We start from the raw sequence: 57521 nt of genomic DNA on the forward strand, positions 1-57521 counted from the left end.
GGTCAGGCGCTCGCGCTGCTGGCGGTACGCGGGCTTGCGCTCGCGCGGCGCCATGAGGAAGTGCACGGCGATGCCCTTGAGCATGAGGATCTCCTGGGCCGTGGCCTCGGGGATCACCAGGCGCGCGTGGTGGCGGGTGAGGGGGCCGTCGCCGAACTCCGCGCGCGTGGCCGTCGCGACGTCCCCCACGAAGCGGCCGATGCACTGGCTGGTCATGTCCTTGAGCGCCGCGAGCGCGCGGTGCGAGCCGTCGTAGTCGTCCATCCAGGTGGGCTCGCGCTGGAGCCGGCGCAGCGCCTCGACCAGCGCGTCCTCGTCCCCGCGGCCGTACCACTGGCGCGCGTGGGCGGCGATCTCGCGGGCGCGGCCCTCGTCGCGCAACACCCCCAGCGACACGGTGTTGTGGACCACGGAGTCCTCCATGTCGTGCACCGAGTACGCGATGTCGTCCGCCAGGTCCATCACCTGCGCCTCGAAGCTCTGGGCGCGCTCCTGCGCCCCCTCGCGGAGCCACCGGAACACCGGGAGGTCGTCCTCGTAGACGCCGAACTTCCGGGTGGGGCTGCCGTCGGGGCGGGTGGGCGTCGCGTCCTCCGTCCACGGGTACTTGCACGCCGCGTCGAGGACCGCGCGCGTGAGGTTGAGGCCCACGCTCTCCCCCGTCTCGGGGTGGACGGACTTGGGCTCGAGCCGGGAGACGATGCGCAGGGTCTGGGCGTTGCCCTCGAACCCGCCGATGTCCCGGGCCGCCGCGTCGAGGGCCTTCTCCCCGTTGTGGCCGAAGGGCGGGTGGCCCAGGTCGTGCGCCAGGCACGCCGCGTCCACCACGTCCGGGTCGCAGCCCAGCGTCTTGCCCAGCGCGCGGCCCACCTGCGCGACCTCGAGCGTGTGCGTGAGCCGCGTGCGCACGAAGTCGCCGGTGCCGGCGCCCAGGATCTGGGTCTTGGCGCCCAGCCGGCGCAGCGCGCTCGAGTGGACGATGCGCGCGCGGTCCCGCTCGAAGGGCGTGCGGTGCTGCTGCTTGGGCGGCTCCTGGACGAAGCGCTCCCGGTCCACCTGCTCGTATCCGCGGGGTGTGGTGTCCACTCCTCGACTCTACCTGGGCCGACGCACCCGACCCGGGACCTCGTCGCGGCCGCGCCCCGGGGGACGATGCGGCGGTCGCCCCGGCCTGCCCGCCCCGCTACGGTGGGGCGATGGGACTGGTGCGCGCGTACCTGGCGATGTCGCTCGACGGGTTCGTCGCCGGCGAGGACGACGACCTGGGCTGGCTCGAGCCGCGCGCGTCAGGGACTCCCATCGCGGGCGGCGCCTGGGCGGGCGCCCTGCCCGACGGGCTCCACTTCGAGGACTTTCTCGACGACGTGGGCGCGATCCTCATGGGGCGGCGCACCTGGGACATCGTCGCCGGCTTCGACGAGTGGCCGTACCGCGACGTCCCGCTCGTGGTGGCGTCGCACCGCCCGGTGACGTCCTCGCGGCCCTCGGTGCGCGGCGACTCCGGCCCCCTCGAGGCGCTGGTGGCACGGTGCCGGGCGCTGGCCGGCGAGCGCGACGTGTACGTCGACGGCGCGACCCTGGTGCGCGAGGCGCTCGCGGCCGGGCTGCTCGACCACCTGGTGGTGACCATGATGCCCACCGCGCTGGGCCGGGGCGTGCCGCTGTTCGCCGGGCTCGACGGGCCCCGGGAGCTCACCGTCGAGCGCGTGGAGAGCTACGGCGAGGGGCTGGTGCAGATCCACCTGGCGGTGCCGGGGGCGCGGGCGTAGGAGTCCGGTCCGTGGGGGCCGGTTCCGGGGTGGGCCGTCAGCCTCCGGAGACGCTGAGCTCCGCCTCGCGCAGGCGCAGCTCGAGGTCCGGGGTGATGTCCTGGGTGGACAGCCAGCCGTCCGGGCAGGAGGGCACGCGCGGGGAGCCCTGACGGCCGCGCGGCCCCTCGGCCTCCTCCCCCGGGTACGGCGAGTCGAGGTCGAGCGAGTCGAGCAGCTCACGCAGCTGCGCGAGCGTGTCCACGAGCCCGAGCGCCCGGCGAATCTCCCCGCCCACCGGGTAGCCCTTGAGATACCAGGACATGTGCTTGCGCAGCTCGCGCATGCCCTTGCCCTCGTCGTCGCCGAAGTGGGTGATCATCAGCTCGCCGTGGCGGTAGATGGTGTCCGCGACGAGGCTCAGGCCGGGCCGCACGCGCTCGGGACGGCCCTCGAAGGCGGCCTGCAGGTCCGCGAACAGCCAGGGACGGCCCATGCACCCACGGCCGACCACCACGCCGTCGCAGCCGGTCTCCTCAACCATGCGCACCGCGTCCTCGGCGCGCCAGATGTCGCCGTTGCCCAGCACCGGGATCGAGCGCACCGTCTCCTTGAGCCGCGCGATCGCGGACCAGTCGGCGGTGCCGGAGTAGTACTCGGCGGCGGTGCGGGCGTGGAGCGCCACGGCGGCGGCGCCCTCGCGCTCCGCGGTGAGGCCCGCGTCGAGGTAGGTGAGGTGGTCGTCGTCGACGCCCTTGCGCATCTTCACGGTGACGGGGATGCCGAACGGCTCTGCCTCGCGCACCGCGGCGCGCACGATGTCGCGGAACAGGTCCTTCTTCCAGGGCAGCACGGCTCCCCCGCCCTTGCGCGTCACCTTGGGCACCGGGCAGCCGAAGTTCATGTCGATGTGGTCCGCGCGGTCCTCCGCGCAGATCAACTTCACGGCCGCGCCGATGGTCGCGGGGTCCACCCCGTACACCTGCACCGAGCGGGGCTTCTCGTCGGGGTCGTGGGCGATGATGCGCAGCGACTCGGGGCGGCGCTCGACGAGCGCGCGCGACGTCACCATCTCCGCGACGAAGAGACCGCGGCCGTGCTCGCGGCACAGGCGGCGGAAGGCGGCGTTGGTGACGCCGGCCATGGGGGCGAGGACCACGGGCGTGTCGACCTCGAGCGAGCCGAGGCGCAGCGGCGGGAGGAGTCGGGCGGCCGAAGACATGAGAGCCATTGTCTCAGGGGGTGGTCCGGGCCCGTGCCCGGGTCCGGACACACTCACGCCCGGGCCGCTGAGGGAAAGCCCGGGCGTGAGGCGTCGCGGCGCAGCGAACCAGGCGCGCAGCCGCAACGATTGTGAAACCGATCTGGCCGGCGACACGGCGCCGACCACGAAGACGAGACCCTCCCCTGGGCCCCCGAGCACGCTCCCCCCGGTGCCTACCGGCCGCCTCCCCCGAGTCGGCCCGCTCTCGTATGTCAGTACGCTAGGTCCGCCCGGGGGGACAAAGCAAGCAATTCGGACAGATTGTCGAAAACTCGCGGGAGGGCGCCCTCAGCGCGGCCCGTCGACGGACCCGTCCGTGGGGTCCGCGTCCGCGCCCGCCTCGGCCGCCAAGGCGGGCGCCCCGCCCGGGGCGACCCCCGCATCGTCCCTGGTCGCGATCGTGGAACCGGCGACGGCGTCGTGCCGCCAGCCCACGATCATCGCGCCGATGGCCGTGGTGAGCGGCACCGCGAGCACCAGACCGATCGACCCGACCAGCGTGCGCACCACCTCGCCGGCGATCTCCGATGAGGTCAGGGCCGCCCCGATCGGGTTGTCGTAGACCGCGATGAGCATGATGAGCGGTAGCGAGGCGCCCACGTACGCGAACGCGATCGTGTACACGGTCGACGCGATGTGGTCGCGGCCGATGCGCATGCCGCGGGTGAACAGCTGCCACGGGCCCAGGTCGGGGCGCACGGTGCCCAGCTCCCACACGGCCGAGGCCTGGGTGATGGTGACGTCGTTGAGGACGCCCAGGCCCGCGATCATGAGCCCGCACAGCGCGAGGCCCTGCAGCGACAGGCGGCCCTCGACGAAGGCGAGGTTGATCTCCGCCTCGTCGGGCACGCCGGGGATGCGCGCGGCGGCCACGGCCCAGGTGCCCAGCGCCGCGGTGAGCACGAGTCCCGCGATGGTGCCCAGGTACGCCGTGGTGGTGCGCGCGTTGGGCCCGTGCGCGATGTAGAGCAGCACGAAGAGCGCGCCGGCGCTGGTGACCATGCCGACGATGGGCGGGCTCGCGCCCTCGAGCAGCGCGGGCACGGTGTAGAACGCGACGATGCCGAAGGCGAGCAGGAGCCCCAGCAGCGCGCCCAGGCCGCGCCACCAGGCGACGGCGAGGACGAGCACCACGTAGACGATCAGCAGCGCGAGCAGGGGGAAGGCGCGGTCGAGGTCCGCGAACACGACCGTGCCGTCCTCGAGCGCCACCGCGTTGACGTGGTCGCCCACGCGCAGCTCGAAGGCGGGGATGCCGATGGGCTGCATGGGCTGCTCGCCCTCGTAACCCGCGGTCGAGACGTCGATGACCGAGGCGCCGGTCTCCGCGTCGACCTCGACGACGACGCCGTCGAGGTGGACGGCGTCCTCGTAGAGGTACGACTCGGAGCCCAGCCGGTCGAGGCTGCTGGGCCACGTGACGATCGCGCCCGCGACCACGGCCGCGAGCACGCCGACCACCAGCGCCCACAGGAGCCGGGTGGTGCCGGCGGAGGCGCGGGGCCGGACGTCGTGCGAGTGGCCCGCACCCATGCGCTACGCGCCGATGAGGCGCTGGGCCAGGTAGCCGGTGACCTGCGACAGGGCCACGCGCTCCTGCTGCATGGTGTCGCGGTCGCGGATGGTGACCGCCTGGTCGTCGAGCGTGTCGAAGTCGACGGTCACGCAGAACGGCGTGCCCACCTCGTCCTGGCGGCGGTAGCGCTTGCCGATGGACTGGGTGACGTCCACGTCGATGTTCCACGCGCCGCGCAGTTCCTTGGCGAGCGCCTGGGTGGCGGGCGCGAGGTCCGCGGACTTCGACAGCGGGAGCACGGCGGCCTTGACCGGCGCGAGGCGCGGGTCCAGGCGCAGGACGGTGCGGGTCTCGGTGCCGCCCTTCGCGGTGGGCACCTCCTCCTCCGTGTACGCCTCGACCAGGAACGCCATGAGCGAGCGGGACAGGCCGGCCGCGGGCTCGATCACGTAGGGCACGAAGCGCTCGTTGGTGGCCGGGTCCAGGTAGCTGAGGTCCTTGCCGGAGTGCTTGGCGTGGGTGCTCAGGTCGAAGTCGGTGCGGTTCGCGATGCCCTCGAGCTCGCCCCACTCGGAGCCCTGGAAGCCGAAGCGGTACTCGATGTCCGTGGTGCCCTTGGAGTAGTGCGAGAGCTTCTCCTGCGGGTGCTCGTACAGGCGCAGGTTGTCCGCGGAGATGCCCAGGTCCTCGTACCAGGCCTTGCGGGTGTCGATCCAGTGCTGGTGCCACTCCTCGTCGGTGCCGGGCACCACGAAGAACTCCATCTCCATCTGCTCGAACTCGCGGGTGCGGAAGATGAAGTTGCCGGGCGTGATCTCGTTGCGGAAGGACTTGCCCACCTGCGCGATGCCGAACGGGGGCTTCTGGCGCGCGGTGCGCATGACGTTCTCGAAGTTGATGAAGATGCCCTGCGCGGTCTCGGGGCGCAGGTAGTGCAGCCCGGACTCGTCGGAGGCCGCGCCCAGGTAGGTGCGCAGCAGGCCGTTGAACATCTTGGGCTCGGTCCACTGGCCGCGGGTGCCGCAGGCGGCGCAGGCGATCTCGGCGAGGCCGCCCTCGGGAGCGCGGCCCTTCTTCTCCTCGAACTCCTCGAGCAGGTGGTCCTCGCGGTAGCGCTTGTGGCAGGACAGGCACTCGACCAGCGGGTCCACGAAGGCCTTGAGGTGGCCCGAGGCCTCCCACACCTGCGGGGGCAGGATCACGGACGAGTCGAGGCCCACGATGTCGTCGCGCGAGGTGACCATCGCGCGCCACCACTGGCGCTTGATGTTCTCCTTGAGCTCGACGCCCAGCGGCCCGTAGTCCCACGCGGAGCGCGTGCCGCCGTAGATCTCGCCGCACGGGAAGACGAACCCGCGACGCTTCGCGAGGGAGATGGCGTTGTCGAGACGGCTGGGTGCGGCCACGTGGTGCTCCTTGGGCGAGGTGTGCTTCGAAACGAGGGGTCCGGGGTGCTCGGGCAAGTCTAGCCGCGCGCCGCCCGCGCGCTCCGCCGCGATCCCGGTGTGCGTGCGAGCGCCACGGACCACCGGGAACAGCCGCGGGACCTTCGTCGTTCTGCGAATGATTATCACTAGGCGTAAGGTTGACCCCATGAAGATCCACCAGTTCGCCGCCGGCGCCGCGTTCGCCGGCGCCGCCGCACTCGCACTTGCCGCCTGCACCCCCGAGGAGGGCTCGCTCGCCTCGGCCGTCGAGAGCGCCGCCTCGTCGGACGATGCGGGCCTCACCATCGCCGCAGCGTTCTACCCCCTCGAGTACGTCGCGAACGCCGTGGCCGGCGACGCCGCCGCGGTCGTGGGTCTCACCCAGCCCGGCGTCGAGCCGCACGACGCGGAACTCTCCCCCGCCGCGGTGCGCGAGCTCGGCTCGGCCGACCTGGTCCTGTACCTGAGCGAGTTCTCCGCGGCGATCGACGATGCGATCGTCACCACCGGCGCACCCTCGCTGGACGTGGCCGACGTCGTGGCCCTGCACCCGTACGGCCACGACCACGGCGACGAGGAGGACCACGCCGACGAGGACCACGCCGACGAGGACGCGCACGACGAGGACGCGCACGACGACCACGACCACGGCGACACCGACCCGCACTTCTGGCTCGACCCGGACCTGTTCGCGGAGTACGCGCACGCCGTCGCGGAGCAGCTCGGCGAGCTCGACCCCGACAACGCCGCCGCCTACGAGACCAACGCGCAGGCCTTCGAGGCCCAGCTGACCGCGCTCGACGAGGAGTACGCGACCGGACTCGCCCAGTGCGAGCGCGACACGATCGTGGTCGCGCACGAGGCCTTCGGCTACCTCACCGAGCGCTACGGCCTCCAGCAGGAGGGCTTCGCCGGAGTGAGCCCGGACCAGGAGCCCTCGCCGGCCCGCCTCCTCCAGATCAAGGAGATCATCACCGAGACCGGCGCCACCGTGATCTTCACCGAGGACAAGGTGTCCTCGCGCGTCGCCGAGGCGATCGCCGAGGACGTGGGCGTCGAGACCCGGGTGCTCAACCCGGCCGAGACCGTCACGGACGGCGAGGATTACGCTTCCGTCATGGCCACGAACCTCGCAGAACTCAGGATCGCGCTGGGCTGTGCCTGAGCCGACGACGCCCGCCACGCAGCCGGTCCTGCATGCGACCGGCGTCCGCGTCGTGCTCGGCGACCAGGAGATCCTCCACGGCGTCGACATCGACGCCCACCCCGGCGAGGTGGTCGCCCTCATGGGCGGCAACGGCTCCGGCAAGTCGACGCTGGTGCGCGCGCTCGTGGGCGCGATCCCGCTCAGCGGCGGCTCGGTCAAGGTCTTCGGCGGTGACCGCGACCGGGCCGCCCATCGGCGCATCGGATACGTCCCCCAGCGCGTCACCGCCGCCGCCGGCGTGGCCGCGACGGCGCTCGAGGTGGTCGTCTCCGGGCTGCTCGCCGGCGGGCAGCTGTTCGCCCCGCGCCGCGCCACCGAGCGCGCCACGGCCGCCCTGGCGGAGATGGGCGTCGGCTGGCTCGCGCACCGCAACGTCGCCACCCTCTCGGGCGGCCAGCAGCAGCGCGTGCTCATCGCACGCGCCCTGGTCCGCGACCCCAAGCTGATCTTCCTCGACGAGCCCATGGCCGGCGTCGACGTCCCCACGCAGGACGCCCTCGCGCACACGCTCGAGGAGCACAAGAAGGCCGGCGCCGCCATCGTGATCGTCCTGCATGAGCTGGGCGCCCTCGCCTCCGTGGTCGACCGCGCGGTGGTGCTCGAGGGCGGCTACGTCACGCACGTGGGAGAACCCCCGACGGCGCTGGGCATGCACGCCCTGCCCGGCCATGAGCACGTCCACGCGCACGAGGGCCCGCAGCCGCCGGAGCGCGCGTTCCTGGAACTGGATCTGGAGGAGGGCGCATGATCGCGCTGCTGGGCGACCCGCTGGTGCAGCGGATGCTCCTGGTCGGAGTGCTCGTGGGCGCCGTGGCGCCCATCGTCGGCACGTACCTGGTGCATCGTCGCATGGCCCTCATGGGCGACGGCGTGGGCCACGTGGCCCTGGCGGGCGTCGCGGCCGGCTGGCTCGCCGGCTCCGCCGCGGGCCTGGCGCAACGGGACGCGCTCGCGCTCCCGGGCGCGGTGATCTTCGCGATCGCCGGCGCGATCTTCATCGAGCGCATGCGCTCCCAGGGCGGCGCCGCGGACGTCGCGATGGCGATCCTCTTCTACGGCGGCATCGCCACGGGCGTGCTGCTCATCGGCATCGCGGGCGGCTCCAACGCGAACCTGCTGGGCTACCTCTTCGGATCGATCTCGACCGTGAGGTGGCTGGACGTCTGGGTGACCGTGGGCCTCGCCGTGCTCATCCTGGTGGTCGGGCTCGGCCTGCGCCGCGCGCTCTTCGCCGTGACCCACGACCAGGACTTCGCCCGGTCCACCGGCCTGCCGGTCAGCGTGCTCAACATGATCGTCGCGGTGCTCGCCGCGATCACGATCACCGCCGCGATGCGGGTGGTGGGTGTGCTGCTCGTCAGCGCGCTGATGATCCTCCCCGTGGCCATCGCCCAGCAGCTCACCCATTCCTTCAACCGGACCATGGTGATCGCCATGGTGATCGGCACCGTCCTCACCGTCACGGGCATCTGGATCACGCTGTATCACAACCTGCAGCCGGGCGCGCTGATCGTCGTGCTCGGCGTGATCGCCTATGCTGTCTCCGCCGTCGGAGCGATGCTGCTGCGACGCAGGAAGGCCAATCGATGACAGCGACCCGCATGACCCGCCAGCGCGCGGCCCTGCTCGACGCGCTCCGCGACGGCGGGTTCCGCTCCGCACAGGGGTGGCACGAGCGACTGCGCGCGGACGGCTCCACGGTGGGCCTCGCCACCGTCTACCGGGGCCTGCAGGCCCTGTCCGAGTCGGGCGAGGTGGACACCGTGGTGACCGATTCGGGCGAGACCCTGTACCGCCACTGCGGCCCGGGCGAGGACGAGCACGGCCACCACCACCACCTGCGCTGCCGCGAGTGCGGCCGCGCGGTCGACATCGACGTGCCCGGCTTCGAGACCATCGTCGCGGAGCTCGCCTCGCACCACGGCTACCGCGACATCTCGCACACCATCGAGCTCTCCGGGGTGTGCCCGGAGTGCGCCGCGGCCGCCCGCGACTGATGGCCGGAGTCCCCTCCTTCATCTCCGACGGCCCCTGGTGGGGGCTGTTCGTGTTCCTGTGCGGCGTGGTCTTCTTCCGCACGCAGGGCACCTACTGGATCGCCCGGTGGGCCAGGACGGGGGCCGATGCGGTGGCCGACCGCGCGGAGGCCCACCACTCCCCTCGGGCCCGGCTGGCGCGCCGCTTCTCCGGGCCCGGCATGGAGCGGGCGCGGGAGGCGATCGAGCGATGGGGCTACCTCGCGATCCCCGTGTCCTTCCTCACCGTCGGGTTCCAGACCATGGTGAACGCGACCGCCGGGTACACGCGCATGCGCTGGGACCTCTACACCCTCGCGATGATCCCCGGCTGCCTCGCCTGGGCGACCGTCTACACGCTCGTCTTCCTGGGGTTGTGGGAGGCGTGGTCACGATCTCCGTGGCTGCTCGCCGCCGCCGTGGCCGCCATCATCGTGGTCGCGTTCGGCCTCAACCACTGGCGTCGGCGCCGTCGACCCGCCGAGCCGGCCGACGCATCGTCCCCCTACGCGTCGTAGCGCGGGGTCGCCGGGGCACGGACGTCGGCCTCGGCCCGCCCCCACCTGTCCGGGACGGTGGAGACCGCACATCCGGCCTCTCTGCGCCCTGCGGGACAGTGCGGACCGATGCACGACGACCGCTACGGTCCTCGCTGTCCCGCAGGACGCGACACGCGCATCTCAGCGGTCCTCACTGTCCCGGACCCGCGGGGACGACGAGGGCGGCGGACTGCGGTGACGCGGGCCGCGACCGAGCGGGATCCGCCCCTACGCCGCGCCGAACCTCCGGTTGCGCCGCGCGTACTCCTCGATCGCGGCCCACAGGTGCGTGCGGTCCACGTCCGGCCACAGGGTGTCGCTGAAGACGTACTCCGCGTACGCGGCCTGCCAGGGCAGGAAGTTCGAACTGCGCTGCTCGCCGCTCGACCGCCAGAACAGGTCCACGTCCGGCATATCAGGCTCGTCGAGGTGCGCGGCGAGCGTCGCCTCCGTCACCTTGTCGGGGTCGATCTCCCCCGCAGCGGCCTTGAGCGCGATGGCGCGGGCCGCGTCGGCGATTTCCGCGCGGCCGCCGTAGTTGACGCACATCGTGAGCGTCAGCACGGTGTTGTCGCGGGTGAGCTCCTCGGCCTTCTCGAGCTCCGTGATGACGGACTTCCACAGCTTGGGCCGGCGCCCCGCCCAGCGCACGCGCACGCCCCACGAGTGCATCTCGTCGCGGCGGCGGCGGATCACGTCCCGGTTGAAGCCCATGAGGAAGCGCACCTCGTCGGGGCTGCGCTTCCAGTTCTCCGTGCTGAAGGCGTACGCGGAGACGTGCGAGACGCCCACCTCGATCGCACCCGCGACCACGTCGAGCAGCGACGCCTCGCCCTGCTCGTGCCCGGCGGTGCGCGGGAGCCCGCGCTCCTTGGCCCAGCGCCCGTTGCCGTCCATGACGACGGCCACGTGGTGGGGCACCGCGTCGCGCGGCAGGTCGGGCGGCGTGGCACCCGAGGGGTGCGGGAACGGGCGGGACACCATGCGCACAGGCTAGCGGGGCGCGGTCGTGCAGCCGGTGCCGGTCGGCGCGGCGCCTTGGGCGGCCGCGGCCGCCCAGGCCTCGATGGCGGGGTAGAGCTCCGCGAGCGTCGCGGCGGCCATGGTGACGCGCGCGACGGTCGCCGCGGGGTGGTGGCCCACGAGCGCGGTGTCCGCGCCCAACGACTCGGCGGGCGCCAGGTCGAACTCGAAGATGTCGCCCACGGAGAGCACCGGGCCCCGACCCAGCGCATCGGCCAGGATCGGCATGAGGCCCAGCGGCTTGCCGGCCCCGCTGACCACGCGCGACAGGTGCTCGCGCGCGCCCAGGGACTCGAGAGCCTCGTTGAGGCGCGTCTCGGGTGAGTTGGTGACGAGCACGAGGTCCGCGTGGGGCGCGACCCGCGCCAGGAAGTCGCCGAGCCCGGCCGGCGGCGCGATGGGAGCCTCGTCGGTCGCGAGCAGCTCTCGGCTGCGCAGATAGCCGGCCTGGAGCGCCTCCGGGCCCACCCCAGTCGCCACAGCCGCGGCGTGAACGGCGTGGTAGGCGTCGCGGTAGCACTCGCCGTTCTCGAAGCGGGCCCGCTCCGCGGCGGCCGCGGCGCGGAAGCGAGGCCGACGCGCCTCGTCGTCGACACAACGGACGTACGCGTCGATGGGGCCGTCGCCCAGCGCGAGGGTGCCGTCAAAGTCGAAGATGATCGTGGCCACGCAGGGTGCTCCTTGGGTCGGTACGGCCTGGACGTTCGTCCACCCTAGGTGGCGCGAGAGGGCGCTCGGACCCCGCGCGAGTGAACGTCCCGTGAATGCTCGGCGGGGACCAGCCGCCCCGTTCTGCGTCGGCTACGCCCCGGCGCCGCCCGCCTCCCGATCGACCAACGGGAGCGCCCGGATCCGGCGCTCCAGGTGGAACTGTGTGTATGCGGCGACCAGGCCCGCGGCCTCGCGGCGATGCCGGCCCGCCGCCGCATCGGCTACCGCCCACGAGCCCTCGAGCAGGGCCGCGAGCAGGCGCATCGTCTCCGGGGCGGGCGCCGCGGCGCCCGGGGTGCGACAGTCCTCGCACACGGCCCCTCCCCCGGCGACCACGAAGCTGCGGTGGGGCCCGCCGGCGCCGCAATTGGCACAGTCGTCGAAACTGGGCGCATAGCCGGCGATCGCGAGCGAACGCAGCAGGAACGAGTCGAGCACCAGCCCCACCTCGTGCTCACGCCGGCTCAGAACACCCAGCGCGCCGTGGAGCAGTCGGTACTGCGGGTAGGCGGGCTCCTTCTCATGGTCCACCAGCTTGTCCGCCGCCTCGACCATCGCGGTGGCCGCGGTGTAGAGCGCGTAGTCCGACGCGATCAGGCGCGCATACGGCTCCCGTGTCTCCACCTGGCTGACGATGTCGAGGTTGCGGCCCTCGTACAGCTGCACGTCCACCAGCATGAAGGGCTCGACACGCGCGCCCAGCCGGCTGGTGGTGCGGCGCACCCCCTTGGCGACCGCGCGCACCTTGCCGTGGTGGCGCGTGAGCATGGTGACGATGCGGTCCGCCTCACCCAACTTGTGGGTGCGGAGGACGATCGCGTCGTCACGGTACAAGGGCACCCGGTCATTGTCCCCCGCGGGGGACGATGCACGGGCGGGCGGCGCGCGGAGGAATCAGGCCGACGCCGGCGTCGCCGCCCTCTGAGCTGCAGCGACGAGGCCGTCGAGGATCATGCCGAGCCCGACGTCAAAGGACGATCCGAACGAGTAGCCCGGCTTCATCACGTGGTCGACCGTGAGGCGCACCAGCTGCGGGTACGCGTCCGCGTCGAACGCGGCGGCGATGTCCTGCGCCACCTCCGCCATGCCCTCGCCGCCTTGGGCTGGCAGCGTCGCCTCCTCGAGGGCGAAGCCGAACACGAAGCTGTCGAGGATCGCATAGCCGTGCGCCATGAGCGGCAGCGGCAGCCCGCCGCGGTCGAGCGCGGCGAGCATCGCCTCGTGATGGCGGAGCAGCTCGGGCCCCGGCGCGGTGCGCGACTCGAGCAGCGGCACGGACCACGGGTGGCTCACCAGCACCGCACGCACGGACCGGCACCGCGCGATGATCGCCTCGCGCCAGTCGAGGTCCTCCCGCGGCGCCTCCATCTCCGCGAAGATGCGGTCCACCATCAAGTCGAGCAGGCGCTCCTTGCCGTCCACGTGGTGGTAGAGCGTCATGGGCTTGGTGCCCAGCTCGTCGGCGAGGGCGCGGATGGTGAGCGCCTCGATCCCATCGCGGTCGGCGAGTGCGACCGCGGCCTGGGCGATGCGCTCCGGCGTCAGCCTGGGCCTGCGTCCTGCCTGGTCAGCCACCGTTCTTCTCCGAATCTCCCCATCAGGGGTTGCGCTTCGTACTAAGTACGCCTAGCGTCGAGGGTATCACTCGTACAACGTACGAATGACCACCACAGGGGAGGAACACCATGAACGCCAAGACCACCGACACCAGCCAGACCGCCGCGCAGACCGCTGCCGACCCGGCCGCCGCATCGGCCACCGCCGCGCCCACCACCATGACCGCGGCGGTCCAGACCCGCTACGCCGGACCCGAGGAGATCCACGTCGACACGATCGCCGTGCCGAAGCCCGGCGAGGGCGAGGTCCTGGTCGCGGTGCACGCCGCCGGGGTCGACCGGGGCGTGTGGCACCTCGCGACGGGCCGCCCGCTCGTCATCCGCGCGATCGGCTTCGGGCTGCGCCGCCCCAAGCAGCCCGTCCAGGGCACCGATGTCGCGGGCGTGGTCGCCGCCGTCGGGGCCGGGGTGACCCGTTTCACGGTGGGCGACGAGGTGTACGGCACCACCGACGGCACCTACGCCGAGTACGCCGTCGCCAAGGAGGACCGCCTGGCGCTCAAGCCGGCCGCCGCCAGCTTCGCCGAGGCGGGCGCGATGCCCGTATCCGCGATCGCGGCCCTGCAGGCGGTGCAGGACTCCGCACAGGTCGAGGCGGGACAGCGCGTGCTGATCCTCGGCGCGTCGGGAGGCGTCGGCTCGTACGCGACGCAGATCGCGGTCGCCGCGGGCGCGACGGTCACCGGCGTCGCGAGCGCCGCGAAGGCGGACCTGGTCCGAGAGCTGGGCGCCGCGCGCGTCATCGACTACCGCTCCACCGAGGTCACCGCGCTCGACGAGACCTTCGACGTCATCATCGACACCGGCGGCCTCACCCCGCTGCGCAAGCTCCGCCGCATCCTCTCCCCCACCGGCACGCTCGTCATCGTAGGAGGCGAGGGCGGCGACGCGCTCCTGGGCGGCTCGGGCCGCTCGCTGGTCTCGGGGCTCGTGTCGATGTTCTCGAAGCAGCGCATGACCGGCGTCATGACCGCGTCCAACGCGGCGCGCCTCGAGCGCCTGAGCGCGCTGGTCGAGTCCGGCGCCGTCCGCGCCGCGGTGACGCGGACCTACCCGCTCGACCGTGCCGCCGATGCGGTCACCGACCTGGCCGCCGGCCGCATCGCGGGCAAGGCCTCCGTCGTCGTCCGCGACGCCCGCTGAGCGTCCGCGGCTTCGAACCCCACCGCATCGTCCCCACAGGAGAACCGTCATGAGAATTCGCACCGCCCTCGCCCCCGCCACCGCCGCGCGCCTCGCCGGCCTGGGCTACATCGCCATCGTGCTGCTCGCGATGGGCGCGAACTTCCTCGTGCGCAACCAGCTCGTCATCCCCGACGACCCGGCCGCGACCATGTCCAACATCGCCGAGAACGCCACCACGTTCCGCTTCGGGATCGCCGGCTTCGCGGCCATCGCGATGATCGACATCGGCATCGCGTGGGCGCTGCACGTGCTGCTGCGCACCACCGGCGAGCGCCGCTCGCTGCTCGCGGCCTGGCTGCGCGTCGCCTACACGGTGGCCTTCATCCCCGCGATCACCTTCATGTACCTGGCGCTGCAGTTCGCAACCGGTGGCAACCCGGTCGCCGGCCTCGACGCAGGCCAGCGGGAGGCCTGGACGTCCCTCGCAATGGAGGCCTTCGACATCACCTGGCTGCTCGCGCTGGTCGCGTTCGGCCTCCACCTGTTGGTGCTCGGCCGCATCCTGGTCGCGTCCCGCATCGGCCCCCGCGTGCTGGGATACGGACTCGGAGTCGCGGGCGTCGCCTACATCGCCGACACCTTCGCCCACCTGCTGCTCGCCAACTACGCCGACTTCGGAGGCGCGTTCCTCGCGATCGTGGCCACCGCGTCGATCGTCACCGAAGTGTGGTTCACCGTCTGGCTCCTCATGCGCGCACCGCGCGCGGTGGCGGCCCTCCCCGGCCGGGAGCCGGACCTGGTCGCGGCCTGACGCCGCGATCCGCTGCCCCGTCGCGCCCGCGAGGCACGGCGGGGCGGTCGCGCGTGCTGCCGCCTGCATGGCACTCCTGCGCCCCGGCAGCGGCCTCGCGCATCGTCCCTGGACACAGAGAAACGCGGGGGCGCCCACGAGGATCGCTCGTGCGGGCGCCCCCGCGCTCGTTCACGCCCGGCCCGGGTTCTCCGGCGGCGTGACGTTTCTGGGGCCGATGCGGCGGCTCAGCGGCCGGCGCGGTTGACCGCGGAGATGATCGCCTTGAGCGTCGCGGTCGTGATGGACGGGTCGATGCCCACGCCCCAGTAGATGTCGTCGCCGATCGCGCATTCCACGTAGGACGCCGCGGTGGCGTCGCCGCCGCCGCTCATCGCGTGCTCGTGGTAGTCGAGCACCTCGACCTTGACGCCCCGCTGGGCCAGCGCCGCCACGAAGGCGGCGACGGGACCGTTGCCGGACGCCTCGACGGTCACCTCGGCGCCGCCGTCGACGATGTCCGCCGCCAGTGTGTCGGGGCCGCTCTCGATCGAGGTGCCGCGCGTACTGATCAGCGAGAAGCGGCCCCACTGGCGATCCGGGTCCGGCGACGGCAGGTACTCGTCGACGAAGATCTGCCACAGCAGGTCCGACGTCATCTCGTGGCCCGAGGCGTCCGCGGCCGCCTGCACCGCGCGCGAGAACTCGATCTGGAGGCGGCGCGGCAGGTCCAGGTGGCGCTCGGTCTTGAGCAGGTAGGCCACGCCGCCCTTGCCCGACTGCGAGTTGACGCGGATGACCGCCTCGTACGAGCGACCCACGTCCTTGGGGTCGATCGGCAGGTACGGCACCGCCCACACCAGGTCCTCGACCGTGACGCCGGCGCGCTCGGCCTTGGCGTCCATGGCCTCGAGGCCCTTCTTGATCGCGTCCTGGTGCGAGCCCGAGAAGGCGGTGAAGACCAGGTCGCCGCCCCAGGGGTGGCGGGGGTGGACGTCGATCTGATTGCAGTACTCGACCGTCCGGCGCACCTCGTCGATGTCGGAGAAGTCGATCTCCGGGTCGATGCCCTGGCTGAACAGGTTCATGCCCAGCGTCACCAGGTCCACGTTGCCGGTGCGCTCGCCGTTGCCGAACAGGCACCCCTCGATGCGGTCCGCGCCGGCCATGTAGCCCAGCTCCGCGGCCGCGATGGCGGTGCCGCGGTCGTTGTGCGGGTGCAGGCTCAGCACCACGGAGTCGCGGTAGTCCAGGTGGCGGTTCATCCACTCGATCGAGTCCGCGTAGACGTTGGGCGTGGCCATCTCCACGGTCGCGGGCAGGTTGATGATCACCTTGCGGTCCGGCGTGGGCTTGAACACGTCGAGCACCGCGTTGCACACGCGCACCGCGTACTCGAGCTCCGTGCCCGTGTAGGACTCGGGGCTGTACTCGTAGAACACCGTGGTGTCCGGGATGGTCTCCTCGAACTTCTGGCACAGCATCGCGCCGTGGGTCGCGATGTCGAGGATCTCGTCCTCGTCCGCGCGGAACACCACCTCGCGCTGGAGGATGCTGGTCGAGTTGTACAGGTGGACGATCGCCTGCTTCGCACCACGCAGCGACTCGTAGGTGCGCTCGATGAGGTGCTCGCGCGCCTGGGTCAGCACCTGGATGGTGACGTCATCGGGGATGCGGTCCTCCTCGATGAGGGTCCGCACGAAGTCGAAGTCGGTCTGGCTCGCGCTCGGGAAGCCGACCTCGATCTCCTTGTAGCCCATGCGCACCAGCAGGTCGAACATGCGCAGCTTGCGCTCGGCGTTCATGGGCTCGATGAGCGCCTGGTTGCCGTCGCGCAGGTCCACCGCGCACCAGCGCGGGGCCTTCTCGATCCGCCTGCCGGGCCACGTCCTGTCCGGCAGGTCGACGGCGATCTGCTCGTGGAACGGCCGGTACTTGTGGATCGGCATCGGGGAGGCGGCCTGCTCGCCGCCGGTGTAGTGCTCGCTGGTCATCTGCGGGGTCCTTCGTCCATGGAGGGGAAGGCCGGTACGACAGCCACCGCGACGAGGATCGGCCTGGTCTAGGCCTCGTCGCGGCGGCTAAGAAGCAGCGAGCGTGCACGCATGGATCCACCATAGCCGATGCGCGAGCCGGGTCCCGCGCCCGGGTCGCCCGCGCATCGTCCCCTAGAACCCCAGCCGCCCCAGCTGCTTGGGGTCGCGCTGCCACTCCTTCGCGACCTTGACGTGGAGGTCGAGGAACACCTTCCGGCCCAGCAGCCGCTCGATGCCCGCGCGCGAGGTCGCGCCCACCTCCTTGAGCCGCGACCCGCCCTTGCCGATCACGATCCCCTTCTGCGAGTCCCGCTCGACGAAGACGTGCGCGCGGATCTCGAGCACCGGACGGCGCGCGTCCTCCGCGTCGGGCTCGACCATCTCCTCGACCACGACCGCGAGCGAGTGCGGCAGCTCGTCGCGCACGCCCTCGAGCGCCGCCTCGCGGATGAGCTCCGCGATCATGACGTCCTCGGGTTCGTCGGTGATCTCCCCGCCCGGGTACAGCGCTGGCCCCTCGGGCAGGCGCTTCGCGAGCACGTCGAGCAGCACGTCCACCTGGATGTCCTTGACCGAGCTCACGGGCACCACGTCCGCCCACTCGCCCAGCGCGCTCACCGCGAGCAGGTGCTCGGCCACGCGCTCGCGCGAGACCTTGTCCACCTTGGTGACGATCGCGACCACCGGCGCCTTCGCCTCCGCGAGCTCGCGCGCGATCCACTGGTCGCCGGGGCCCACCTTCTGGTCGGCCGGCAGGCAGAAGCCGATCACGTCGACCTCGGTGAGCGTCTCGCGCACCAGGTCGTTGAGCCGCTCGCCCAGCAGCGTCCGGGGACGATGCAGTCCGGGCGTGTCGACGACCACCAGCTGGAAGTCGTCGCGGTGGACGATGCCCCGGATCGCGCGCCGCGTGGTCTGCGGGCGGGAGGACATGATCGCGACCTTCTCCCCCACCAGCGCGTTCATCAGGGTGGACTTGCCGGCGTTCGGGCGTCCCACGAATGCCACGAATCCGGACCGGTACGGCTCAGTCATCGTCCTCGCTCCTCCTCCCGCGCCTGCGCGGCACGGTCTCCTCATCCTCGCCCGTCGGGCTCGCCTCGCGCGAGACGAGCACCGTGACCAGCCGCCGGCGGCGGCCCTCGGCCCGCTCCGCCTCGAGCTCCAGGCCATGGGCCGATGCACGGGAGCCGGGCAGCGGCACCTTCCCGAGCGCCTTGGCCAGCAGGCCGGCCACCGTCTCGACGTCCTCGTCGTCGATCTCGACGCCGAACAGCTCCGCGAGCTCGTCGAGGTCGTAGCGCGCGGGCACGCGGTAGCGTCCCTCGGCCAGCCGCTCGACCTCGGGCGCGGACCGGTCGTGCTCGTCGACCACCTCGCCGACAATCTCCTCGAGCGCGTCCTCGATGGTGACCAGCCCGGCGACGCCGCCGTACTCGTCGACCACGACGGCCATGTGGAACACCTCGTCCTGCATGCGGCGCAGCAGGTCGTCCGCCGGCACCGACTCGGGCACGAACACCGGCTCGCGCATGAACGCCTCGACGGGCTCGTCGAGCCGCACCGCATCGTCCCAGGTGTCGCGCACCACGTCCTTGAGGTACAGCACGCCCACCGTGTCGTCCACCGAGTCCCCGACCACCGGCACCCGGGAGAAGCCCGAGCGCATGAACAGCATCATCGCCTTGCGCGCCGAGGTGCCCGCGCGGACCGTGATCATGTCCGTCCGGGGCACCATCACCTCGCGCGTGAGGGTGTCTCCCAGGCCCACCACCGAGCGCAGCAGCTCCGCGTCCTCCTCCTCGAGCGCATCCTCGGCCTGCTCCATCAGGTCCTCGGCCTCCCGGAGCTCCGGGTAGCGCAGCGCGGGCACGACCGCCCGGACGGGCGTGGAGAGCCAGATGAGCGTCCAGGCCAACGGCGCGAGCACGCGGACCGTCGCCTCGGGATAGGCGTGCGCGATGCCGCGGGGCAGGGCGCGCACGAGCAGCAGCGAGATCGCGGCGCCGACGCCGGCGGTCGCCCCGACCGTGGGCAGCCACTCCCAGTCGACGTCCTCCGCGAGCTCCCACGCGACGAAGGCCCAGCTCACCAGCGCGACCGCCTCCGCCACCGCGTAGACCACCGAGGCGGCGTTGTCGGCGTGGTCCGGAAGCGCGGCGAGCTTGGCGGCCGTGGTCGGGCGTCCGTCCGGGCGGCGGGCGGCCTCGATCTGCCGCTCGCGGGCGTAGGGCAGCTGCTGGAAGGCCGCCACCACCGCGTGCATCATCGCGGCCGCCGCGGCGGCGACCACCACGATGGCGATGAGGCTCACCCACGGGAACGGCTGCATGGGCTCAGGCTAGTCGCGCGCGTGCGGGACCCGGTCCCGCCTCCGCGAGCGAGTCGACTTGCTTGCTAGGCGCGCTGCGCGAGGAACGTGAGCAGGAGTTGGCGCTGGAGCGCGAACATCTCCTTCTCCTCCTCCGGCTCCGCGTGGTCGTACCCCAGGAGGTGCAGGATGCCGTGCGTGGTGAGCAGGAGCATCTCCTCCTCCGCCGAGTGGCCGGCCTTCGCGGCCTGCGCGGCCGCGACCGTGGGGCACACGACGATGTCGCCGAGCAGGCCGGCAGGAGTGGGCTCCTCGGCGGTGCCGGGGCGCAGCTCGTCCATGGGGAAGCTCATGACGTCCGTGGGCCCGGGCAGGTCCATCCACTGCACGTGCAGCTGCTCGATGGCCGGCTCGTCGATGAACATGATCGCGAGCTCCGCGCCGTCCGCGACGTGCATCTCGCGCAGGACGTAGCGCGCGAGTTCGGCGAACTCGACCTCGTCGATGACCGCGTCGGTCTCGTTGTTGACCTCGATCACGCGTCGTCCTCCTGGGGTCGGGCCGGCCTGGCCGGGCGGTCGCGCCGCTCGCGGCCGTGGCTGTCGTGCTTGTCGCGGCGGTCGAAGCGCCGCTGCTGGCCGTCGCCCGCGCGCCGCGAACCGGCCTCGTCGGACCGCTCGTAGGCCGTGATGATGTCGCTCACCAGCCGGTGGCGCACCACGTCCTGCGCGCCCAGGCGGCAGAACGCGATGTCGTCCACCCCGGCGAGGATCTGCGACGCGACCTTGAGGCCCGAGTCCGTGCCGCCGGGCAGGTCGATCTGGGTGACGTCGCCCGTCACCACCATCGTGGCTCCGAATCCCAGCCGGGTGAGGAACATCTTCATCTGCTCGCGCGTGGTGTTCTGCGCCTCGTCGAGGATCACGAACGCGTCGTTGAGCGTGCGCCCGCGCATGTAGGCCAGCGGCGCCACCTCGATGGTGCCCGCCTCCATGAGCTTGGGGATCGACTCGGGGTCCACCATGTCGTGCAGCGCGTCGTACAGCGGGCGCAGGTAGGGATCGATCTTCTCGCTGAGCGAGCCGGGCAGGAAGCCCAGCCGCTCCCCCGCCTCCACGGCGGGGCGGGTGAGGACGATGCGGTTGACCCGCTTGGACTGCAGCGCCGCCACCGCCTGGGCCATGGCGAGGTACGTCTTGCCCGTGCCAGCCGGGCCGATGCCGAACGTGATGGTGTGCTGCTCGATGGCCTGGACGTAGTCGGCCTGGCCCTGCGTCTTGGGACGGATGGTGCGCCCGCGCGTCGACAGGATGGACCGGGACAGGACGCCCGCGGGACGCTCGGCCGCTCCACCGGCGGACGCGCCGCCCGCCGGGTCGGAACCCGAGCCCGCCCCGGCCGCGCCGCTGGCGGCGCCCGCGGCGGCCACGCCGCGCGCGGCCTCGAGCATCCGGACGGACTCGCGCGCCAGGTCGGGCGTGAGCGGCACGCCCGCGCTCATCACCGACCGCAGCTCCTCGACCGCGCCGGTCGCGGCCGCGACGTCGCCCTCCTCGCCCGACAGGGTGATGCGGTTGCCGCGGATGTGGATGTCCACCTCAGGGAACGCGCGCTCGACCTCGCGGATCACCTCGTCACCGGAGCCCAGGAGCTCGGGCATGCGCTCCGCGTCCTCGACGACCACCACCCGGGTCACGCTCACGCGGACCATCCCAGTGCGCCGCCGTTCATGATGTGGCCGTGCACATGGAACACCGTCTGGCCGGCGGAGGGCCCCGTGTTGAAGATCAGCCGGAACTCGCCGTCGCACTCGGCGTCCGCCACCTGCTGCGCGACGATCGCCATCCTCGCGAGCACCTCGGGCATCTCCCGCGCGGCCGCGGCGACGTTGGGCGCGTGCGCCTTGGGGGCCACGAGCACGTGCACCGGAGCCTTGGGGGCGATGTCGCGGAAGGCGATCACGTCCTCGGTCTCGGCCACGATGTCCGCCGGGATCTCGCCCGCCCCGATCTTGCAGAAGATGCAGTCCGTCATGCGCCCAGCGTATTCCACGTGCCCCGCCCGGCCGCGAGCGCGGCGATCGCCGCCGGGCCCGCGGAGGAGGCGCGCAGCACGTGCGGGCCCAGCACCACCGGCACGGCGCCGGCCTCCGTGAGCGCGGTCACCTCGTCGTCCGCGATGCCCCCCTCGGGGCCCACGATGCACCACACGGGCGTGCGCGCATCGTCCCAGGTCAGGGACGTGAGCGGCACGGCCGCCTCCTCGTGGAGGATCAGCACGCGCGCGCCGGCGGCGACCGCGTCGCGCACGAGCGCGGCGAGAGCGGGCGTCGCGACCGCCGGGTCGACGGCCGGCACGAGCGCGCGCCGGGACTGCTTCGCGGCGGCGAGCGCCTGGGACTCCCACGAGGCCCGACCCTTGGCGGCCTTGGGCCCCTTCCACTGGACGATGCACCGGGCGGCGGCCCACGGGACGATGCGCGTGGCGCCGAGTTCGACGGCGGCCTCCACGGCCTGCTCGTCGCGCCCGCCCTTCGCGAGCGCCTGGACCAGCACCACCTCGGGGTCGTCGTCGCGGGAGACGGCCTCGACCCGGATCTCCAGCGCGCCGTCGCCGACCGCCTCGATCGGGCCGCGGGCTCGCGTGCCCGCGCCGTCGACCAGGTCGATGACCTCCCCCACGCGGCGACGCTGGACGGTCACCGCGTGGCGCGCCTCCGGGCCGTCGAGCGCGAGCAGGTCGCCCGGGCGCGCCGACGCCGCCGCGGGCGCGACGAACACCGGGGCGCTCACGCGTCAGCGGCCCTTGAAGGCGTCGCGCAGCTTGGAGAACACGCCGCCGCCCAGCGGCGCGAGGCGCGCCTCGGGGCGCTCCTCGCCGCGCAGATCCGCGAGCCGGCGCAGCAGGTCGGCCTGCTCGTCGGTGAGGTCGTGCGGGGTGGTGACGTGGAGGTGGACGTGGAGGTCGCCGCGGCCGGCGCGCTGGAGGCGTCCGACGCCGAGCCCGCGCAGGCGGAGGGTCTCGCCGGACTGCGTGCCCGCCTTGACCTCAACCTCGCGGGGGCCGTCGAAGGTCTCGAGCGTGAGCACCGTGCCCAGCGCGGCCGCCGTCATGGGCACCTCGAGCCGGCAGTGCAGGTCGTCGCCCTCGCGCTCGAACGAGGTGTGCGCGCGCTCGCGGATCTCGATGTAGAGGTCGCCGCGCTGCCCGCCCGCGACGCCGGCGTCGCCCACGCCGGCCATGCGGATGCGGGTGCCGGTCTCGACGCCCGCGGGGATGTCGACGCGCACGTGGTGACGCGAGTGCTGGCGGCCCTGGCCGGAGCAGTCGGGGCACGGCTGCGTGATGGTGGTGCCGTAGCCGCGGCAGTTGGGGCACGGCTGGGTGGTCATCACCTGTCCCAGCAGCGAGCGGGCGACGCGCTGGACCTGGCCCGTGCCCTGGCACTGCGCGCAGCGCTGGGGCTGGGTGCCCGGGGCGCAGCAGGACCCGTGGCAGGTGCCGCACACGTCCGCGAGGTCGACGGGAACCTCGCGCGAGACGCCGAACACGGCCTCCTCGAGCGTGACGTCCGCGTGCACCAGCGTGTCGCCGCCGCGCTGGGTGCGCGACGCGGGGCCGCGCTGCTGAGCGGCGAACGGGCCGGCCCCGCCGCCGAAGAAGGTCTCGAACAGGTCCTCGAAGCCGAACCCCTGCGGACCTCCGGCGCCGCCGGAGGCCGCGCGAGGGTCGACGCCGCGGTCGTACTGCGCGCGCTTGTCCGCGTTGCCCAGCACGTCGTAGGCGGCGGCGACCTCCTTGAAGCGCTCCTCGCCCTCCGCGCCCGCGACGTCGGGGTGCAGCTCGCGCGCGAGCTTGCGGTACGCCTTCTTGATCTCCGCCTCGGAGGCGTCTCGCGAGACGCCCAGGACGCCGTAGTAGTCCTTCACTTAGTGCTCCACCACTTTCGACAGGTAGCGGGCGACGGCGCGCACGGCGGCCATCGTCCCCGGATAATCCATGCGGGTCGGTCCCAGGGCGCCCACGAGCGATGAGGCGTCGCGCCCGTAGGCGGCGGCCACGATCGAGGTGCGCGAGAGCGCCTCGTGGTGCGTCTCCGCGCCGATCCGGACCGAGACATCGTCCCCCGAGGTCGTCATCTCGTGCAACAGGCGCAGCAGGACCACCTGCTCCTCGAGCGCGTCGAGCACCGGGCCGATGCTGTCCGTCTCGAGCCCCGCCCCGGCGCGGGCCAGGTTGGAGGTGCCCGCGAAGACCACGCGCTCGACGGTGCCGCCGCGCGAGGAGGTCAGCACGGTGGCGGCCACCGCGCCGGCCCACGGGACCTGCCCGGGGCGGCCGGCCCACTCGGCGAGCGAGCGCTCGAGCTCCGCGCCACGCAGCCCCACGGAGGCCGCGTTCACCTCGGTGATCGCGCGCTCGAACGCCTCGTCCGAGGTCGGCTCGCCCAGCGGCAGGGTCTGCTGGTCCACGCGCGCGTCCTCGGACACCACGACCACGAGCGCGTGCTCGGAGCCCAGCCTGACGAGCTCGACGCGGCGCACCGCGGACTGGCGCAGCGACGGGTACTGGACCACGGCGACCTGGCGGGTGAGCTGGCTCAGCAGCCGCACCGAGCGCTCGACCACGTCGTTGACGTCCATGGCGTCGGACAGGAAGGTGCCGATCGCGCGCTTGTGCGCGTCCGGGATCGCGAGCGCCGCGATGTGGTCGACGAAGGACCGGTAGCCCTTGTCCGTGGGAATGCGCCCGGCCGACGTGTGGGGCTGGGCGATGAGGCCCTGCTCCTCGAGCACGGCCATGTCGTTGCGGATGGTCGCGGAGCTCACGCCCAGCGATCGCGTCTCCGCCAGCGCCTTCGAGCCCACCGGCTCGTGCGTCTCGACGTAGCCCTCCACGATCGCGCGGAGCACGGCCTGACGGCGTTCCTCGCTCACGTCACTCCCCTTGGCACTCGGACAACTCGAGTGCTAATCCTAGCGAACACCCCCGCGCCGCCTGCGGGCCGGGTCCGCGCGGGGCGGCGACGCGCCGCCCGGAGCCTGCGCGCACGCGGTCCGCGGGTCTAGATTGGCAGGTAGCGGGCCGGATGAGGGAACGCCGGCGCCGTCCGATCCGAGCCCAAGAAGGAAGGTCGCGACATGACCACCCCGCCTCCCCCGCCGCAGTCGCCCCCGCCGCAGGGCCCGCCGCCCCCGTCGGGCGGCGTCCCGCTCAGCCCGTCCGACGAGCGCCTCTACGCGACGCTCGCGCACGCCGGCATCATCCTGTTCGGCTTCATCCCGCCGCTGATCTTCTGGCTCGTCGGCAAGGACCGCAGCCGCTTCGTCGACGACCAGGGCAAGGAGGCGCTGAACTTCTCGATCCTGATCTCCATCGGCTACTTCGTCGCCGGCCTGCTGTCGTTCGTGCTGATCGGCCTGCTGCTCTTCCCCATCATCGGCATCCTGGCGCTCGTGTTCTGCATCATGGCCGCCATGGCCGCCAACCGCGGCGAGTACTACCGGTACCCGTTCAACTGGCGCATCATCAAGTAGTCGTCAGGGTTCGACCCCGACACGTTTCAGGGCCCCGTTCCTCCCCCGGGGGGATGCGGGGCCCTGGCGCGTGATGCCAGCCTGGTGCCATGAACGACACGACTCCCCCGCCCCCGCCGCTGCCGGCGGGCGCCGCGCCCCAGCCCGACGCGAACCCCCAGCCGGGACCCGCGCCGTCCCCCGCATCGTCCACCGGTGCATGGCCCACGCCCGAGCCCATGCTCGAATCCACGGCCCGCACCATCGCGATGCTGGTCCACCTGTCCGCGATCCTCGCGACGGTGCTCAGCGGCGGCCTGCTGTCCTTCCTCGCGCCGCTGATCATCTGGCTGCTCTACCGCGAGCGCTCCGCGCTCGTGGACTTCCACGGCAAGGCCCAGCTGAATCTCCAGCTCACGCTCCTCACCGTGGTGGTGGGAGGCACGGTGCTGGGCATCGCGACCGTCCTGTTCGGCTTCATCCTCACGGTGCCGCTCATGATCGCCTACGCGGTGTACGCGATCGTGATGGCCATCATCGCGGCCGTCCGCGCCAACCGCGGCGAGTACTACGCGATCCCGCTCGTCATCCCGTACGTGCGCTGAGCCCGCACGAGTGCCGCCGCGCTGCGTCAGTCCAGCGCGGCGGCGCGGGTGAGCCCGTCCTCGACGACGTCGACGAAGGTCGCAATGCCGGAGCCGCGCGGGTGGACGCCGTCCGGTCCCAGGATCGACGTGTCTCGCTGGACGGCCTTCTCCCAGTCCGCGAGCACCACGTTCCCGTGCCGCTCGGCCACCCCGCGGATCGCGGCATTGGTGCCGGGAATCCACGAGCGGTCGGCGTAGCCGGTCACGATGACGACCCGGCGGTCGCCCACCGCCTCGACGAGAGCCTCGGCCAGGTGGTCGTTGACCGTGGAGTTGGTGGCGAGCGCGACCACCACGTAGGGGCGCAGGGCGCCGCGGCTGGCGAGGTCGCGCAGGCGGTCGACGCCGGTCGAGAACGCCATGCCCACCTCGGCCTCGACGGTGGCGCCGGGAAGAGCCTCGGCGAGGCCTCCGGCGGAGCCCAGCGTGACCGAGTCGCCGATGACGAACACCTGGTCCCCGACGGGCGCGGCGGGGGCTGACTCCTCGGGCTCGGGCTGGGACTGCTCGGACTGCTCGGGCTCTGACTTCTCCGGGGCCGGGTCGGCGGGCGCCTCCGACGCCGCGGGCTCGGGCTTCTCCGACGCTTCGGGCGCCGCGGTGGCCTCGGGGGATGTCGCCGCCTCGGGCTCGGCGGAGGGCTCGGCCGACGGCTCGGCGGAGGGCTCGGCCGGCTCCGTGGGCGCGGAGGGCTCGGCCGCCGCATCGCCCCCGTCCCGCTCCTCCGGGGCCGCGGACGGGGCGGTCGACGGGGTCGCCGCCACGACCTGCGCGCCCTCCTGAAGTTGCATCTCGAGCGAGGTGAACTCGGGGGCGTCGGCTACGGCGGTCGCGGTGAGGCCCAGCACGGCGGCCAGGGTGCCGCCGAAGATCACGGCGCGGCGACCGCGACGGCCGCGCACCTCCGTGCGCGTCGCCTCGACCACGTCGTGCGTGGGGTACAGCCAGTCGATCAGCGCGCGTCCCGCGCGCCGGAAGCCCAGCGTGCGGACCGGCTGCTCGATCCAGCGGTACGAGGCGCTGGCGGCGGCAAGCGTCGCCGCCGCGGTGAGCGCAGCGGTCGTCCACGACGAATCGTGCACGCGGCCGCCGTCGATCATGGTGACGACGACGACGAACACCGGCCAGTGCCACAGGTAGATCCCGTACGAGCGCTCCCCCAGCCACGTGAGCGGCGCGACATCGAGCACGTGGCCGAGCGCGGGCTGCGACACCACCAGGTGGAGCACCGCGGCGGCGGCGATCGAGGCGAGCAGCAGGCCGCCGCGGTAGGTCCAGGGCGAGTCCCAGGGCATGAAGACGGCAAGCGCGCCCACGGTCACGGCGCCCAGCAGCCCGGCCGCCCAGGTGGCCGTCAGGTGGCGGGCCGTGGGGCGGATCCGGCGGATCGCGCGGTCGCTGTGCCAGAAGGCGAGCGCCGCCCCGAGCATCAGCCCGAAGGCATGGGTGTCCGTGCCCACGTAGACGCGCGTGGGGTCACCGGCCGCCGGGGCGAGCAGGGCCATCGCGATGGCGGAGACCGCGGCGACGCCGAGCGCCCAGGACGCGGCGCGACGGCGCACCATCGCCATGCCCGTAATGGCCACGACCACGAGCGGCCACACGAAGTAGAACTGCTCCTCGACCGCGAGCGACCACAGGTTCCCGAACAGATGCGGAGAGCCGGCCGCGGCGTAGCTCTGGCCCAGCAGCACCGCGAGCCAGTTGCTCGTGAACGTGGCCGCGGCGGCCAGCTGCGCGCCCACGCCGACCAGCAGGTCGCCCCAGAGCGAGCCCGCCACGGGGTCGCCGCGCAGCTGGACGGCGAGCGCGCCGAGCCCGACCGCGGACACGCACACGAGCACCACGACGACGAGCGCCGGCAGGAGCCGGCGCGCGCGATGGAGCCAGAAGCGTCGGAGCGAGATCCGGCCGGAATGGTCGCGCTCGCGCAGCAGGATGGTGGTGATCAGGAAGCCGGAGAGTACGAAGAACACGTCGACGCCGATGTACCCGCCGGGCAGCGGTGCCGGCAGCAGGTGGTAGACGACCACGAGGATGACGGCGATCGCGCGCAGGCCGTCGAGCCCCGCGATGCGGCCGAGAGCCGGCGGTCGCGTGGGGGTCGTCCGTGCCTTCGCGGCCGATGCGGTGCTGATGATGCCTACCCGGCGGCCGGGGCGGCCGCCTTCCCTTCCTGCGGTACCAAGGATAGGCGGCGGGCCGGGCGGAACCGGGCAAAGCGCGCGGCCCCCGCACGGTTCGGGCGCGTCGCCCGCCGAGCCTCCCGGAGTGTCGCGCGGCGTGTCGCGCGACCAGCGGCCGGACGCGTTGCTCAGAACGCCAGCGCGCGCACCGCGAGGTCCGCGAGCAGGCGTCCCCGGCGGGTGAGTCGCAGCGTGCCCGCGAGAGCGTCCCTGCCGTCGAGGAGCCCGTCGCCCACGAGCCGGGCGATCTGCTCGGAGCGCCCCTCGACCAGCGAGCGCGGGATGCCGTCGGCGAGCCGCAGCCGCAGCATGACGGCCTCGAGCGCCAGGTCCTCCGCGGACAGCGGCTCGACCTCGGCGGCGGGGCTCTCCCCCGCCGCGAGCCGCGCCGCGTACGCGCGGGGATGCTTGACGTTCCACCATCGGCGGGCGCCCGTGCCGTCGGGGCCGGGGCCCAGATACGAGTGCGCGCCGGGGCCCACGCCCCACCAGTCCTGGCTGTGCCAGTAGGCGACGTTGTGGCGGCAGGCGTCGGCCGGCGTGCGTGCCCAGTTGGAGACCTCGTACCAGGAGTAGCCGGCCTCGCTCAGGAGCGTGTCCGCGAGCTCGTACATGTCCGCCTGCGTGTCCGGGTCCGTGGCCGCGATCTCGCCGCGGCGCAGCTGGCCGCCCATGCGGGTCCCGGGCTCGATGACGAGGGCGTAGGCGCTCACGTGGTCGGGGCCGAGCGCGATCGCGGTCTCGAGGCTGGTCCGCCAGTCGGCGAGGGACTCGCCGGGCGTGCCGTAGATGAGGTCGAGGCTCACGGCCAGGCCCGCCGCGCGCGCGCCCTCGACCGCCCGCGCCACGTTGGCCGGCTCGTGGGTGCGGTCGAGCGTCGCAAGCACGTGCGGCACTGCGGACTGCATCCCGAGGCTCACCCGTGTGAAGCCTGCCTCCGCGAGCGTCGCGAGCGACTCGGGGGTGACCGAGTCGGGGTTCGCCTCGGTGGTGACCTCCGCATCGTCCGCCAGTCCCCAGGTGGCGCGCACGCCGGCCAGGAGGGCCGCCAGCGCGGCCGGATCGAGCATCGTCGGGGTGCCGCCGCCGAAAAAGACGGTGCGCGCGGGACGGCCGTCCCCGTGCATCGTCCCCCAGGCCATCGCCATCTCCGCCAGGGCGGCCTCGACGTAGCCCTCGCGGGTGGCGCCGGCGGCCTCGCCGGGTGCGTACGTGTTGAAGTCGCAGTAGCCGCAGCGGACCGCGCAGAACGGCACGTGGACGTAGATGCCCAGGTCGCGGGCGACCTCCGGAGCGGCGCCGTCGCGGGCGACCTCCGGAGCGGCGCCGTCGCGGGCGGCCTCCACTACTTCTTCTTGTCCGACTTCTCGGCGGGCTCGGAGGTGTTGAGCGCGGCGATGAACGCCTCCTGAGGAACCTCGACGGAGCCGATGTTCTTCATGCGCTTCTTGCCCTCCTTCTGCTTCTCGAGCAGCTTGCGCTTGCGCGAGATGTCACCGCCGTAGCACTTGGCGAGGACGTCCTTGCGGATCGCGCGGATGGTCTCGCGGGCGATGATGCGGGAGCCGACGGCGGCCTGGATGGGCACCTCGAACTGCTGGCGCGGGATGAGCTCCTTGAGCTTCGCGGTCATCATGACGCCGTAGGAGTACGCGGCGTCCTTGTGCACGATCGCGGAGAAGGCGTCCACGGGGTCGCCCTGGAGCAGGATGTCGACCTTGACGAGCGCCGCGGCCTGGTCGCCCTCGACGTCGTAGTCGAGGCTCGCGTAGCCGCGCGTGCGGGACTTGAGCTGGTCGAAGAAGTCGAACACGATCTCCGCGAGCGGGAGCGTGTAGCGCATCTCGACGCGCTCCTCGGAGAGGTAGTCCATCGAGATGAGGTTGCCGCGCTTGGACTGGCAGAGCTCCATGATGGCGCCGATGTACTCGGACGGGGCGATGATGGTCGAGCGCACCATGGGCTCGCGCACCTCGCCGATCTTGCCGCCGGGGAACTCGCTCGGGTTGGTCACCACGTGCTGTGTGCCGTCCTCCATGGTCACCTCGTAGATGACGTTGGGGGCGGTGGAGATGAGGGCGAGGTCGAACTCGCGCTCGAGGCGCTCGCGCACGATCTCGAGGTGGAGCAGGCCCAGGAAGCCCACGCGGAAGCCGAAGCCCAGCGCGGCGGAGGTCTCGGGCTCGTAGATGAGCGCCGCGTCGTTGAGCTTGAGCTTGTCGAGCGCGTCGCGCAGCACCGGGTAGTCCGAGCCGTCGATCGGGTACAGGCCCGAGTAGACCATGGGCTTGGGGTCCTCGTAGCCGCCCAGCGACTCCTGCGCGGGCCGGCGCGCGGCGGTGACCGTGTCACCCACGCGGGACTGGCGCACGTCCTTGACGCCGGTGATGAGGTAGCCCACCTCGCCCACGCCCAGGCCCTTGGTGATGACGGGCTCGGGGCTGATGACGCCGATCTCGAGCAGGTCGTGCGAGGCGCCGGTCGACATCATCTCGATGCGCTCGCGCGGGCTGAGCTTGCCGTCCACGACGCGGACGTAGGTCACCACGCCGCGGTAGGTGTCGTACACGGAGTCGAAGATCATCGCGCGGGTCGCGGCGTCCGCGTCGCCCACCGGGGCCGGGATGTCGCGGACGATGCGGTCGAGCAGCTCCGCCACGCCCTCGCCGGTCTTGCCCGAGACGCGCATGACGTCCTCCGGCTGGCAGCCCACCAGCTGGGCGAGCTCCTTCGCGTAGCGCTCGGGGTCCGCGGCGGGCAGGTCGATCTTGTTGAGCACCGGGATGATCTCGAGCTCGTTCTCCATCGCGAGGTAGAGGTTCGCGAGGGTCTGCGCCTCGATGCCCTGCGCCGCGTCGACCAGCAGCACCGCGCCCTCGCACGCCGCGAGCGAGCGGGACACCTCGTACGTGAAGTCCACGTGGCCGGGCGTGTCGATCATGTTGAGCGCGTGCGGGGTGCCGTCCGACTCCCACGGCATGCGCACGGCCTGCGACTTGATGGTGATGCCGCGCTCGCGCTCGATGTCCATGCGGTCGAGGTACTGCGCCTTCATCTGCCGCGCCTCGACCACGCCGGTGAGCTGCAGCATGCGGTCGGCCAGGGTCGACTTGCCGTGGTCGATGTGGGCGATGATGCAGAAGTTGCGGATCAGCTCCGGCTGCGTCGAGGCGGGCTCGATGCGGGGGTCGGCGCTCACGGTGATGTTCGTCCCTCGGGTCGTGCGGGCGTGGTGGACCCTCTATGTTCCCACGGTTCGGCGCCGACGCTCGCGCCGGGGCCGCGGACCAGGGGACGATGCGCGGAGTGACATCCGTCACTTCCTCCCCTTCAGCCCCGCTCACCGGGTGCCGATACAGGGACGTGCCTCCCCGCCGGGGAGCGCGCGGCCCGAGGAGGTGATGGAGTCCGTGTCAGGCGACGAGCTGTTCCGACCCGCGTTCGACGGCTCCCCCATCGGGATGGCCGTCCTGGACGCGGACGCGGCGCTGCGCGACGTCAACATGGCCTTCGCGCGGCTGGTGGGCCGCTCGGTCGCGAGCCTGCGCACCATGTCCCTCGCGGACGTCACCCACCCGGACGACGTCCAGCACCACCGCGAACTGCTCGCACAGGTGGCCTCGCGCGAGCTGCCGTACTTCCAGTCGCAGCTGCGGCTGCTGCACCGCGGCGGCGACGCGGTGTGGGCGCGGCTGACGGTCTCCCCCGGCGACCCCGGCTCCGACACGTACGTCGCCCACGTCGAGGACATCACCGAGATCCGGCGTGCGCGCGACCTGCTCGAGCGCCGCGCCCTGTACGACCACCTCACGGGGCTGGCGAACCGCACGCTGGTGCTCGACCGCACCACGCGGGCCCTCGAGTCCCGCCGCGACGACTGTTCGTCCGTCGCGTGCATCTTCCTCGACGTGGACCACTTCAAGGTGATCAACGACTCCCTGGGCCACGCCGCGGGCGACGAGATGCTGCGGGAGATCGCGCGCCGCATCCGGCGCACGGTCCGGCCGATCGACACGGTCGCGCGCCTGGGCGGGGACGAGTTCGTGGTGCTGCTCGACGGCGTCGCGAGCCAGGCGGCGGCGGAGGCGTACCTGACGGTGGTCGCCGCGGAGGTGCAGGTGCCGTTCACGCTCGCGGACCACGAGGTGGTGCCCACCGTGAGCGCCGGCCTCGCCCTGAGCGAGCCTGGCATGACCGCGGAGACGCTGCTGCGCAACGCGGACACGGCGATGTACACGGCCAAGCGGCGCGGCCGCGCCCGCATCGAGGTGTTCAGCCACGACCTGCGCTCGGACGCGCTGAGCCGGCTGTCGATCGAATCGGAGCTGCGCACCGCGATCCGCGAGGGCGAGCTGGCGGTCCACTACCAGCCGGTCGTGCGGCTCGAGGACCGCGCCGTGGTGGCCTTCGAGGCGCTGGTGCGGTGGCAGCACCCCAACCGGGGCCTGCTCATGCCCGACCAGTTCATCGAGGTGTGCGAGGAGGCCAACCTGGTGGTGCCGCTCGGCGCGTTCGTCATCACCGAGGCGTGCCGCTTCCTGGCCGACCGGCCCGGCTTCCGCGGTCAGGTGTTCGTCAACGTGTCCACCCGGCAGATCGGCGCCGCGGACCTCACCCGCGTCGTGGCCCAGGCCCTGGAGTCCACGGGCATCGCGCCGGGCCGGCTGGGTCTCGAGATCACCGAGTCCGGCGTGCTGGGCGCCACCGCGTCCGCGCGGGCGGACCTGGCGGGGCTCGCGGCGCTCGGGGTGGACCTGGTGATCGACGACTTCGGCACCGGCTACAGCGCGCTCAGCTCCGTGCTGCTCAACCCGGTCAGCGGGCTCAAGCTGGCCCGCGAGTTCACCGTGCGCCTGGGAGATGCGGCCACCGGAGACCGCATCTCCTCCACCATCGCCATGCTGTCCTCGAGCCTGGGCCTCTACGGCGTCATCGAGGGCATCGAGACCGAGCAGGAGTACGACCGCGCCCGCGCCCACGGCTGGGAGCTGGGCCAGGGCTACCTGTTCGGACGCGCCGTCCCGGCCGAACACATCGTCGTCGCCGCGGACGGGACCGCGGCCCTGGCACCGCCCGCGAGCGGGCGGCTACCGTCGATCGGATGAGCCGCTCCTCCCTCCTCAGCCTCGTCCGCCGCATCGTCAAGGCGGCGCTGTCCACGCCCGCCCCCGGCCGCAAGGCCGGACCCACGCCGGGACCCCGGCGCGGCGGCGGCAAGGGACGCGGCGCATCGTCCACCGGCTATCCGGGCGACTTCACCGGCACTCCCCGCGTCGAGTACCGCCCGGACCTGGACGGCGACCCGGACCCGGGCGAGATCGTGTGGACGTGGGTGCCCTTCGAGGAGGACCACTCGCAGGGCAAGGACCGCCCGGTGCTGCTCGTCGGGCGCGACGGCCGCTGGCTGCTGGGCCTCATGCTCACGAGCAAGGACCACGACGCGGACGCCGCGGACGAGGCCCGCTGGGGACGGCGCTGGATGGACATCGGCACCGGACCGTGGGACCGTCAGGGGCGCCCCTCCGAGGTGCGGCTCGACCGCATCATCCGGGTCGACCCGGACAAGGTGCGCCGCGAGGGCGCGATCCTCGACCGGCGCGTGTTCGACCGGGTCGCCAAGTCCCTGTAACACGGGTATCGGTGGTACGATAGGCGCTTGTGTGTGAGCGCGTTGCTCGCGCCTCACCCCAAGATTTCCACCAGAACGCAGAAGGATCGCTGTGGCCAACATCAAGTCGAAGATCAAGCGCATCGGGACCAACGAGAAGGCTCGCGCGCGCAACGTCGCCGTGAAGTCCGAGCTCAAGACCCACGTGCGCAAGGTGCGCGAGGCCGTCGCCGCGGGCGACAAGGACAACGCGCAGACCGCCCTCAAGACCGCCTCGGTCAAGCTCGACAAGGCTGTCTCGAAGGGCATCATCCACAAGAACCAGGCCGCGAACCGCAAGTCGGCGCTGGCCAAGCAGGTCGCCGCGCTGTAAAGGCCGCGACCTTCGCAGAGAGCCCCGGACCCGCCACGGCGGCCGGGGCTTTCGTCTGCGTGGGGCTCCACTCATGACCATCGCACCTCCCCGCCTCTGGCATCCGACGGCCTGCCAGGCCGCTCCACCGCACCCGCCGCGCCTGCCCGCGCTGGTGGGCCGTCAGGGCATCTTCACCGCGGACGGCGAGCGCGCCGGCTACGAGCTGCTCTACCGCGCCCACCTGCACGACACGTCGCGCGTGGACCTGTGGCCGGCCGACGCCCAGGACCGCGCGACCGAGCACGTCATCGCGGCGGCCTTCTGGCGCTCCCCCGACATCACGGTCCCCCACCCGGCGTTCGTCAACGTCACGCGCGGGTTCCTCATGTCCGGCGCGGCCCTGTCGCACTGCGACCCGGCCACGGTGGTGCTCGAGGTGCTCGAGACCGTCGAGGTGGACGATGCGCTACTCGCCCAGGTGCGCGCCCTCCGTGAGCGCGGATTCCGGATCGCGGTGGACGACTTCACCGGCACCGACTCCCAGGTGGCGCTGCTGCCCCTGGCCGACTACGTCAAGATCGACGTGCGCGACCTGGGCGCCGACGGCGGCGCCGCGCTGGTCGCGCTCGCACGGTCCGGCCGTGGTGGGCGTGAGCGGCTGCTGGTGGCCGAGCGCGTCGAGCGCGCGACCGAACTGGAGCGCTGCCGCGACCTGGGCTTCGATCTCTACCAGGGATTCTGGTTCGAGCGCGTGGCCATTCACGTCCAGGGCGGGTACGCCGCGAGCTGACCGCTCCGCGGCCCTTGTGGTGCCCGCGCGTCGTCAGCCGGATGCGAGGGAGGCGACGGTGCGCACGGCCCGCTCGAGCGCGAAGCCCGGGGCTCGCGAGGCTCCCTTGATCTCCGCATCGGCGCGGGCGAGCGCCTGCACCGCCTGGGCGAGCCGCTCCGCATCCCACCGCGCCAGGGCCTTGCGCGCCTGCTCGACCTGCCAGGGCGCCATCTTGAGGTCCACGCCGCGTCCGCGCGACGCGCCCACCTTGATGAGCTGGCGCACCTTCATCGCGAGCGCCGCGACGAGCGGCACGGGGTCCGTCCCGGTCGCGAGCGCGTGCCGGACCAGGGCGATCGCCTCGGCCTCCTTGCCGGCGATCGCGGCGTCGGCGACCGCGAAGCCGGTCGCATTGACACGGGTGCCGTAGTAGCGCGCGACGGCCTGCTCGTCGATCGAGCCCTCGACGTCGCTGACCAGCTGGGCGCACGCGGCGGCGATCTCCGCGACGTCGTCGCCCACGGCGTCCACGAGCGCCTTGACCGCCCTTCCCCGGGCCGGCCGCCCGGCGCGCTCGAACTCTCCGGTGGCAAAGTCGAGACGGGCGCGCTCGTTGTCGATCTTGGGGCAGTCGTAGCGCGGGGCACCGGCCTGCTTGAGGGTGTCGAGCAGCTTCTTTCCGCGCTGGCCGCCGTCGTGCACCACGACCACGACGCAGTCCGGGTCCGGCGCCGTGACGTAGGCGAGGGCGTCGGCGAGGAAGTCGTCGTTCATCGCCCCGGCGTTCTCGAGCACGACGATACCGGGCTCGCCGAACAGCGAGGGGCTGGTCGCGCTCACCAGGCTGCCCCGCGAGTAGCCGGCGGCATCGAGGCGCGTCACCTGGACCTCGCCGTGCGCGCGCTTCTGAACGACAATGCGCTCGACGGCGCGTGCGCGCAGGAGCTCCTCCTTGCCGTGCACCAGCACCAGGGGCGCCGGCGCCGCGCGGTGCCACGTGGGCTCCACCTGGGATCGCTGTCCTCGTCCTGCCACGCGCCTAGCCTGCCATGTCCGTCCGACACGGCAGCACCAGGCCGAGCTCGCCGGTGCCGGGCACGGCCGCGAGCGCGATGTCCCCGCAGGTGTCGGTGCGCAGCGCCACGGTGCCGGCCGCCGCGAGCATCGCCAGCGTCGCCGGCGCGGGATGGCCGTGAACGTTCCCCTCCCCCGCGCTGATGAGGCCCGCCCTGGCGCGCATCGCATCGGCCAACAACGGCGACTGGACCGCGGACCCGTGGTGGGCGACCTTGACCACGTCCACCTCGATGCCCGAGCCGAGCGTCCGCGCGAGCCGCTCCTGCCCGGCGATCTCGAGGTCGCCCAGCGCCAGCATCGTGAGGCCCCGCGCCTGCACCCACACGACCGTCGACGAGTCGTTGACCTCGGCGCCGTCGCGACTGCGCGGCGCCGGCCCCGCCTGGAGCGCGCGTACAGCGAGGCCTTCCCACGCGGCCGCGCTCCCCGCCACAGGTTCCTCGATCACGGCGCCGGTCGCCTCCGCCGAGGCCCGGGTCCGCTCCGCGGCACCGAGGGGAAGCCAGATGCGGTCGATCTCGACGATGGCCGCAGCGTCGGCGATCCCGCCCGTGTGGTCGGCGTGCTCGTGCGAGAGGACCAGCAGATCGAGCCGTGTGACGCCGAATCGCCGCAGGCATCTGTCCAGGCCGGCGCCCGAGACGCCGGTGTCGATGAGCACGGTCGCGTGGGCGCCGCGCGCGAGGATCGCGTCACCCTGTCCCACGTCGCACGCGACGATGCTCCATCCGGAGACGGTGCCGCGCAGCGGCGCGGGGAGGACCGGGCCCGCCAACCCGAGGGCCGTGGCGCCTGCCGCGAGCAGCGCGCCGCCCCGCCACGATCGCAGCCACCGCCCCCTGCCTCTCCCCCGCGCCGCCGACCCTGCGGGACCTCCGCCACCGAGGCCACTTCCGCCGAGGCGACTGCCACCGAGGCCGCCCCACGCGAGGCCGACGAGGGCGAGGAGGGCTAGCACCACCCCGGCGCCGCCGCCTGCCCAGCGGACCTCCGCCCCGGGCGCCGAGGAGAACGCGCGCGCGGCCACCGCCACCGGCCATGCGGCGCCCCCCGCCGCCCAGCCCAGTGCCCCGGCGAGCGTCGGCGCGATCACCCCGAGCGCCAGAGCACCCATGCCCAGCAGGGTCACCGCGACGGCCGCAGGAGCGGCGACCAGGTTGGCGGCGGGGGCCCAGGGCCCCACCTCAAGGCCGAAAGCGACCAGCAGCGGCATACATGCGGTCTGCGCGACCACGGTCATGGCGAGCGCATGGGCCACGCCACGACCCACCGCGCGCGACAGCCGCGCCGCCCACGGGGAGGCGAGCGTCGCGAGCCCGAGGACCGCGGACGCCGAGAGAGCGAGTCCCAGGTCCATCGCGGCCGGCGGGTCGAGGACCAGGATGGAGAGGACCGTCGCGCTGAGCGCGGGCAGGGCGGAGCTCCGCCTGCCGAGCACCAGCGCGCCAGCGCCCAGGGCGGCCATCCCGAGCGCGCGCACCACGGAGCCGCCGCCCGTCACGATCGTGGCGAGCGCGACGGCGACGCCGAGGACGGCGGGACCCGCGATCAAGCGGGGGGCCCGCGCACGACGGAGGACGCCGAGCAGGGCCGCGACCATGATCGCGAAGTGTGCGCCGGACACCGCAGTGAGGTGGGTGAGCCCAGCGATCCGCATGGCCGCCACCTGTGGCGGAGGCATGGAGGCGCGGTCCCCGAGCACCATCCCGCGCACGAGTCCGCGCACCTCGTCGGGCAGTTCCGCGGTGGCCCGCGCGAACGCGGCGCGCACGTCGATGACAACCGCCCGCCAGCCCGTGGCCGGTCTGGTCGCCACCACCGTGGCGCCCGCGAGGTCCGCGGCATCGGCGGCACGCCACGGCTCGGCGAGGCGCCCGCTGAGCACCACGGTGGCGCCCCATGAGGGTGCGTCGTCGAGGAAGGCGGACACGGTGCCCCGCGCCTCTCCACCGGAATCGCCCGGTGCAACGACCTGCCAGGTACGCGCGGCGATCGACACCCGCGCGCGGTCGGGCTCCGCGGCGAGCGGGGCCACGGAGGTCACCACGCCCGTGACCTCGACGCGACCGCCCGAGGTCGCGGCCGCCACCCACGCGCGGTCAGCCGCCGCGGTAGCTGCCGCACCCACGCCGACCACCAGCGACGCGACCACGACCACGGCGCCCGTCGCCACGGCGGCGCCGGGACGCCAGGGGGCGCCCGCTGCCCCGGTGGCGGCGCGACGCCGCGACCATCTCGTACCGACCCCATTCGTCCCGCCCCGCCGTGCGCGGGCCCAGCCCGGCCTCGTCCACCGTGCACGGGCCCATCCCGCACCGGCCCAGGCGGCGGTCGCAAGTGCCGCCGCAGCCGGCACGGCGAGCCAGGCCTCCCCGTGCCAGGCAAGAAGGGCCGCCGCCCACGCCGCAACGGCGGCGGGGAGGAGGCGCGCATCACCCACCCGCTCACACGGTCGCGGCGTCGGCGAGCCCGGCGAGGATCGCCTGCCCGACCCCGGAGACGCGGCCCAGGTCCTCCACCGAGGCGAAGGGCCCATTCGCCTCACGGTCCGCGACGATGCGCGCGGCCAGCACCGGCCCCACGCCCGACAGATCCTCGAGGCGGGACGCGCTCGCGGAGTTCAGGTTCACCGGCCCCTCCCCGTCGGGCGCCCCCTCCTCACGCACCACGATCTGCTCGCCGTCCGCGACGAATCGGGCGAGATTGACCGATGACGGATCCGCGGATCCCGTGAGCCCGCCGGCGAGCTCCACGGCATCGATGATGCGGGAGCCGGCCTCGAGTTCGACCACGCCCGGCTGCGCCACCTCTCCGGACACGTGCACGGTCATCATCGCGGGAGGCGTGGCGGCCCACGCGGCCGGAGATGCCGTGGGCTCCGCGGCGGGCGCGAGCGGCATCACGGCGGGTGGCCGAAGCCCCCACCACGCCCACGTTCCCAACACCAGCAGCACCACGACGACGGCGACAGCGGCCCGCGGTTCGATGCGCCACCGCGATGGTGCGCGCTCGGGCTCCGCATGCAGGCCGCTCGCTGCCGTGTACGCCTGGTCGGCGGCCTCGCGCAGCCCGCGCGCCCACCGCGTGCTCACATCCTCGGCATCTCCCATGCGCGCGACGGTAGGCCTGTGCTCCCTGCCGACGCTGTGAGCGGGACGCGCTCTGGGGAGAGTCGACTCAGGCGCGGTCGGGGGACATCACCGCGGCGGGCAGGTGCGGGCAGGTGCGGGCAGTGGCGGGCGCGGGCGGTGAGCCGCGGCGTCACGGCTGCGCGGGCGGGTTCGAGCCTCTGCGCTCCGGGAGGTGCTCAGTGACCAATACCAGGCATTTCGAGCACTCAGCACCTCGCGGGGCGCGCGCGACGGTGCGGCGCGCACTCAGCACCTCACAGTGCGCGCCCGACGCTGCGGCGGGCGCTCAGCACCTCACGGCGCACACACCGGAACACACACCGCAGCACGCGAAGCGCCGCTCAGTCCCCCAACACGCCCCACGGCGCCACACAAACGGCGACCGTGCCGGGACCGGTGTGCGCGGCCAGCGCCGCGCTCACGTCGCCCTCGACCGTCATGGCGGCGGACTCCGGCGCGTGGGGAACGCTGGCCGGGCCGGCGCTCAACACCGCGACCCCGCCGGTCAGCCCGCGCAGCGCCAGGTCCGCGAGGGCGTCGCGCGCGGCGTCCGCGAGCGCCGCACGCGCCCGCGCCGACGACCGGACGGGCCCGCGCATGGCCACCGCCCCGTCCACCATGTGCAGCACCGGCCGGATGCCCAGTACGCGACCCACGGCGGCGATCGCGGGGCTGATGCGCCCTCCGCGCCGCATGTAGTCGAGGGTGTCGACGGTGAACACGCAGGTGGAGCCCCGCGCGGTGCGCTCGGCGGCGTCCCTCACCGCAGCCGCCGGCGCCCCGTCCGCGGCCGCCTGGGCGGCCGCGAGCACGGCGAAGCCCTGGCCCATCGCGACGGTGCGCGAGTCGACCACCTCGACCGGGATGGGGGCCGCGGCGGCCGCGGTGCCCGCGGCCGAGAACGTCCCCGACAGGTCCTTCGACAGGGTGACGATCACCGCCTCGGCGGCCCCCGCATCGGCCGCCGCCTGGATGGCCGCGGCGAACTCCTCGGGCGAGGGCTGCGAGGTGGTGACCACGCTCCCCTCCTCGAGGCGCGCGACCACCTCCGCGGAGGTGATGTCGACGCCCTCGCGGTACCCGACGCCGTCGACGATCACCTGCAGCGGCACCACCGTCACCCCGTGCGCGGCCGCCAGCTCGGACGGCAGGGAGGCCGCCGAGTCGGTCAGGACCGCGACGCGGGACATCAGGCCGGGACGATGTTCACGAGCTTGGGAGCGCGCACGATCACGGCGCGGATGCCGGCGTCGCCGATCGCGCGCCGGGCGCCGTCCGTGGCGAGCGCGAGCTCGCGGAGCTCGTCCTCGCCGATGCCGGGGGCCACCTCGAGGCGGTCGCGCACCTTGCCCTTGACCTGGACGATGCAGGTGACGGTCTCCTCGACCAGGAGGGACTCGTCGACGGCCGGGTAGGTGGCGAGCGCGACGTCCTCATGGCCCAGCATGGACCACATGTCCTCGGCGCAGTAGGGCGCGACGAGGGACAGCAGGATGGCGACCACCTCGGCGGCCTCGCGCACGGCCGGGTCGGCCGGGCCCGCGCCCGAGTCGATGGCCTTGCGGGTGACGTTGACCAGCTCCATGACGCGCGCGACCACCACGTTGAAGCGGAAGGACTCGACCAGTTCCTGCGAGTCCTTCAGCGTGCGGTGGGTGTGGGCGCGCAGTGCGGCGTCGCCGGCGGCGGGGTCCACGCCGGGCTCGCTCGTCACGTCCCGGGCGAGGCGCCAGGCGCGCGCGAGGAACTTGGCGGAGCCGGCAGGCGAGACGTCCGCCCAGTCGATGTCGTCCTCCGGCGGGCCGGCGAACGCCATGGTGAGGCGCACGGCGTCGACGCCGAACTCGTCGAGCTGCTCGGACAGGCGCACCAGGTTGCCGCGCGACTTCGACATCGCGGAGCCGTCCATCTGCACCATGCCCTGGTTGAGCAGCGCGGAGAAGGGCTCCCCGAAGTCGACCATGCCCATGTCCCGCAGCGCCTTCGTGAAGAAGCGCGCGTAAAGCAGGTGCAGGATCGCGTGGGTCACGCCGCCCACGTACTGGTCGATGGGCGCCCAGCGCTTCGCGTCCTCGACGTCGAAGGGGGCGTCCGTGTTGGTCGGGTCGAGGTAGCGCAGGAAGTACCAGGACGAGTCCACGAAGGTGTCCATCGTGTCCGTGTCGCGCAGTGCGGCGGCGCCGCAGCGCGGGCAGGTCGTGTTCACCCAGTCCGTGGCGGCCGCCAGCGGCGACTGGCCCTTGGGCTTGAGGTCGAGGCCCTCGGCCGGGGGCAGCACCACAGGCAGCTGGTCGTCGGGCACCGGGACCTCGCCGCAGTCGTCGCAGTGGACGATCGGGATGGGCGTGCCCCAGTAGCGCTGGCGCGAGATGAGCCAGTCGCGCAGGCGGTAGTTGACCGCCTCCGCGCCGGTGCCGGCGGCGTCGAGCTCCGCGATGATCGCGGCGATCGCCTCGGCCTTGGCGAGCCCGTCGAGGCTGCCGGAGTTGACGAGCGTGCCGTCGCCGGTGGTCGCGACGCCGGACTCGGCCGGGTCGGGCAGCTCCGCGCCGTCCTCGTCGCGGCAATCGAGCACCGTGCGGACGGGCAGGTCCATCGCCTTCGCGAAGTCGAGGTCGCGCTGGTCGTGCGCGGGGACGGCCATGATCGCGCCGTGGCCGTAGTCGGCCAGCACGTAGTCCGAGGCCCAGATGGGCAGGCGCTCGCCGTTGACCGGGTTGACCGCGTGGCGCTGCAGGAACACGCCGGTCTTCTCGCGCTCGGTGGACAGGCGGTCGATCTCGGACTCGCCGCGCACCTTCTCCAGGTACGTCGCGAACGCGGCGCGCGTCTCCTCGTCGGCGTCCGCGGCGAGCTCCGCCGCCAGCTCCGAGTCCACCGCGACCACCATGAAGGTCGCGCCGTGGAGGGTGTCGGGGCGCGTCGTGTAGATGTCGATGGGCTCGTCGCGGCCCTCGATGCGGAACTTCACGTCCGCACCGGTGGAGCGCCCGATCCAGTTGCGCTGCATCGCGATGACCTTGTCGGGCCACGCGCCGCGCAGGGTCTCGAGGCCGTCGAGCAGCTCGTCCGCGTACTCGGTGACCTTGAAGTACCACTGGGTGAGCTTCTTCTTGGTGACCGGGGTGTCGCAGCGCTCGCACAGGCCGCCCACGACCTGCTCGTTCGCCAGCACGGTCTGGTCGTTCGGGCACCAGTTCACCTGGCTGGGCTTGCGGTACGCCAGGCCCTTCTCGAACATGCGCGTGAAGATCCACTGGTTCCAGCGGTAGTAGTCGGGCCGGTGCGTCATGAGCACGCGGTCCCAGTCGAACGAGCACGCGTAGCGCTTCATCGAGCGCAGCTGCTGCGCGATGTTGTCCTCGGTCCAGCCGGCGGGGTCGATGCCGCGCTTGATCGCGGCGTTCTCGGCCGGCAGGCCGAACGAGTCCCACCCGATCGGGTGGAGCACGTTGAAGCCCTTCTGAACCCAGTGGCGCGCGATGACGTCGCCCAGCGCGTACGCCTCGGCGTGGCCCATGTGCAGGTCGCCGGAGGGGTACGGGAACATGTCGAGCACGTACTTGGTGGGCCGCGCATCGTTCTCCCGGCCGGACCGGAAGGGCTGGCGCTCCTCCCACACGGGGAGCCAGCGCTCCTCGATGGCGTGGAAGTCGTAGCGGGCATCGTCGAAGGCGGGCGTCTCGGTCACCCGAGGATTCTACCGAGGGAAGCGCATGCCCTCCCGGGCCTCCGGGGACGATGCGCGGGCCGGGCGGGCCGAGCGCCCCACCGTCCGGAGAGTTCACGTGAGCGTTACAGACAATTCATGTGAGTTGCGACACTTCTGGCTGTATTTGCTCAAGTTTCCGGCGATCCTGTCGTTTGTACCGGTGCAGGCCAAGGTGCGAGGGCGGCCTGCACCACCAGCCCCTGCCTCGGAGGTCTCTGTGTTGTCGCGCGCCCATGCACTCCTGTCCCGCCCCGTCCGACTCGTCGCCGCGGGGCTCACCGCCGCGGTCGCGCTCGGCATGCTGGGCACCGCACCCGCCGCCGCGGCGGACAGCCCGCTCGAGATCATCCTGCGCGAGACCAACGACTACCGGGCCGAGCACGGCCGCTCGGCTGTGGCTCTCAACTCGGGCGTCTCCGCGGTCTCCCAGGCCTGGAGCGAGAAGATGCTCGCCTCCCGCACCCTGGCCCACAATCCCTCCTACTCGACGCAGATGCCGGGCGGCTGGTCGACCGCGGCGGAGAACGTCGCCTACGCGTGCGGCTACGGCGGCGCCAACGCGAACGCCAAGCGCATCATGCACAACTGGCGCGCGTCCGCCGGCCACGCGGAGAACATGCGCGGCGCGTTCTCGGACATCGGCATCGGAATCGCCTACGACGCCGCGACGGACTGCATGTACGCCACCCAGAACTTCGGCGCCTATCCGGCCTCGTCGACCCGTATGCCCACCGGCAGTGCATCCTCCAACACCGCCACCGTGACGGCCGATGATGGGCGATCGGCGGCAGCGGTGTCAGACTCCCTGGCGCTGCGTCGTGGGAACGTCTTCTATGTCTCGGATGAGATCAAGGCCGGCCCCGCGGATCTGGCGGTGTCGTACGGTCGGGCCTCGGATGAGGTGCTGGTGGGCGATTGGGACGGCGACGGTCAGGACAGCTTCGCGCTGCGTCGTGGTCGGACCATCTACTTCTCGAACTCGCTGACGGACCCCAACAAGGGCACCTGGTCGGTTGCGTACGGTCGTCCCTCCGACACGATCCTGGTCGGCGACTGGGACGGCGATGGCAAGGACACGTTGGCGGTGCGTCGTGGTCGGACGTACTTCATCGCCAACGCGATCAAGGCCGGCGACGCGGACAAGGTGGTCAACTATGGTCGTGCGTCGGATGCGATCCTGGTCGGCGACTGGGACGGCGACGGGACGGACACCCTGGCGGTGCGTCGTGGTCGGACGTACTTCATCGCCAACGCGATCAAGGCCGGCGACGCCGACAAGGTGGTCAACTATGGTCGTGCGTCGGATGCGACGCTGGCCGGTGACTGGGACGGCGATGGCAAGGACACGTTGACGGTGCGTCGTGGTCGGACGTACTTCATCGCCAACGCGATCAAGGCCGGTGACGCGGACAAGGTCGTGAACTTCGGCCGGGCCGGAGACACGGTCTTCGCGATCCACGTCGACCTCGACTGACCCTCGCTGCAACCCATCCGGGACCTGTCCACGATCGGGTTCGGCGATCCCCGCAACCCCCGACAACCGAGAATTGCGGGGATCGTGTCTCCTCAGAAGCCACGGATCAGTTCGGCTGCACGCTTCAGCGGATCACCGAACGGTGAGCGACTGGCGAACCCGATACGGACCGTCCGGGCTCACGAGCCAAGAGCCGGATGCAGGCGCCATGGCTGATGCGAGCGGGGCGGAGGGGACTGAGAGCGCCGGGTGGGGGCCAAGGCGTCACGGGTCATGCGGGCGAGCGCGCGCATCTCAAGAACGATGCGGCGCCCCGCGCGGTGGGACGCGAGGCCCATGGCAACCCGCGGAGCGCAGTTCACACGACCATGCCGCGCATCGAGGGAGAATCTCCGCGGGCTACTCGACCTGGGTGATGTTGACCGAGACGTCGAGGGACTCCGTGCTGCCGGCCACCACGCCGGTGAGCGGCGGGATGTCCCGGTACTCCCGGGCGCGGGCCACGATCACGTGGTGGTCGCCCACCTCGCGGTCGTTAGTGGGGTCGAAGCCGTACCAGTCCCCCGTCCACCACTCGACCCACGCGTGCGACTCGCCGGTCACAGTCTCGCCGATCGCGGCGGTGCGCTTGGGGTGCAGATAGCCCGAGACATAGCGGGCGGGGATGCCGATGGTGCGCAGCGCGCCGATCGCGAGGTGCGCGAAGTCCTGGCACACGCCCGAGCGGGCGGCCCACGCCTCCGACGCCGGCGTGTGCACGGTGGTGGAGCCGGGCACGTACTTGATCTCGTCGTAGAGGAACTGGCAGATCTCCCGCGCGGCCGCGTCGGGGTCGAGTCGGCCGGCGGCCTCGCGGGCGAAGTCGGCGACCTCCTCCGTCGGATCGGTGACGCGGGACAGCCCCAGGTACTCGCTGAGGAGGTCCTGGAAGCGCGGCCCGGAGAGGGTGTCCCAGGAGGTGCGCTCGGCGCGGGCGGGCTGGCCGATCACCTCGACGAGGCTCGACGACGCCACGGTGAGGGACTCGTGCGCCTGGAGCACCTCGAAGAAGACCACGGAGGCCTCCCAGTAGTCGCGGTACGTCGAGCGCCACGTGACGGGGCTGATGTCGATGGTCGACTCGAGCACGCGCTGGCGCGGGAGCCAGGCCGGCGTGAGGCGGGCCTCGTTGTAGCTCGAGACGATGGGCGCCTTGTAGTCGAAGTGCGTCCGGTGTTCGATGCGCAGCTGGGTCACAGTGCCTCCTGACTCCACAGCACGGTGGACGCCGGCAGGAAGTAGCGGTCGCGGATGAGGTCCGATGCGGTGGCGCACGCGCTCTGCACGTCGCGCATCTGCGCGGGCAGCTCGGCGAGCACGTCGCGCACGTCGCGGTACTCGAGGTTGGTGCGCGCACGGCCGAGCGCGAGGCGCGCGCGGTCGCTGAGCGCCCGCGAGCGCGAGGCGCCCTCGATGAGGCCGAGCGTGTCCTCGGCCTTCTGGAGGCTGTACGCGATCGAGCGCGGGAACAGCTTGTCGATGAGCAGGAACTCGGCCGCGCGCTCCTCCGTCACCAGCGAGCGCACCGTGCGCAGGTACGCCTCGTGCGCCGAGCACGAGCGCAGCAGCGTGGTCCAGTTGGGGCCGGTGGTGCCCTCGAGGTGGCGCGTCATGAGCAGGCGCGCGATCATGTCCGCCCGCTCGAGCGAGCGGCCCAGCTCCATGAAGTGCCAGGCGTCGTCGCGCGACGTGGTCGCCGAGTGCAGGCCCCACACGACGGCGGCCCGCTCGCGCACCCACACGAAGTACTCGTGCGGCCGTGCCGCCGACGCCCACCGTGGCAGCTGGTTGCGGGTGGTGTTGAGGGATTCCCACACCTCCGTAGAGATCACCTCGCGGGCGCGGCGGGCGTTCTCGCGGGCGGCGCCCAGGGTCCACGCGATGGACGACGACTGGTTGCGGTCGAGCGCGAGCGTCGCCAGCACGTCGCGGCGCGACACCGGCATCTCGTACTTGCAGTTCATCACCGTGAGCAGCGAGGCGTTGGCGCTCGGCTCGTCGACCCACGGGTCCTCGAGGAGGACGTTGAGGTGCACGTCCAGCAGGCGGGCGGTGTTGTCCGCGCGCTCGACGTAGCGGCCGATCCAGAAGAGGGACTCGGCGATGCGGCTCAGCATGAGCCACCCCCCTGCTGTTGCTGCTGCTGTTGCTGCTGGTCGTGGGTCGCGTCGTCGGGGTGGGCGCCCTGCGGCACCGCTCCCAGACCCGCGAGCTCGATGCGGGACTCCGGGGGCGGGGTCGAGGCGCCGCGCTGGCGCACGCCGCCCAGCACCCAGGTGTCCTTCGAGCCGCCGCCCTGGGAGGAGTTGACGATGAGCTGGCCGCGCGCGAGCGCGACGCGGGTGAGGCCGCCGGGCAGCACCCACACGTCGTCGCCGTCGTTGATGGCGAAGGGGCGCAGGTCCACGTGGCGCGGCTCGAGGCCGTCCTCCGTGAGCGTGGGCACCGTGCTGAGCTGCACGACCGGCTGGGCGATCCACCCGCGCGGGTCGCGCAGGATCTGGGCGCGGACCTTCGCGAGCTCCTCCGCGGAGGTCTTGGGGCCGATGGTGACGCCCTTGCCGCCGGCGCCGTCCACGGGCTTGACGACGAGCTCGTCGAGGCGGTCCATGACCTCCTCGCGGGCCTCCTTCTCCTCAAGGCGCCAGGTGTCGACGTTGGGGAGGATCGGCTCCTCGCCCAGGTAGTAGCGCGTGAGGTCCGGCATGTACGTGTAGATGAGCTTGTCATCCGCGACGCCGTTGCCCACCGCGTTGGCGATGGTGACGTTGCCCTGACGGGCGGCGTGGATGAGGCCCGGGGCGCCCAGCGCGGAGTCCGGCCGGAACGCGACGGGGTCGAGGAAGTCGTCGTCGACGCGGCGGTAGATGACGTCGACGCGCTGGCGACCCGCGGTGGTGCGCATGTAGACACGGCCGTTGTGGGTCTCGAGGTCGCGGCCCTCGACCAGCTCGACGCCCATGGTGCGGGCCAGCAGCGAGTGCTCGTAGTACGCGGAGTTGAACACGCCGGGCGTGAGCACCACGATCGTGGGGTCGTCGACGTCCTCCGGCGCGGACTTCGCGAGCGCGGAGCGCAGGCGCTGCGAGTACTCGAGCACGGGCCGCACGCCCATGGCGCCGAACATGTCGGGGAACATCTGCGACATCGCGCGGCGGTTCGACAGCACGTAGCTCACGCCCGACGGCACGCGCACGTTGTCCTCGAGCACGCGCCAGATGCCGTGCTGGTCGCGCACCAGGTCGATGCCGGAGACGTGGATGCGCACGCCGTTCGCCGGGTCGATGCCGGCGGCGGCGCGGTAGAAGTACTGCGAGGTCGCGATGAGGCGGCGCGGCACCAGCCCGTCGTTGACGCAGTGCTGCGAACCGTAGACGTCCGTGAGGAACGCCTCGAGGGTCTTGACGCGCTGCGCGACGCCGGGCGAGATGATGTCCCACTCGTCGGCGCCCACCACGCGCGGGACGATGTCGAGCGGGAACGGCCGCTCCTCGCCCGCGTGGTCGAAGGTGACGCCCTGAGCGAGGTAGGTCGAGGCGAGCGCCTCCGCGCGCGAGAACAGATCGTCGCCCGACATGCGGTCGATCTCCGCGTACACGCGGGAGTAGGGCTCGCGCACGCTCCCGTGGAGGTCCATCGCCTCGTCCCAGGCCTGCGACGGCTGATAGCCCGTCCATGGTGTGTGCTGCGACGCGGTCATGGGCACAGACTACTCACGGCCGCCGACACTTCCGCACCCCGCTCGCGCGACGCCCGGGCCCGCCGCGCCGACCGGTGCGCGGGTCCCGCCCGGGACCCGTCCATCGTCCCTTCCGAGGCGGCCGGGGCGCTGCTACGTTCGGCCTCATGGCGTACCCCCGCAACCTGCTGGCTCCCGACGAGAAGGTCGTCGTCGACGCGCACACGCATTGGAAGGCCCTGGTGCTTCCCGTGATCGTCGCGGTGTTGGCGATCGCGGCGGGCGTGACCGCGTTCGTGTGGACCGACGGCGCGGCGATCGGCACGGCGGCGCGCACCACCATCCTCATCGTCGTCGCGGTCGTGCTCGTCGCCGCCGTGGCGTGGTGGGCGGTCGCGCCGTACATCCGCTGGGCGACCACCCACTTCGTGGTGACCGACCGGCGCGTGATCTACCGCACGGGCGTGTTCACCAAGTCGGGGATCGACATCCCGCTGGTGCGCATCAACTCGGTGCAGTTCCGGCACGGGTTCGTCGACCGGATGTTCAAGGCGGGCACGCTGATCATCGAGTCCGCGTCGGACGACCCTCTCGAGTTCGAGGACATCCCGCACGTGGAGAAGGTCCACGCGCGGCTCTATCACGAGGTCGACGACTCGCTCTCGCGCGACGAGGACGAGCCCCTCGCGCCCACCCCCGGCCTGCAGCGACGCGGCGAGGGGCGTCCCGCGCGGCGCGGGAACCAGGGAGCGGCGCCGGCGCCCGGGGCGACCGATGCATCGTCCCCGGCCAGTGCATCGTCCCCCGAGGCCGAGGCGAGTCCCTCCCCCGAGACCCCGCGCGAGGGCGACCGCCCGGCCTGAGGCCTCGATCCGCGAGGGCTCTCACCCCACCTGGGCGTCGTGGAAGCGCTCGAGGACGATCTCGACGAGCTTGGGGTGCGGCGCCAGCGGCGCCGTGACGTAGTCGGCGCCCGACTCGGTCAGGCGGGTCTGGAAGACTCCCGGCGCGAGCAGGAACGATGCGATGGCCACCTCGCCCTCCTCGCCGAACCGGCGGGCCTCGGCCACGGCGTCCTTCACGGTCGGCTCGATGCCCGCGGCATAGCCGATGCGCACGGGGCCTCCCCAGCGGGCGCGCAGCATCTCCGCGGCGGCCTCGGTATCCGCTCGGGAGCGCGGGTCCGACGATCCGGCGGGCGCGAGGATGAGCGTCGCGGTCGGGGGAACCCGCGCCTGGTCGACCCGCTCCAGCACGATGTCGATGAGGCGCTGGTCCGGCCCGAGCGCGGGCGCCGCCGGGATGTCGACCCGGCCATGCACCGCCTTCGCGATGTCGTGATAGACGTGATAGCCGCCGGAGAGCAGCAGGGGCACCACCACCGCGCTCACCCCGTGCGTGTCCTCCGGCACCGCCTCGACCACGTCGCCGAGTTCGGGTCCGTGCACGTCGACGTAGGCCTCGCGCACCTCGCGCTCGGGCAGGGCCGCACGGACCTCCGCGATCAGCCTGCGCACCGTGTCCTGCCCGTCCGTGTCCCGGGTGCCGTGCGCGCAGCCGATGAGAATCGCGCTCATACGGACCCCTCCCCCGCCTCGCCGTGCACCGTCGCACCGCGCGGGTCCCCATGCCCCAGCATCCGGCCACCTCCCGGCCCGGCCCCTCGCGCGTGCGTCGCGGCGACCCAGGGGCCAGCGGTTGCGGTCGGGCGACGTTGCCGCCGACGCTAGCGGCGAGACGTTTCACCCCTGTTTCCGTTGCGAGAAGACTGGTGTTCGGGTGTTTCGTCCGGGTGACCGGGCGGGCGTTGGCGGGGCGCGGGCCTGGCGCCGTCTCGGCGCCGGGCCGGGGGTCGCGGGGCGCCGTCTCGGCGCCGGGCCGGGTGCGGGTGGGGCACGGGCGGGGCGCGGGCTGGGCGCAGGCATAGTATGGCCTCGACGCCGGACCTCAGCGTCTTCCTCGGGTCGCCTCGGCGCCGGCCCGCAGTGATGTCCCCAATCCTCGGCACCCCATACCCCTCCACATAGCAGGCACAATGCGATTGTTCGACTATCGTCCCGGTGGTCGACTGGTCGCATGGAGATCCTCTTGGAAGACGCGGCGCGGGGCCTGCTGGCGCTCGAGCCGTTCGCCAAGCGGGATCTCGCCACTCTTCGCGACGATGAACTCGCGACGGTGCTCGACCTCGCCACGCGCTTCGCCAAGCTCGCAGACGTCCCTGCGCTCAAGGTCGCTGCCGAGGTGTCGCGCCGGTCGCCGCGACGGCGCGGCGGCGGGATGGCCCGCAAGCACGGCCACCGCAGCGCGAACAGCATGGTCGCCAAGTCGCGCGGCGGCAACAACGGCGACGCCAACAACGCGATCCGGACGGGCAGCCTCTTCGATCAGGCAGGCGGGGATGGCTCCAACAGTGACTGGAGCCCGGGGGACGACGCCGGCGACGATGCGAGCAACGAGGGCGGCGGGAATGACACCGGCGGCGCCCCGGGCTCTGGCGCGGGCGGAGCCGGGCCCCGCTATCCCCACGTCCGCGAGGCCGTCGAGGCGGGCGACCTCTCCGCCGCACAGGCGTCGCAGATCATCGCCGCTCTCGACGAGCTCGACGGCGCCGACGAGGAGTTGGAGAGGCAGCTGGTCAGCAAGGCCCGGACACTCTCGCTCGACGACCTCCGCCGCGTCTGCGTCGAGGTGGTGGCTCGCTGGAATCAGGAGCTGTGGAAGGAGCGGGAGACGCGCATGCGCGATGAGCGCTATCTCAGCCTGTCCGAGCGCGCCGACGGCATGGTGTCGCTCTCGGGGCGCCTCGACCCCGAGTCCGCGGCTGCGGTGAAGACCTGGCTCGACGCGCAGGTGAAGACCGGCTTCCAGACACGACGAGAGCTTGGCCTGGGACCGGCCGAGGCGGGCGAGGCCGGCCGCATGAGGGTCGATGCGCTCGTCGCGCTCGCTCGGCATGGCATGCGCTGCGACCGCCCGGGCTCTGGCACGTCGACCGAGGTGGTGATCCGGCTGTCGGAGTCGTCTCTGCGCACGGGACTCGGACTCGGGACGTGCGATGCCCTGTCGACGCCATTCTCGGCCGGGACGCTGCGCCGCATGGCGGTCGACGCGAAGGTGATTCCCCTCGTGCTGGGCGGCGGCTCCCAACCACTCGACCTGGGCTACGCCCAGCGTCTGTTCAGCCAGGCGCAGAGGCACGCGCTGGCGGAGCGGGACGGTGGTTGCGCCTTCTGCCACGTGCCCGTCTCGTGGTGCGATGCGCACCATATCGACTGGTGGAAGCGCGACCACGGCCCGACGAACCTGTCGAACGGGGTCCTGCTCTGCGTGCGATGCCATCACCGCATCCACGACGACGGCTGGGAGGTCGAGGCCACCCCCACCGAGGTGTGGTTCGTCCCGCCCGCGGCGGTGGACCCCGCACGGAGGCGCCGCCAGGGAGGAAAGGCCGCGCTCCACGTGCCACTCAGATGATGCCGCTCCGACGGCGCCACCCGATCCCGGGCGGGCGCCGCATCGGCACGTCCGGATTCGGCCGGCGTCACTCCATCGCGGGAGTCGCCGCCACCGCTGAGGCCAGCAGCTCCGGCGCCGCCACCGCGCCGATCACGATCACCGCGGGAGGTCTCACACCCGCCGCACCCGCCGCGGCCACGATGTCCGCCAGCGTCGCTCGCGTCACTCGCTCGTCGACGGTGGTCCCGGACTCGACGATGGCCACGGGCGTCGACGGCGCGACCCCACCCGCGAGCGCGGCGGCCACGATGTCCGGCAGCGCGGAGACGCCCATGAGCACCACCACGGTGGTGCCGTGGGCCATCGCGGTGACCGCCGTCGCATCGGCCCCCGCGTGCCCGGACGTCACCAGGACCGAGGTCGACACACCCCGCTGCGTCACCGGGATGTTCGCGCGGGCCGGGACGGCGAGCGCGGAGGTGATGCCAGGCACCACCTCGACCGGCACCCCTGCCTCGAGGCACGCATGAACCTCCTCGCCCCCGCGTCCCAAAAGGAACGGGTCCCCGCCCTTGAGCCGCACCACGGTCCGGCCTTCGCGCGCGTGGGCGACGAGCAGCGCGTTGATCTCCGCCTGCGGGACCGGGTGGCGGGTGGGCGACTTGCCCACGTTGACCACCTCGACGTCGTACGGGACGGTGACGAGCAGCCCGGTGGCGCCCAGGCGGTCGGTGACCACCACGTCGGCCTCCGCGAGCGCCTGCCTCCCGCGCACCGTGATGAGGCCGGGATCGCCAGGCCCGGAGCCCACGAGGATGACACGCCCCTCCCCCGCACGCCGCCTGCGCAGGTCCACCGCGCCCGCATCGATGTGCGCGGCCACCGCGTCGCGCACCGCGCGGATGCGCGCGGGATCGGGACGATCCTGGGAGATCACCCCCACGGTGAGATCACCGTGACTGCTGGTCGCGGCCTGGCGGGCCGTGCCCCGTCGCGCGTCCGAGGCATCGATGCAGAACACGCGCCGCTCCTCGGCCCAGCGCGCGACCTCGTCGTTGAGGGCGGGGTCGTTCGTGGCGGCCACCACGAACCACGCGCCGTCGAGGTCCGCGGCCGTGATCCCGCGCGGCGTCCACGTGAGGTCGCCGTGCGCGGCGTGCCGCCGCACGTCGTCCGATGCCTCGGGCGCCACGGCCTCGATGGCCGCACCCTCGGTGAGCAGCCGGCGAATCCGGCGCGACGCGACCACGCCCGCGCCGGCGACCACGACGCGGCGCCCCCGAAGGTCAAGCCCGAGCAGCGAGGTCATGGGGCGCTCCGGCGCGTCACGGCGCCTCGGCCTCCGCCGCGGCCCAGGCCGCCACCGCGTCCACGATCGCCTCGATGTCCCCGGAGGAGTGCGCCGCCGAGACGAACCACGCCTCGTAGGCGCTGGGGGGCAGCGCCACCCCGGCCGCGCGCAGCGCGTGGAACAGCCGCGCGAAGGCCGCCGTGTCCTGGCGCGAGGCCTCCTCGAAGGTGACCGGCGCATCGTCCACTCCCAGGAAGACCGAGAACAGGGTCCCGGCCCGCCCCACGGCGTGGCGCACCCCCGCGGCCGTGAGCGCCTCCGACACCCCCATCCGCAGCGCGTCCGAGGCCGCCGCGACCCGTGCGTGCACCGCATCGTCCAGCAGGCGCATGGTCGCCAGCCCGGCCGCCACCGCGACCGGGTTCCCCGACAGCGTTCCGGCCTGGTAGACGGGGCCCAGGGGGGCGAGCCGCTCCATGAGCTCGGTGCGGCCGCCCACGGCCGCGACCGGCATGCCGCCGCCGATGACCTTGCCGAAGGCGACCAGGTCGGGCACCCACGGGTCGAGCCCCGCAGCGACGTCGTGGGCGCGTTCGACGCCCCACCACCCGGCCGGCCCGGCACGGAAGCCGGTGAGCACCTCGTCGAGGATCATCACCGCCCCCTCGTGGCGGCACAGCGTCGAGATGAGGCGGTTGAACCCCGCCGGCGGAGCGACGACGCCCATGTTGCACGGCGCGGCCTCGGTGATGACGGCGGCGATCCGCGCCCCGTGCTCCGCGAACGCGTCGGTGAGCGCCGCGTCGTCCCCGTACGGCAGCACCAGGGTGTCGCGGGCCGCGCCGGGCGTCACACCCGCCGAGTCCGGCACCCCCGCCGTCGCGAGCCCCGACCCCGCCGCGACCAGCAGCGCGTCCGAGTGGCCGTGGTAGCAGCCGGCGAACTTCACGATGAGGTCCCGTCCCGTGGCCGCGCGCGCGAGGCGGATCGCGGTCATGGTCGCCTCGGTGCCCGTCGAGACCAGGCGGACGCGCTCGGCGGGCGCGTAGCGGGCGCGGATCTCCTCGGCCAGCTCGACCTCGGCCTCCGTGGTCGCGCCGAAGGACAGCCCGCGCGCGGCCGCCTCCTGCACCGCGGCCACCACCTCGGGGTGCGCGTGGCCCAGGATCGCGGGCCCCCACGAGCCCACGAGGTCGATGAGGGAGGCGCCGGAGGCGTCGACGATGCGGCTGCCCCGGGCCGATGCGAGGGGCACCGGGTCTCCGCCCACCCCGTTCCAGGCGCGGACCGGGGAGTTCACTCCCCCGGGCAGGACGGCGCGGGCACGGTCGGCGAAGTTCACCGGGACTCCTCCAGCCAGGCGGCGAGCTCGAGCGCCGCATAGGTGACGACGATGTCCGCACCGGCCCGGCGCATCGAGGTGAGCGCCTCGAGGTGCGCCGCGCGGCGGTCGATCCAACCGTGGGCGGCGGCCGCCTCGATCTGGGCGTACTCGCCGGACACGTGGTAGGCCGCGACGGGGACGCGCGACTGCGCGGCGACCTCGGCCAGGACGTCCAGGTAGGGCAGCGCGGGCTTCACCATGATCAGGTCGGCGCCCTCGAGCTCGTCGAGCTCGGCCTCCCGCAGGCCCTCGCGGCCGTTCGCGGGATCCATCTGATATGTGCGCCGGTCCCCCACGAGCTGCGAGTCGACGGCCTCCCGGAACGGCCCGTAGAAGGCGCTCGCGTACTTGGCGGCGTAGGCCAGCAGCGAGATGTCGGTGAGTCCGGCGGCGTCGAGCGCCCCGCGCACCGCGGCCACCTGGCCGTCCATCATGCCGCTCAGCCCGAGCACGTGCGCGCCCGCGCGCGACTGCGCGCGAGCCATGGCCGCGTAGACCTCGAGCGTCGCGTCGTTGTCCACGGCGCCGTCCGCGTCGAGCACGCCGCAGTGGCCGTGCGAGGTGAACTCGTCCAGGCACAGATCCGCCATGACGACCAGCCGGTCGCCGGCGGCCCGGGAGGCCGCTGCGATCGCCCGGTTGAGGACCCCGCCGGGCGCGCACGCGGCGGAGCCCTCCGCGTCCCGGACGGACGGGATGGCGAAGAGCATGATGCCGCCGATCCCGGCCTCCACGGCCGCCTCCACCAGCGCGGGCACCGCGCTCAGCGGGTGCTGCGAGACGCCGGGCAGCGAGCCGATGGGCCGCGCCTCGCTCAGGTCCTCGTGGATGAACACGGGCAGCACCAGGTCGGCGGGGTGCGGACGCACCTCTCGCACCAGCCGCCGCATCGCGGGCGTGGTCCGCAGCCGACGGGGACGGACGGTCATGGGGACTCCTCTCCGAGGGCCTCGTCCAGCGCGGCCCGGATCCCACCGTAGTGGGGCGCCGCGGCCACGGCGTCCACGCGCAGCCCTGCGGCGCGGGCACCCGCCTCGGTGGTCCGGCCCATGGCGACGATGCGCGTGCCCTCGCCCACGGAGGGGCACGTCGCCGCGAACCGCGCGGCCACCGAGCCGGCCGTGAGCAGCACCGCGTCGAAGGCGCCCGCCGCCACCGCGGCGACCGTCGCGCGGTCGGGGCCGGGGCCGTCGACCGTGCGGTAGGCCTCCACGGCATCGACGCTCCAGCCCTTGCGCGCGAGCCCGCGCGCGAGCACCGGCGAGGCGAGGCCGCCCAGCGGGGCGAGCACGCGCCCCGTGCCGGCGGGGAACGCCGCGACGAGGGCGCGCGCGTCCGCGCGGCCGCCCGGCGTGAGCGCCACCGTCAGCCCGAGCTCCTCGCACACGCGGCGCGTCGCCTCCCCGACGGCCGCCACCCGGGCGGCGGGCCGAGGATCCGGCCCGGCTACGGGTCGCGGCTCGGGCCGGGCTCCGGGTCGCGGCTCGGGCCCAACTCCGGGCCGAGGATCGGGCCCGGCGACGGGCTGATCAGCGGACCCGGCTACGGGCCGGGGGTCGGCGAGCGAACGCCCGTGCGCGCGGGCCGCCCGGTCCAGGGCGAGCACCGCGTTGCGGCTGGTCACCGCGAGCCAGTCGTACTCCCCCGCCGTCCAGGCGAGGGCGGCGTCGTCGAGCGGGGCCGGGTCCGACGGCCCGGCGATCGCGATGAACTCGACGGCCACCACCTCGGCGCCCTCGGCCGCGAGCTCGTCGGCGAAGAAGCGTCTCCCGGCCGTCACCGGCACGAGCAGGCGGCGACCGGCGAGCGTCACGCCCGGCCCATGAGCCTCGCGGCCCCGCGGCCCAGCAGCGAGTGCGCGCTCGCGCGCCCGATCGCCTCCGCCTCGGACACGTGACCATGGTTGCGCTCGTTGAGCGCGAGCCGCCCGTCGGGCCCGATGACCCGCGTGTGGAGAGACAGCGTCTCGCCCGCGACCGTCGCGTACGCGGCCACGGGCGCGGCACAGCCGGCCTCCAGGGTCGCGAGCGCCGCGCGCTCCGCGGTCACCGCCGCCCGCGTGGGCGCGTCGTCCAGCGCAGCGAGCAACGCGCGCAGGTCGGCCGGAGCATCGTCCCTGATCTCGATCGCGAGCGCGCCCTGCGCGGGCGCGGGCACCATGACGTCGACGTCGAGGGGCTGGGTCGCATCGGCGCCGCGGCCCAGGCGGTTGAGCCCGGCCGCCGCGAGCACCACGCCGTCGAGCCCGTCGCCCACGCGCCCCAGCCGCGTGTCGACGTTGCCGCGCAGCGGCTGCACGTCGAGGTCGGGGCGGCGCGCGAGCAGCTGGGCGGCGCGGCGCGGGGATCCGGTGCCGATGCGCGCCCCGCGGGGGAGCTCGTCGAGCAGGGCCCCAGCGGTGCAGAGGGCGTCGCGCGGGTCCTCGCGGCGCGGGATCGCGACCACCTCGAGGCCCGGGAACGATGCGGTGGGCACGTCCTTGAGGGAGTGCACCAGGAAGTCGCACTCGCCGGCGAGCAGGGCCTCGCGCAGGGCGGTGACGAACACGCCGGTCTGGCTCAGGCCCACGAGCGAGCCGCGGTCCACGTCGCCCTTGGTGGTGACCTTGACGAGCTCGACGTCGACCCGGGTGCCGCGCGCCAGGCCCGCCCGCACGACCGCGTCCGCGAGCTGGCCCGACTGCGCCGTCGCGAGCGCCGACCCGCGGGTCCCCAGGCGCACACTCATGGTCGCGATCCTTCCACAGGGCCCGGGGCCGTCCGCACGCCGCGGGAGCACCTCCCGCACGCCGCGTGACGGATCTCTCAGGAGCGGCGGAAGCCCGGGCCCACCATCACCACGACCAGGGCGATGCATGCGAGCGGCAGCGCCACCCCGACCGGCGCGACGAAGCCCCAGCCGAGCCCGATGACCACGGCGCCCAGGCCGGACCCCACGACGGTCGCGGCGTTGAACGACGAGTGCGCGATCGCCGCACCGAGCGAGGGCGACGTGTGCACCACGTCCATGAGGTGCGCCTGCGCGGCCTGCGCGAACGTCTGGATCCACGCGCCCAGGCTCACGAGCGCGGCAACGGCCCACCAGCCGTGGGTGCCCAGAACGAGCAGCGCGGCGAGGCTCGCCACCACGCCGAGGAGCGCGACGCGCGCCGAGCCCGTGACGGACCAGTCCGTGAGGCGGCCGCCCATGACGGCGCCGAGCGTCATGCCGACGCCGAACAGCGCGAGCACCAGGGTGACGGTCGCGGGCGAGAAGCCGTTGGACTCCTCGAACAGCGGCACCATGTAGGACTGCACCGCGCCCAGTCCCGTGAATCCGACGATCACCGCGATCACGGCCGTCGCCACCAACGGGCCGCGCAGCGCGGCCAGCTCCGAGCGGGCCGAGCCGCCCTCCGCCCCCGGCGCCTGCGGAACGAACGCCCACATGAGCGCGAGCGACGCGAGGCCGACGAGGGTCACGACGCCGTACGAGGCCCGCCACCCGATCGCCTCCGAGATCCACTGCATGCCGGGCACGCCGACGATCGAGGCGGCCGTGAGCCCGTACATGAGCGTCGCGATCCCCTGCCCGCGTCGCTCGGGTCCCACCGCGCGCACCGCCATGTAGACGGCCGTGCCCAGGAGGGCGCCGTGGGGAAGCCCCGCGAACAGGCGCACCCCCAGCAGCACGCCCACGTTGGGGGTGATCACCGTGAGGGCGGACGTCACGACGAAGATGCCGGACATGGCGAGCAGCAGGTGGCGACGGTCCCACCGGGCGAGCCAGATCATGAACAGCGGCCCGCCCACGACCACGCCCAGCGCGTAGGCGACGTGGGTGTAGCCGATCATGTCGACGGTGGTCGACAGGGACCGCACCTGGTC

The 57521-nt window shown here is 73.1% G+C and carries 52 protein-coding genes (2 of these 52 running past the window's edge); 17 read left to right on the top strand and 35 right to left on the bottom strand.

Going from position 1 to position 57521, the window contains the following annotated elements:
* On the bottom strand, positions 1-1086 hold the 5' portion of the coding sequence (locus AOM03_RS04225; RefSeq protein WP_062378522.1) for a deoxyguanosinetriphosphate triphosphohydrolase. 204 nt of this gene lie to the left of the window's left edge; the window shows 1086 of its 1290 coding nt (coding positions 1-1086); its start codon is at positions 1084-1086; its stop codon lies off the left edge, out of view.
* Positions 1087-1196: 110 nt separating this feature from the next.
* On the opposite strand from AOM03_RS04225, the gene AOM03_RS04230 reads away from it, so the two are divergent.
* The gene (locus tag AOM03_RS04230) at positions 1197-1769 is read left to right on the top strand and encodes a dihydrofolate reductase family protein (RefSeq protein ID WP_062378523.1); all 573 of its coding nucleotides are present in this window, start codon (positions 1197-1199) and stop codon (positions 1767-1769) included.
* A gap of 37 nt (positions 1770-1806) precedes the next feature.
* On the opposite strand, the gene dusB is transcribed toward AOM03_RS04230, so the two are convergent.
* The 3 genes from dusB to AOM03_RS04245 form a co-directional block, all read right to left on the bottom strand.
* Positions 1807-2970 (bottom strand): tRNA dihydrouridine synthase DusB, encoded by a 1164-nt coding sequence (dusB, locus tag AOM03_RS04235; RefSeq protein ID WP_082092092.1) that lies wholly within the window; start codon positions 2968-2970, stop codon positions 1807-1809.
* 330 nt (positions 2971-3300) lie between these two features.
* Entirely contained in the window at positions 3301-4545 is a 1245-nt protein-coding gene (locus tag AOM03_RS04240) for a YibE/F family protein (protein ID WP_062378525.1), read from the bottom strand.
* 3 nt (positions 4546-4548) lie between these two features.
* Complete coding sequence (locus tag AOM03_RS04245; protein WP_062378526.1) at positions 4549-5934, bottom strand: glycine--tRNA ligase; 1386 nt, start codon at positions 5932-5934, stop codon at positions 4549-4551.
* Between the two features lie 187 nt (positions 5935-6121).
* Here AOM03_RS04245 and AOM03_RS04250 point away from each other — a divergent pair, with 187 nt between their 5' ends.
* Genes AOM03_RS04250 through AOM03_RS04270 form a run of 5 tightly spaced genes read left to right on the top strand, consistent with a single transcriptional unit; the run spans position 6122 to position 9695 of the window.
* Entirely contained in the window at positions 6122-7120 is a 999-nt protein-coding gene (locus AOM03_RS04250) for a metal ABC transporter substrate-binding protein (RefSeq protein WP_062378527.1), read from the top strand.
* Entirely contained in the window at positions 7113-7910 is a 798-nt protein-coding gene (locus tag AOM03_RS04255) for a metal ABC transporter ATP-binding protein (RefSeq protein ID WP_062378528.1), read from the top strand. Before AOM03_RS04250 ends, AOM03_RS04255 begins: the two co-directional genes overlap by 8 nt.
* A complete protein-coding gene (locus AOM03_RS04260; RefSeq protein ID WP_062378529.1) occupies positions 7907-8752 on the top strand; it encodes a metal ABC transporter permease in 846 nt (281 codons plus the stop codon). Before AOM03_RS04255 ends, AOM03_RS04260 begins: the two co-directional genes overlap by 4 nt.
* A complete protein-coding gene (locus tag AOM03_RS04265) occupies positions 8749-9159 on the top strand; it encodes a Fur family transcriptional regulator (protein ID WP_227589878.1) in 411 nt (136 codons plus the stop codon). The genes AOM03_RS04260 and AOM03_RS04265 overlap by 4 nt, the downstream gene beginning before the upstream one ends.
* The gene (locus AOM03_RS04270) at positions 9159-9695 is read left to right on the top strand and encodes an SNARE-associated domain-containing protein (RefSeq protein WP_174441928.1); all 537 of its coding nucleotides are present in this window, start codon (positions 9159-9161) and stop codon (positions 9693-9695) included. The genes AOM03_RS04265 and AOM03_RS04270 overlap by 1 nt, the downstream gene beginning before the upstream one ends.
* Positions 9696-9944: 249 nt before the next feature.
* Here AOM03_RS04270 and AOM03_RS04275 read toward each other — a convergent pair whose 3' ends face one another.
* From AOM03_RS04275 to AOM03_RS04290, 4 genes are all read right to left on the bottom strand, one after another.
* Positions 9945-10700, bottom strand: coding sequence for an isoprenyl transferase (locus AOM03_RS04275; RefSeq protein ID WP_062378532.1), 756 nt, complete (start codon positions 10698-10700; stop codon positions 9945-9947).
* Between the two features lie 9 nt (positions 10701-10709).
* Positions 10710-11408: an HAD family hydrolase gene (locus tag AOM03_RS04280; protein ID WP_062378533.1), complete on the bottom strand. Its 699-nt coding sequence runs from the start codon at positions 11406-11408 to the stop codon at positions 10710-10712.
* A gap of 132 nt (positions 11409-11540) precedes the next feature.
* Positions 11541-12290, bottom strand: a complete 750-nt coding sequence (gene recO, locus AOM03_RS04285; RefSeq protein ID WP_062378534.1) for a DNA repair protein RecO — start codon at positions 12288-12290, stop codon at positions 11541-11543.
* A gap of 54 nt (positions 12291-12344) precedes the next feature.
* The gene (locus tag AOM03_RS04290) at positions 12345-13025 is read right to left on the bottom strand and encodes a TetR/AcrR family transcriptional regulator (protein ID WP_062378535.1); all 681 of its coding nucleotides are present in this window, start codon (positions 13023-13025) and stop codon (positions 12345-12347) included.
* Between the two features lie 110 nt (positions 13026-13135).
* Between AOM03_RS04290 and AOM03_RS04295 the strand changes: the two genes are divergently transcribed.
* Positions 13136-14209, top strand: coding sequence for an NAD(P)-dependent alcohol dehydrogenase (locus tag AOM03_RS04295; protein WP_227589879.1), 1074 nt, complete (start codon positions 13136-13138; stop codon positions 14207-14209).
* 49 nt (positions 14210-14258) lie between these two features.
* Positions 14259-15002, top strand: coding sequence for a DUF4386 domain-containing protein (locus tag AOM03_RS04300; protein ID WP_062378536.1), 744 nt, complete (start codon positions 14259-14261; stop codon positions 15000-15002).
* A gap of 227 nt (positions 15003-15229) precedes the next feature.
* On the opposite strand, the gene leuA is transcribed toward AOM03_RS04300, so the two are convergent.
* From leuA to hrcA, 9 genes are all read right to left on the bottom strand, one after another.
* Complete coding sequence (gene leuA, locus AOM03_RS04305) at positions 15230-16975, bottom strand: 2-isopropylmalate synthase (protein ID WP_062378537.1); 1746 nt, start codon at positions 16973-16975, stop codon at positions 15230-15232.
* A gap of 174 nt (positions 16976-17149) precedes the next feature.
* Positions 17150-18052, bottom strand: coding sequence for a GTPase Era (gene era, locus AOM03_RS04310; RefSeq protein ID WP_062378538.1), 903 nt, complete (start codon positions 18050-18052; stop codon positions 17150-17152).
* Positions 18045-19349, bottom strand: a complete 1305-nt coding sequence (locus AOM03_RS04315) for a hemolysin family protein (protein ID WP_062378539.1) — start codon at positions 19347-19349, stop codon at positions 18045-18047. The genes era and AOM03_RS04315 overlap by 8 nt, the downstream gene beginning before the upstream one ends.
* A gap of 65 nt (positions 19350-19414) precedes the next feature.
* Complete coding sequence (ybeY, locus tag AOM03_RS04320; protein WP_062378540.1) at positions 19415-19867, bottom strand: rRNA maturation RNase YbeY; 453 nt, start codon at positions 19865-19867, stop codon at positions 19415-19417.
* Positions 19864-21039 carry a PhoH family protein gene (locus tag AOM03_RS04325; protein ID WP_439645017.1) on the bottom strand — a complete coding sequence of 392 codons (1176 nt, stop codon included), beginning with the start codon at positions 21037-21039 and terminating at the stop codon, positions 19864-19866. Before AOM03_RS04325 ends, ybeY begins: the two co-directional genes overlap by 4 nt.
* Entirely contained in the window at positions 21027-21362 is a 336-nt protein-coding gene (locus AOM03_RS04330) for an HIT domain-containing protein (RefSeq protein WP_062378541.1), read from the bottom strand. The genes AOM03_RS04325 and AOM03_RS04330 overlap by 13 nt, the downstream gene beginning before the upstream one ends.
* Positions 21359-22120 carry a 16S rRNA (uracil(1498)-N(3))-methyltransferase gene (locus AOM03_RS04335; protein ID WP_062378542.1) on the bottom strand — a complete coding sequence of 254 codons (762 nt, stop codon included), beginning with the start codon at positions 22118-22120 and terminating at the stop codon, positions 21359-21361. The genes AOM03_RS04330 and AOM03_RS04335 overlap by 4 nt, the downstream gene beginning before the upstream one ends.
* 3 nt (positions 22121-22123) lie before the next feature.
* Positions 22124-23257: a molecular chaperone DnaJ gene (gene dnaJ, locus AOM03_RS04340; protein WP_062378543.1), complete on the bottom strand. Its 1134-nt coding sequence runs from the start codon at positions 23255-23257 to the stop codon at positions 22124-22126.
* Positions 23258-24265, bottom strand: a complete 1008-nt coding sequence (hrcA, locus tag AOM03_RS04345; RefSeq protein WP_062378544.1) for a heat-inducible transcriptional repressor HrcA — start codon at positions 24263-24265, stop codon at positions 23258-23260. It abuts the gene before it with no gap.
* A 204-nt stretch (positions 24266-24469) separates the two neighbouring features.
* Here hrcA and AOM03_RS04350 point away from each other — a divergent pair, with 204 nt between their 5' ends.
* On the top strand, positions 24470-24865 hold the full coding sequence (locus AOM03_RS04350) for a DUF4870 domain-containing protein (protein WP_082092094.1): 396 nt from the start codon (positions 24470-24472) through the stop codon (positions 24863-24865).
* Between the two features lie 89 nt (positions 24866-24954).
* Positions 24955-25449 carry a DUF4870 domain-containing protein gene (locus tag AOM03_RS04355; RefSeq protein WP_062378545.1) on the top strand — a complete coding sequence of 165 codons (495 nt, stop codon included), beginning with the start codon at positions 24955-24957 and terminating at the stop codon, positions 25447-25449.
* Positions 25450-25475: 26 nt separating this feature from the next.
* Here the strand turns inward: AOM03_RS04355 and AOM03_RS04360 are convergent, their stop codons facing one another.
* From AOM03_RS04360 to lepA, 3 genes are read right to left on the bottom strand one after another with little or no spacing between them, the layout of a single operon-like run.
* The gene (locus AOM03_RS04360; RefSeq protein WP_227589904.1) at positions 25476-27809 is read right to left on the bottom strand and encodes an acyltransferase family protein; all 2334 of its coding nucleotides are present in this window, start codon (positions 27807-27809) and stop codon (positions 25476-25478) included.
* Positions 27806-29023, bottom strand: coding sequence for a radical SAM family heme chaperone HemW (gene hemW / locus AOM03_RS04365; RefSeq protein ID WP_062378547.1), 1218 nt, complete (start codon positions 29021-29023; stop codon positions 27806-27808). The genes AOM03_RS04360 and hemW overlap by 4 nt, the downstream gene beginning before the upstream one ends.
* The gene (gene lepA, locus AOM03_RS04370) at positions 29023-30876 is read right to left on the bottom strand and encodes a translation elongation factor 4 (protein ID WP_156157609.1); all 1854 of its coding nucleotides are present in this window, start codon (positions 30874-30876) and stop codon (positions 29023-29025) included. The genes hemW and lepA overlap by 1 nt, the downstream gene beginning before the upstream one ends.
* A 202-nt stretch (positions 30877-31078) precedes the next feature.
* On the opposite strand from lepA, the gene AOM03_RS04375 reads away from it, so the two are divergent.
* The 4 genes from AOM03_RS04375 (at position 31079) to AOM03_RS04390 (ending at position 34430) form a co-directional block, all read left to right on the top strand.
* Positions 31079-32782 (top strand): putative bifunctional diguanylate cyclase/phosphodiesterase, encoded by a 1704-nt coding sequence (locus tag AOM03_RS04375; RefSeq protein ID WP_062378549.1) that lies wholly within the window; start codon positions 31079-31081, stop codon positions 32780-32782.
* Complete coding sequence (locus AOM03_RS04380) at positions 32779-33306, top strand: type II toxin-antitoxin system PemK/MazF family toxin (protein WP_062378550.1); 528 nt, start codon at positions 32779-32781, stop codon at positions 33304-33306. The genes AOM03_RS04375 and AOM03_RS04380 overlap by 4 nt, the downstream gene beginning before the upstream one ends.
* A gap of 91 nt (positions 33307-33397) precedes the next feature.
* Positions 33398-33658 (top strand): 30S ribosomal protein S20, encoded by a 261-nt coding sequence (rpsT, locus tag AOM03_RS04385; protein WP_062378551.1) that lies wholly within the window; start codon positions 33398-33400, stop codon positions 33656-33658.
* A 73-nt stretch (positions 33659-33731) separates the two neighbouring features.
* Positions 33732-34430 carry an EAL and HDOD domain-containing protein gene (locus AOM03_RS04390; protein WP_062378552.1) on the top strand — a complete coding sequence of 233 codons (699 nt, stop codon included), beginning with the start codon at positions 33732-33734 and terminating at the stop codon, positions 34428-34430.
* A gap of 33 nt (positions 34431-34463) precedes the next feature.
* Here the strand turns inward: AOM03_RS04390 and holA are convergent, their stop codons facing one another.
* The 5 genes from holA to leuS all read right to left on the bottom strand — a co-directional run bounded on the left by holA (position 34464) and on the right by leuS (position 42311).
* Positions 34464-35447: a DNA polymerase III subunit delta gene (gene holA, locus AOM03_RS04395; RefSeq protein ID WP_169746410.1), complete on the bottom strand. Its 984-nt coding sequence runs from the start codon at positions 35445-35447 to the stop codon at positions 34464-34466.
* A gap of 4 nt (positions 35448-35451) precedes the next feature.
* A complete protein-coding gene (locus AOM03_RS04400; RefSeq protein ID WP_162197258.1) occupies positions 35452-37662 on the bottom strand; it encodes a ComEC/Rec2 family competence protein in 2211 nt (736 codons plus the stop codon).
* Positions 37663-37933: 271 nt separating this feature from the next.
* Entirely contained in the window at positions 37934-38599 is a 666-nt protein-coding gene (locus tag AOM03_RS04405) for a ComEA family DNA-binding protein (protein WP_062378554.1), read from the bottom strand.
* A 362-nt stretch (positions 38600-38961) separates the two neighbouring features.
* Positions 38962-39810: a DegV family protein gene (locus AOM03_RS04410; protein ID WP_062378555.1), complete on the bottom strand. Its 849-nt coding sequence runs from the start codon at positions 39808-39810 to the stop codon at positions 38962-38964.
* Positions 39810-42311 carry a leucine--tRNA ligase gene (gene leuS, locus AOM03_RS04415; RefSeq protein ID WP_062378556.1) on the bottom strand — a complete coding sequence of 834 codons (2502 nt, stop codon included), beginning with the start codon at positions 42309-42311 and terminating at the stop codon, positions 39810-39812. Before leuS ends, AOM03_RS04410 begins: the two co-directional genes overlap by 1 nt.
* Positions 42312-42549: 238 nt before the next feature.
* Here leuS and AOM03_RS04420 point away from each other — a divergent pair, with 238 nt between their 5' ends.
* Positions 42550-43806: a CAP domain-containing protein gene (locus AOM03_RS04420; RefSeq protein ID WP_162197259.1), complete on the top strand. Its 1257-nt coding sequence runs from the start codon at positions 42550-42552 to the stop codon at positions 43804-43806.
* A gap of 399 nt (positions 43807-44205) precedes the next feature.
* Here AOM03_RS04420 and AOM03_RS04425 read toward each other — a convergent pair whose 3' ends face one another.
* Genes AOM03_RS04425 through AOM03_RS04435 form a run of 3 tightly spaced genes read right to left on the bottom strand, consistent with a single transcriptional unit; the run spans position 44206 to position 47482 of the window.
* Positions 44206-45042, bottom strand: a complete 837-nt coding sequence (locus tag AOM03_RS04425) for a transglutaminase family protein (protein ID WP_062378558.1) — start codon at positions 45040-45042, stop codon at positions 44206-44208.
* Positions 45039-45962, bottom strand: a complete 924-nt coding sequence (locus tag AOM03_RS04430; protein ID WP_062378559.1) for an alpha-E domain-containing protein — start codon at positions 45960-45962, stop codon at positions 45039-45041. Before AOM03_RS04430 ends, AOM03_RS04425 begins: the two co-directional genes overlap by 4 nt.
* Positions 45956-47482, bottom strand: a complete 1527-nt coding sequence (locus AOM03_RS04435; RefSeq protein WP_227589906.1) for a circularly permuted type 2 ATP-grasp protein — start codon at positions 47480-47482, stop codon at positions 45956-45958. Before AOM03_RS04435 ends, AOM03_RS04430 begins: the two co-directional genes overlap by 7 nt.
* A gap of 209 nt (positions 47483-47691) precedes the next feature.
* Here AOM03_RS04435 and AOM03_RS04440 point away from each other — a divergent pair, with 209 nt between their 5' ends.
* Positions 47692-48387 carry a PH domain-containing protein gene (locus AOM03_RS04440; RefSeq protein ID WP_082092099.1) on the top strand — a complete coding sequence of 232 codons (696 nt, stop codon included), beginning with the start codon at positions 47692-47694 and terminating at the stop codon, positions 48385-48387.
* Positions 48388-48408: 21 nt separating this feature from the next.
* Here AOM03_RS04440 and AOM03_RS04445 read toward each other — a convergent pair whose 3' ends face one another.
* Positions 48409-49101 carry a sirohydrochlorin chelatase gene (locus AOM03_RS04445; RefSeq protein WP_082092100.1) on the bottom strand — a complete coding sequence of 231 codons (693 nt, stop codon included), beginning with the start codon at positions 49099-49101 and terminating at the stop codon, positions 48409-48411.
* 499 nt (positions 49102-49600) lie between these two features.
* On the opposite strand from AOM03_RS04445, the gene AOM03_RS04450 reads away from it, so the two are divergent.
* Positions 49601-50998: an HNH endonuclease signature motif containing protein gene (locus tag AOM03_RS04450; protein WP_062378561.1), complete on the top strand. Its 1398-nt coding sequence runs from the start codon at positions 49601-49603 to the stop codon at positions 50996-50998.
* A 67-nt stretch (positions 50999-51065) separates the two neighbouring features.
* Here AOM03_RS04450 and cobA read toward each other — a convergent pair whose 3' ends face one another.
* The 6 genes from cobA to AOM03_RS04480 form a co-directional block, all read right to left on the bottom strand.
* The gene (cobA, locus tag AOM03_RS04455) at positions 51066-52289 is read right to left on the bottom strand and encodes a uroporphyrinogen-III C-methyltransferase (protein WP_062378562.1); all 1224 of its coding nucleotides are present in this window, start codon (positions 52287-52289) and stop codon (positions 51066-51068) included.
* A gap of 16 nt (positions 52290-52305) precedes the next feature.
* On the bottom strand, positions 52306-53613 hold the full coding sequence (locus AOM03_RS04460; RefSeq protein ID WP_062378563.1) for a glutamate-1-semialdehyde 2,1-aminomutase: 1308 nt from the start codon (positions 53611-53613) through the stop codon (positions 52306-52308).
* Positions 53610-54584, bottom strand: coding sequence for a porphobilinogen synthase (gene hemB, locus AOM03_RS04465; RefSeq protein ID WP_062378564.1), 975 nt, complete (start codon positions 54582-54584; stop codon positions 53610-53612). The genes AOM03_RS04460 and hemB overlap by 4 nt, the downstream gene beginning before the upstream one ends.
* Positions 54581-55468, bottom strand: coding sequence for a uroporphyrinogen-III synthase (locus AOM03_RS04470; RefSeq protein WP_062378565.1), 888 nt, complete (start codon positions 55466-55468; stop codon positions 54581-54583). Before AOM03_RS04470 ends, hemB begins: the two co-directional genes overlap by 4 nt.
* Positions 55465-56382, bottom strand: coding sequence for a hydroxymethylbilane synthase (gene hemC / locus AOM03_RS04475; protein WP_062378566.1), 918 nt, complete (start codon positions 56380-56382; stop codon positions 55465-55467). The genes AOM03_RS04470 and hemC overlap by 4 nt, the downstream gene beginning before the upstream one ends.
* Positions 56383-56459: 77 nt before the next feature.
* On the bottom strand, positions 56460-57521 hold the 3' portion of the coding sequence (locus AOM03_RS04480) for an MFS transporter (RefSeq protein WP_062378567.1). Its footprint extends 156 nt past the window's final position; 1062 of the gene's 1218 nt are visible here — the last part of the coding sequence; its start codon lies off the right edge, out of view; its stop codon occupies positions 56460-56462.

Source organism: Demequina pelophila, from assembly GCF_000971175.1.
In the GTDB taxonomy this organism is placed as follows: domain Bacteria; phylum Actinomycetota; class Actinomycetes; order Actinomycetales; family Demequinaceae; genus Demequina; species Demequina pelophila.

Coding starts and splice junctions, on each gene's coding strand:
- AOM03_RS04270 (WP_174441928.1), top strand. CDS start 9,159: ATGGCCGGAGTCCCCTCCTTCATCTCCGACGGCCCCTGGTGGGGGCTG.
- hemB (WP_062378564.1), bottom strand. CDS start 54,584: ATGACCGTCCGTCCCCGTCGGCTGCGGACCACGCCCGCGATGCGGCGG.
- AOM03_RS04405 (WP_062378554.1), bottom strand. CDS start 38,599: ATGGGAGATGCCGAGGATGTGAGCACGCGGTGGGCGCGCGGGCTGCGC.
- AOM03_RS04300 (WP_062378536.1), top strand. CDS start 14,259: ATGAGAATTCGCACCGCCCTCGCCCCCGCCACCGCCGCGCGCCTCGCC.
- AOM03_RS04450 (WP_062378561.1), top strand. CDS start 49,601: ATGGAGATCCTCTTGGAAGACGCGGCGCGGGGCCTGCTGGCGCTCGAG.
- AOM03_RS04295 (WP_227589879.1), top strand. CDS start 13,136: ATGAACGCCAAGACCACCGACACCAGCCAGACCGCCGCGCAGACCGCT.
- AOM03_RS04390 (WP_062378552.1), top strand. CDS start 33,732: ATGACCATCGCACCTCCCCGCCTCTGGCATCCGACGGCCTGCCAGGCC.
- AOM03_RS04375 (WP_062378549.1), top strand. CDS start 31,079: ATGGAGTCCGTGTCAGGCGACGAGCTGTTCCGACCCGCGTTCGACGGC.
- AOM03_RS04410 (WP_062378555.1), bottom strand. CDS start 39,810: ATGTCCCGCGTCGCGGTCCTGACCGACTCGGCGGCCTCCCTGCCGTCC.
- dusB (WP_082092092.1), bottom strand. CDS start 2,970: ATGTCTTCGGCCGCCCGACTCCTCCCGCCGCTGCGCCTCGGCTCGCTC.
- leuA (WP_062378537.1), bottom strand. CDS start 16,975: ATGACCAGCGAGCACTACACCGGCGGCGAGCAGGCCGCCTCCCCGATG.
- AOM03_RS04265 (WP_227589878.1), top strand. CDS start 8,749: ATGACAGCGACCCGCATGACCCGCCAGCGCGCGGCCCTGCTCGACGCG.
- era (WP_062378538.1), bottom strand. CDS start 18,052: ATGACTGAGCCGTACCGGTCCGGATTCGTGGCATTCGTGGGACGCCCG.
- AOM03_RS04260 (WP_062378529.1), top strand. CDS start 7,907: ATGATCGCGCTGCTGGGCGACCCGCTGGTGCAGCGGATGCTCCTGGTC.
- AOM03_RS04435 (WP_227589906.1), bottom strand. CDS start 47,482: ATGGACCTCCACGGGAGCGTGCGCGAGCCCTACTCCCGCGTGTACGCG.
- AOM03_RS04440 (WP_082092099.1), top strand. CDS start 47,692: ATGGCGTACCCCCGCAACCTGCTGGCTCCCGACGAGAAGGTCGTCGTC.
- AOM03_RS04240 (WP_062378525.1), bottom strand. CDS start 4,545: ATGGGTGCGGGCCACTCGCACGACGTCCGGCCCCGCGCCTCCGCCGGC.
- AOM03_RS04355 (WP_062378545.1), top strand. CDS start 24,955: ATGAACGACACGACTCCCCCGCCCCCGCCGCTGCCGGCGGGCGCCGCG.
- AOM03_RS04315 (WP_062378539.1), bottom strand. CDS start 19,349: ATGCAGCCGTTCCCGTGGGTGAGCCTCATCGCCATCGTGGTGGTCGCC.
- AOM03_RS04350 (WP_082092094.1), top strand. CDS start 24,470: ATGACCACCCCGCCTCCCCCGCCGCAGTCGCCCCCGCCGCAGGGCCCG.
- AOM03_RS04330 (WP_062378541.1), bottom strand. CDS start 21,362: ATGACGGACTGCATCTTCTGCAAGATCGGGGCGGGCGAGATCCCGGCG.
- cobA (WP_062378562.1), bottom strand. CDS start 52,289: ATGACCTCGCTGCTCGGGCTTGACCTTCGGGGGCGCCGCGTCGTGGTC.
- AOM03_RS04430 (WP_062378559.1), bottom strand. CDS start 45,962: ATGCTGAGCCGCATCGCCGAGTCCCTCTTCTGGATCGGCCGCTACGTC.
- hemC (WP_062378566.1), bottom strand. CDS start 56,382: ATGAGTGTGCGCCTGGGGACCCGCGGGTCGGCGCTCGCGACGGCGCAG.
- AOM03_RS04230 (WP_062378523.1), top strand. CDS start 1,197: ATGGGACTGGTGCGCGCGTACCTGGCGATGTCGCTCGACGGGTTCGTC.
- AOM03_RS04250 (WP_062378527.1), top strand. CDS start 6,122: ATGAAGATCCACCAGTTCGCCGCCGGCGCCGCGTTCGCCGGCGCCGCC.
- AOM03_RS04275 (WP_062378532.1), bottom strand. CDS start 10,700: ATGGTGTCCCGCCCGTTCCCGCACCCCTCGGGTGCCACGCCGCCCGAC.
- AOM03_RS04445 (WP_082092100.1), bottom strand. CDS start 49,101: ATGAGCGCGATTCTCATCGGCTGCGCGCACGGCACCCGGGACACGGAC.
- AOM03_RS04380 (WP_062378550.1), top strand. CDS start 32,779: ATGAGCCGCTCCTCCCTCCTCAGCCTCGTCCGCCGCATCGTCAAGGCG.
- AOM03_RS04325 (WP_439645017.1), bottom strand. CDS start 21,039: ATGGTCCGCGTGAGCGTGACCCGGGTGGTGGTCGTCGAGGACGCGGAG.